At 64.7% G+C, this 57671-nt stretch carries 50 protein-coding genes and 1 pseudogene (2 of these 51 only partly in view); 34 read left to right on the plus strand and 17 right to left on the minus strand.

Translation table 11 applies throughout. The features are described 5' to 3' along the window. The 3 genes from AC5V87_RS12470 to AC5V87_RS12480 form a co-directional block, all read left to right on the plus strand. Window positions 1-1357 carry the 3' portion of an arylsulfatase gene (locus tag AC5V87_RS12470; RefSeq protein ID WP_495371144.1) on the plus strand. 317 nt of this gene lie to the left of the window's left edge, so only the last 1357 of its 1674 coding nucleotides appear in the window; its start codon lies off the left edge, out of view; it ends in the stop codon at window positions 1355-1357. A gap of 230 nt (window positions 1358-1587) precedes the next feature. Continuing rightward, window positions 1588-3303, plus strand: a complete 1716-nt coding sequence (locus AC5V87_RS12475; protein WP_495371887.1) for an arylsulfatase — start codon at window positions 1588-1590, stop codon at window positions 3301-3303. Window positions 3304-3554: 251 nt separating this feature from the next. Continuing rightward, complete coding sequence (locus tag AC5V87_RS12480; protein ID WP_456839812.1) at window positions 3555-3791, plus strand: hypothetical protein; 237 nt, start codon at window positions 3555-3557, stop codon at window positions 3789-3791. A gap of 114 nt (window positions 3792-3905) precedes the next feature. Here the strand turns inward: AC5V87_RS12480 and AC5V87_RS12485 are convergent, their stop codons facing one another. The 3 genes from AC5V87_RS12485 to AC5V87_RS12495 form a co-directional block, all read right to left on the minus strand. Next, window positions 3906-5363: a Spy/CpxP family protein refolding chaperone gene (locus AC5V87_RS12485; RefSeq protein ID WP_495371145.1), complete on the minus strand. Its 1458-nt coding sequence runs from the start codon at window positions 5361-5363 to the stop codon at window positions 3906-3908. A 499-nt stretch (window positions 5364-5862) separates the two neighbouring features. Continuing rightward, window positions 5863-7077, minus strand: a complete 1215-nt coding sequence (gene rocD, locus AC5V87_RS12490) for an ornithine--oxo-acid transaminase (protein ID WP_495371146.1) — start codon at window positions 7075-7077, stop codon at window positions 5863-5865. A gap of 228 nt (window positions 7078-7305) precedes the next feature. Continuing rightward, entirely contained in the window at window positions 7306-8526 is a 1221-nt protein-coding gene (locus AC5V87_RS12495; protein ID WP_495371147.1) for a cytochrome P450, read from the minus strand. 106 nt (window positions 8527-8632) lie between these two features. Here AC5V87_RS12495 and AC5V87_RS12500 point away from each other — a divergent pair, with 106 nt between their 5' ends. The 9 genes from AC5V87_RS12500 (at window position 8633) to cnbZ (ending at window position 20078) form a co-directional block, all read left to right on the plus strand. Then, the gene (locus AC5V87_RS12500; RefSeq protein ID WP_495371148.1) at window positions 8633-9175 is read left to right on the plus strand and encodes a phosphonopyruvate decarboxylase; all 543 of its coding nucleotides are present in this window, start codon (window positions 8633-8635) and stop codon (window positions 9173-9175) included. Next, the gene (locus AC5V87_RS12505) at window positions 9172-9762 is read left to right on the plus strand and encodes a thiamine pyrophosphate-dependent enzyme (protein ID WP_456839807.1); all 591 of its coding nucleotides are present in this window, start codon (window positions 9172-9174) and stop codon (window positions 9760-9762) included. Before AC5V87_RS12500 ends, AC5V87_RS12505 begins: the two co-directional genes overlap by 4 nt. Window positions 9763-9921: 159 nt before the next feature. Next, window positions 9922-10608, plus strand: a complete 687-nt coding sequence (locus AC5V87_RS12510; RefSeq protein WP_456839806.1) for a TetR/AcrR family transcriptional regulator — start codon at window positions 9922-9924, stop codon at window positions 10606-10608. Window position 10609: 1 nt separating this feature from the next. Continuing rightward, window positions 10610-11800: an efflux RND transporter periplasmic adaptor subunit gene (locus AC5V87_RS12515; RefSeq protein ID WP_495371149.1), complete on the plus strand. Its 1191-nt coding sequence runs from the start codon at window positions 10610-10612 to the stop codon at window positions 11798-11800. 68 nt (window positions 11801-11868) lie between these two features. Further along, window positions 11869-14964, plus strand: a complete 3096-nt coding sequence (locus tag AC5V87_RS12520) for a MexW/MexI family multidrug efflux RND transporter permease subunit (protein ID WP_456839804.1) — start codon at window positions 11869-11871, stop codon at window positions 14962-14964. Between the two features lie 145 nt (window positions 14965-15109). After that, window positions 15110-17689 carry a sensor histidine kinase gene (locus AC5V87_RS12525; protein WP_495371150.1) on the plus strand — a complete coding sequence of 860 codons (2580 nt, stop codon included), beginning with the start codon at window positions 15110-15112 and terminating at the stop codon, window positions 17687-17689. Next, entirely contained in the window at window positions 17686-18075 is a 390-nt protein-coding gene (locus AC5V87_RS12530; protein WP_456839802.1) for a response regulator, read from the plus strand. Before AC5V87_RS12525 ends, AC5V87_RS12530 begins: the two co-directional genes overlap by 4 nt. Beyond that, window positions 18072-19322 carry an adenylate/guanylate cyclase domain-containing protein gene (locus AC5V87_RS12535; protein ID WP_456839801.1) on the plus strand — a complete coding sequence of 417 codons (1251 nt, stop codon included), beginning with the start codon at window positions 18072-18074 and terminating at the stop codon, window positions 19320-19322. The genes AC5V87_RS12530 and AC5V87_RS12535 overlap by 4 nt, the downstream gene beginning before the upstream one ends. 9 nt (window positions 19323-19331) lie before the next feature. Next, entirely contained in the window at window positions 19332-20078 is a 747-nt protein-coding gene (gene cnbZ / locus AC5V87_RS12540) for a 2-amino-5-chloromuconate deaminase CnbZ (protein WP_495371152.1), read from the plus strand. 67 nt (window positions 20079-20145) lie between these two features. Here cnbZ and AC5V87_RS12545 read toward each other — a convergent pair whose 3' ends face one another. The 12 genes from AC5V87_RS12545 to AC5V87_RS12600 all read right to left on the minus strand — a co-directional run bounded on the left by AC5V87_RS12545 (window position 20146) and on the right by AC5V87_RS12600 (window position 34066). Then, window positions 20146-21033, minus strand: a complete 888-nt coding sequence (locus AC5V87_RS12545; RefSeq protein WP_495371153.1) for an ABC transporter permease — start codon at window positions 21031-21033, stop codon at window positions 20146-20148. 3 nt (window positions 21034-21036) lie between these two features. After that, complete coding sequence (locus AC5V87_RS12550; protein ID WP_456839798.1) at window positions 21037-21978, minus strand: ABC transporter permease; 942 nt, start codon at window positions 21976-21978, stop codon at window positions 21037-21039. 32 nt (window positions 21979-22010) lie between these two features. Further along, complete coding sequence (locus tag AC5V87_RS12555) at window positions 22011-23522, minus strand: ABC transporter substrate-binding protein (protein ID WP_495371154.1); 1512 nt, start codon at window positions 23520-23522, stop codon at window positions 22011-22013. A gap of 23 nt (window positions 23523-23545) precedes the next feature. Beyond that, window positions 23546-24649, minus strand: a complete 1104-nt coding sequence (locus tag AC5V87_RS12560; RefSeq protein ID WP_456839796.1) for an ABC transporter ATP-binding protein — start codon at window positions 24647-24649, stop codon at window positions 23546-23548. Window positions 24650-24824: 175 nt separating this feature from the next. Next, window positions 24825-25814, minus strand: a complete 990-nt coding sequence (locus AC5V87_RS12565; RefSeq protein ID WP_456839795.1) for an ABC transporter ATP-binding protein — start codon at window positions 25812-25814, stop codon at window positions 24825-24827. Then, window positions 25811-26521 (minus strand): DUF1028 domain-containing protein, encoded by a 711-nt coding sequence (locus tag AC5V87_RS12570; RefSeq protein ID WP_456839794.1) that lies wholly within the window; start codon window positions 26519-26521, stop codon window positions 25811-25813. Before AC5V87_RS12570 ends, AC5V87_RS12565 begins: the two co-directional genes overlap by 4 nt. Window positions 26522-26530: 9 nt before the next feature. Then, a complete protein-coding gene (locus tag AC5V87_RS12575; RefSeq protein ID WP_495371155.1) occupies window positions 26531-28336 on the minus strand; it encodes a gamma-glutamyltransferase family protein in 1806 nt (601 codons plus the stop codon). A gap of 81 nt (window positions 28337-28417) precedes the next feature. Next, window positions 28418-29407 carry an ABC transporter ATP-binding protein gene (locus AC5V87_RS12580; RefSeq protein ID WP_456839792.1) on the minus strand — a complete coding sequence of 330 codons (990 nt, stop codon included), beginning with the start codon at window positions 29405-29407 and terminating at the stop codon, window positions 28418-28420. Next, a complete protein-coding gene (locus AC5V87_RS12585) occupies window positions 29404-30390 on the minus strand; it encodes an ABC transporter ATP-binding protein (RefSeq protein WP_456839791.1) in 987 nt (328 codons plus the stop codon). The genes AC5V87_RS12580 and AC5V87_RS12585 overlap by 4 nt, the downstream gene beginning before the upstream one ends. A gap of 13 nt (window positions 30391-30403) precedes the next feature. Next, window positions 30404-31375, minus strand: coding sequence for an ABC transporter permease (locus AC5V87_RS12590; RefSeq protein ID WP_456839790.1), 972 nt, complete (start codon window positions 31373-31375; stop codon window positions 30404-30406). 10 nt (window positions 31376-31385) lie between these two features. Further along, on the minus strand, window positions 31386-32366 hold the full coding sequence (locus tag AC5V87_RS12595) for an ABC transporter permease (protein ID WP_456839789.1): 981 nt from the start codon (window positions 32364-32366) through the stop codon (window positions 31386-31388). A gap of 104 nt (window positions 32367-32470) precedes the next feature. After that, on the minus strand, window positions 32471-34066 hold the full coding sequence (locus AC5V87_RS12600) for an ABC transporter substrate-binding protein (protein WP_495371157.1): 1596 nt from the start codon (window positions 34064-34066) through the stop codon (window positions 32471-32473). A 376-nt stretch (window positions 34067-34442) separates the two neighbouring features. Between AC5V87_RS12600 and AC5V87_RS12605 the strand changes: the two genes are divergently transcribed. The 6 genes from AC5V87_RS12605 (at window position 34443) to AC5V87_RS12630 (ending at window position 42187) form a co-directional block, all read left to right on the plus strand. Beyond that, entirely contained in the window at window positions 34443-34700 is a 258-nt protein-coding gene (locus AC5V87_RS12605) for a DUF6489 family protein (RefSeq protein WP_235539575.1), read from the plus strand. After that, window positions 34700-35500: an esterase/lipase family protein gene (locus tag AC5V87_RS12610; protein ID WP_456839787.1), complete on the plus strand. Its 801-nt coding sequence runs from the start codon at window positions 34700-34702 to the stop codon at window positions 35498-35500. The genes AC5V87_RS12605 and AC5V87_RS12610 overlap by 1 nt, the downstream gene beginning before the upstream one ends. Before the next feature lie 47 nt (window positions 35501-35547). Further along, window positions 35548-37098, plus strand: a complete 1551-nt coding sequence (locus AC5V87_RS12615) for a WS/DGAT/MGAT family O-acyltransferase (protein ID WP_495371158.1) — start codon at window positions 35548-35550, stop codon at window positions 37096-37098. A 22-nt stretch (window positions 37099-37120) separates the two neighbouring features. After that, entirely contained in the window at window positions 37121-38116 is a 996-nt protein-coding gene (locus tag AC5V87_RS12620) for an alpha/beta fold hydrolase (protein ID WP_495371159.1), read from the plus strand. A gap of 129 nt (window positions 38117-38245) precedes the next feature. Beyond that, the gene (locus AC5V87_RS12625; RefSeq protein WP_495371161.1) at window positions 38246-41482 is read left to right on the plus strand and encodes a bifunctional cytochrome P450/NADPH--P450 reductase; all 3237 of its coding nucleotides are present in this window, start codon (window positions 38246-38248) and stop codon (window positions 41480-41482) included. Window positions 41483-41512: 30 nt separating this feature from the next. Next, complete coding sequence (locus AC5V87_RS12630; RefSeq protein ID WP_495371162.1) at window positions 41513-42187, plus strand: spermidine synthase; 675 nt, start codon at window positions 41513-41515, stop codon at window positions 42185-42187. On the opposite strand, the gene AC5V87_RS12635 is transcribed toward AC5V87_RS12630, so the two are convergent. Beyond that, window positions 42184-43098, minus strand: coding sequence for an alpha/beta fold hydrolase (locus AC5V87_RS12635; RefSeq protein ID WP_495371163.1), 915 nt, complete (start codon window positions 43096-43098; stop codon window positions 42184-42186). The genes AC5V87_RS12630 and AC5V87_RS12635 overlap by 4 nt on opposite strands. Before the next feature lie 167 nt (window positions 43099-43265). On the opposite strand from AC5V87_RS12635, the gene AC5V87_RS12640 reads away from it, so the two are divergent. The 16 genes from AC5V87_RS12640 (at window position 43266) to AC5V87_RS12715 (ending at window position 57447) form a co-directional block, all read left to right on the plus strand. Next, the gene (locus tag AC5V87_RS12640; RefSeq protein WP_495371164.1) at window positions 43266-43664 is read left to right on the plus strand and encodes a hypothetical protein; all 399 of its coding nucleotides are present in this window, start codon (window positions 43266-43268) and stop codon (window positions 43662-43664) included. Further along, on the plus strand, window positions 43642-44724 hold the full coding sequence (locus AC5V87_RS12645) for a PHA/PHB synthase family protein (protein ID WP_495371165.1): 1083 nt from the start codon (window positions 43642-43644) through the stop codon (window positions 44722-44724). The genes AC5V87_RS12640 and AC5V87_RS12645 overlap by 23 nt, the downstream gene beginning before the upstream one ends. After that, a complete protein-coding gene (locus tag AC5V87_RS12650) occupies window positions 44721-45314 on the plus strand; it encodes a GNAT family N-acetyltransferase (protein WP_495371166.1) in 594 nt (197 codons plus the stop codon). Before AC5V87_RS12645 ends, AC5V87_RS12650 begins: the two co-directional genes overlap by 4 nt. 248 nt (window positions 45315-45562) lie before the next feature. Continuing rightward, the gene (locus AC5V87_RS12655) at window positions 45563-46018 is read left to right on the plus strand and encodes a phasin (RefSeq protein WP_456839778.1); all 456 of its coding nucleotides are present in this window, start codon (window positions 45563-45565) and stop codon (window positions 46016-46018) included. Between the two features lie 169 nt (window positions 46019-46187). Beyond that, window positions 46188-47474, plus strand: a complete 1287-nt coding sequence (locus tag AC5V87_RS12660) for a DUF445 domain-containing protein (RefSeq protein ID WP_495371167.1) — start codon at window positions 46188-46190, stop codon at window positions 47472-47474. Window positions 47475-47662: 188 nt separating this feature from the next. After that, window positions 47663-48433, plus strand: coding sequence for an esterase/lipase family protein (locus AC5V87_RS12665; protein WP_456839776.1), 771 nt, complete (start codon window positions 47663-47665; stop codon window positions 48431-48433). 297 nt (window positions 48434-48730) lie between these two features. Continuing rightward, window positions 48731-49597 (plus strand): phenylacetic acid degradation operon negative regulatory protein PaaX, encoded by an 867-nt coding sequence (paaX, locus tag AC5V87_RS12670; protein ID WP_456843396.1) that lies wholly within the window; start codon window positions 48731-48733, stop codon window positions 49595-49597. 75 nt (window positions 49598-49672) lie between these two features. Then, window positions 49673-50665: a 1,2-phenylacetyl-CoA epoxidase subunit PaaA gene (gene paaA, locus AC5V87_RS12675; RefSeq protein WP_495371168.1), complete on the plus strand. Its 993-nt coding sequence runs from the start codon at window positions 49673-49675 to the stop codon at window positions 50663-50665. A gap of 9 nt (window positions 50666-50674) precedes the next feature. Beyond that, on the plus strand, window positions 50675-50962 hold the full coding sequence (paaB, locus tag AC5V87_RS12680; protein WP_495371169.1) for a 1,2-phenylacetyl-CoA epoxidase subunit PaaB: 288 nt from the start codon (window positions 50675-50677) through the stop codon (window positions 50960-50962). Beyond that, window positions 50962-51738: a 1,2-phenylacetyl-CoA epoxidase subunit PaaC gene (paaC, locus tag AC5V87_RS12685; RefSeq protein ID WP_495371170.1), complete on the plus strand. Its 777-nt coding sequence runs from the start codon at window positions 50962-50964 to the stop codon at window positions 51736-51738. Before paaB ends, paaC begins: the two co-directional genes overlap by 1 nt. Further along, complete coding sequence (gene paaD, locus AC5V87_RS12690; RefSeq protein ID WP_495371171.1) at window positions 51732-52235, plus strand: 1,2-phenylacetyl-CoA epoxidase subunit PaaD; 504 nt, start codon at window positions 51732-51734, stop codon at window positions 52233-52235. The genes paaC and paaD overlap by 7 nt, the downstream gene beginning before the upstream one ends. 136 nt (window positions 52236-52371) lie before the next feature. After that, entirely contained in the window at window positions 52372-53454 is a 1083-nt protein-coding gene (gene paaE / locus AC5V87_RS12695; protein WP_495371172.1) for a 1,2-phenylacetyl-CoA epoxidase subunit PaaE, read from the plus strand. Between the two features lie 51 nt (window positions 53455-53505). Beyond that, entirely contained in the window at window positions 53506-53955 is a 450-nt protein-coding gene (gene paaI / locus AC5V87_RS12700) for a hydroxyphenylacetyl-CoA thioesterase PaaI (RefSeq protein WP_495371173.1), read from the plus strand. Window positions 53956-53987: 32 nt separating this feature from the next. Further along, window positions 53988-55319, plus strand: a complete 1332-nt coding sequence (gene paaK / locus AC5V87_RS12705; protein ID WP_495371174.1) for a phenylacetate--CoA ligase PaaK — start codon at window positions 53988-53990, stop codon at window positions 55317-55319. Window positions 55320-55384: 65 nt separating this feature from the next. Beyond that, entirely contained in the window at window positions 55385-56389 is a 1005-nt protein-coding gene (locus tag AC5V87_RS12710) for a quinone oxidoreductase family protein (RefSeq protein ID WP_495371175.1), read from the plus strand. 2 nt (window positions 56390-56391) lie between these two features. Beyond that, a complete protein-coding gene (locus AC5V87_RS12715; RefSeq protein ID WP_495371176.1) occupies window positions 56392-57447 on the plus strand; it encodes a YeeE/YedE family protein in 1056 nt (351 codons plus the stop codon). Here AC5V87_RS12715 and AC5V87_RS12720 read toward each other — a convergent pair. Continuing rightward, window positions 57426-57671, minus strand: a pseudogene (locus AC5V87_RS12720) (DMT family transporter) (it continues 668 nt past the right edge of the window). The gene AC5V87_RS12715 and the pseudogene AC5V87_RS12720 overlap by 22 nt on opposite strands.

Here is a 57671-nt window from a genome sequence, read left to right on the forward strand (position 1 = left end):
CAACTTCATCACTGGCGAATTGCCGATCCGCACCGGTCTAACGACCGTCGGTCAGGCCGGTGCCACGACCGGCATGCCCGCGCAAGCGCCCACCATTGCAACGGTTCTCAAATCGATGGGCTACGCTACCGGCCAATTCGGCAAGAACCACCTCGGCGATCTCAACGAGTTCCTGCCGACGTTACACGGCTTCGATGAATTCTTCGGCTACTTATATCACCTCGATGCGATGGAGGACCCGGCCCACCCCAACTACCCGCCGGCGTTGAAGGAGACGATCGGCCCCCGCAACATGGTCCACTCGTGGGCGACCGACAGCGACGACCCGACAGTGCAGCCGCGCTGGGGCAAGATCGGCAAACAGCGCATCGAGGACGCCGGCCCGCTCTATCCAAAGCGGATGGAGACGGTGGACGATGAAATCCTCCAAAATACGTTCGCCTTCATCGACAAGGCGAAGCAGCAGAACAAGCCGTTTTTCGTCTGGCTCAATCCCACGCGAATGCACGTTGTTACCCACCTTTCGGAAAAATACGAGAAGATGCGCAACCCGGAAAATGGTTGGTCCGTCTCCGAGGCAGGATTCGCGCAACTCGACGACATCGTCGGCGCCGTGATGAAGAAGCTCAGCGACGAGGGCCTCGCTAACAACACGATCCTCGCGTTCACGACCGACAACGGCGCCGAGAACTTCACCTGGCCGGACGGCGGCCAGACGCCGTTCGCGGGCGGCAAAGGGACAGCTCTGGAAGGTGGCTTCCGCGTGCCCTGCATCCTGCGCTGGCCGGGCCGCGTGCCGGCCGGCAAAGTCGAGAACGCGATCATCTCCGGTCTCGACTGGTTCCCGACCTTCGTGGCCGCCGCCGGCAACCCGAACATTGTCGAGGAACTCAAGAAGGGTAAGCAGGTCGGGGATCGGACCTATAAAGTCCATCTGGATGGCTACAATCAGATGGACTTGATCACAGGAAAAGGCCCTTCGGCTCGCCATGAGATCTTCTACTTCACCGAAGGTACGATGAGCGCGATACGTATCGACGACTACAAGTACCGCTTCACGGATCAGCCAAATGGTTGGTTCGGAAGTACAGTCAAGGTCGACTTCCCAATACTCACCAATCTGCGTCTCGACCCGTTCGAGCGCACCGGTTTAACGGTGAATGTGCAGGGGGGCTCGATAAACAACTACAACTGGTTCGCCTACCAGTTCTGGCGCTTCGTGCATGCGCAACAGGAGGTTGGCAAGCTCGCCCAGACCGCGATTGAGTTTCCGCCGATGCAAAAGGGCGCAAGCTTCAATCTGGAAGCCGTGAAGGAGCAGATCGAGAAGGCCATGCAGTCGCACGCCGGCAAGTAGAACACGCGATGAGCGGGCGCCTAGGGATGTGCACCGCTCCTTTTTTCTTCGACCTGAGCCTCCACCAAGGAGCCGTTACCGAAATATGCGCGAGGTGCTCGAGGGAGGCTGGCATCCTTGCGCTCCCGTCTATTGCCGCCATTATCGCCCGGCTGCGCGCAATGCCGAGCCGATCGACACCCCAGCAAGCCATGTCGGCTTCGGGTGCATCACCAGGAAGAGGATCAGTCATGAGTAACGATGAGATTCCGGTAAATCCTGACACGAGCACGGGACCAACCCGCGGAGGATTGAAACGCCGCGATATCTTGTTGAGGGGTAGTTCTCTCGTCGCCGCTTCAGCACTCTCTGCCGTCGGCGCGACAAGCTTCGCGCAAGCGCAGCAACCAACGCCGGCGCCTGTGTCCGCGCCGGCCGCGCAGCGGCCCAATATCGTCGTCATCATGGGGGACGATATCGGCATCTGGAATATCGGTGCTTACCATCGTGGCATGATGGCCGGCCGCACGCCGAACCTCGACAAGATCGCGGCAGAAGGCATGCTGTTTACCGATTACTACGCCGAGGCGAGCTGCACCGCAGGCCGGGCCAACTTCATCACCGGCGAGCTGCCGATCCGCACCGGCATGACCACGGTCGGTCAGGCCGGCGCTCCCACCGGCTTGCCGGCGGAGGCTGTGACCATCGCCACCGCGCTCAAAGGCATGGGCTATGCCACCGGCCAGTTCGGCAAGAATCATCTTGGCGACAAGAACGAGTTTCTGCCGACCGTGCACGGCTTCGACGAGTTCTTCGGCTATTTGTATCACCTCGACGCCATGGAAGATCCGGCTCACCCCGGTTATCCGCAGGACCTGTTGAACGTCGTCGGTCCGCGCAACATGCTGCATACGTGGGCGACCGATGTGGACGATGCCACCGTGGATCCGCGCTGGGGCAAGGTCGGCAAGCAGAGGATCGAGGACGCCGGCACGCTCTATCCCAAGCGGATGGAAACCGTGGACGACGAAATTCGGGATCTTGCCCTGAAGTTCATCGAAAAGGCCAAGGCCGACAACAAGCCGTTCTTCCTATGGCTCAATCCAACCCGCATGCACATCGTCACGCACTTGTCGCCGAAGTACCAGGCGATGCGCAATTCCAAGAACGGCTGGTCGATTCATGAAGCCGGCATGGCCCAGCTCGACGACGATGTCGGCATCGTCATGCAAAAACTCAAGGACATGGGCGTGGATGACAACACCATCGTCATCTTCACCACGGATAACGGCACCGAGGTCTTCACCTGGCCGGATGGCGGACAGACACCCTTCGCGCAGAGCAAAGGTACGGTCTTGGAAGGCGGCTTCCGCGCGCCGGCGATGATCCGCTGGCCGGGCAAGGTGCCGGCGGGCAAGGTCGAGAACGGCATCATCTCCGGGCTGGACTGGTTCCCGACCTTGCTGGCGGCTGCCGGCAACCCCAACATTGTCGAGGAACTGAAGAAGGGCAAGCACATCGGCGACCGCACCTACAAAGTCCATCTGGACGGTTACAATCAGATGGACATGATCACCGGCAAGGGACCGTCGGCCCGGCACGAAATCTGGTACTTCGGCGAGAGCGAGCTTGGGGCTGTGCGCATCGACGACTTCAAGTACCGTTTCATCGACCAGCCAGAGGGGTGGCTCGGTGCAAAGACCAAGGTTGACGTTCCCTACCTGATCAACCTTCGCCTCGATCCGTTCGAGCGGACGGGATGGCCCGATAGCGGGACAAAATACGGCGCGCAACAATACTTCGACTGGTTCAAATATGAATTCTGGCGCTTCGTGTTCGTTCAACAGGAGGTCGAGAAGCTGGCCATGACCGCGATCGAGTTTCCGCCGATGCAGAAGGGCGCGAGCTTCAACCTCGATTCCGTGAAGGCGAAAATCGAGGCCGCCAGGGCGGCGATGGCAAAATAGCCTGGATTCATGATCAGCATGGCGGGGCGGCCTCTTAGGCCGCCCCGCGCAGCACCGGGGGAAGTGTCTCTTCCTGGTCCCTCGCGACATTTGCCGCGGTTGCACAAAGCGGGCGATGGCCGTTCAGTGAAAAGTCAGACGATTGCGCTGTCTTCGATTCACCGTCAAACACCGGGCTATCACTTGCCAATTCGAAGCTGTGGCAGCATAAATGCGCTTGCAAACAAGCAAGCTGCGTAGGGAGGTCCGCAGTGGATAAAGTGCGACGCTTGCGTGCGATGAGCTCACTGCGCCGCCAACAGGCCGCGTACAACAGCATGAACAAATGGAAGCTGCTCGCAGAAGCAGAATACTGGGATCATCTGGCCGATCTCGAGTTGTCTTCTCACTTCCAGCAACGCAACGCCGTTGTCTCGAGTGAGGTCGAGCAGTCTCAATCGATCACAAACGCGAATGACGCTGGGCGGAAGACGATTTCCGCCGCGTGAGGTCAGAACGAGGCTGTCGTATGCGTGCCGCAGCACTCTCACAGAGAGCCGCGGCGGCGGCATACATAGTTTCGTCGAGCTTTGCAGCAAGACGATTGCGTCACCTGACGTCGTTCACGGCCCTGCGACCTGTTGCAGCGTGTTGAAGCGCGCCTTCTGCTCGCTGCTCAGCGTGGCGTAGAACTCGTCCAGGGCCGGCTCGACCAGCTTGGCGGCCGTCAGCATGGCCTCGAGCCGGTGCTGCATCGCCTCCAGCCGTCCAACCGGCGTCAGCGGTATGTCGTTTGGGCAGGCCGCCTGCAGGCCTTCAACGCCCTTGGCTGTCGCGTCACTGAGGCGGTCGAGCGCCTCCTTCTGCTTGCCGGCGGGGTGGAGCACAGCCTCGATTCTTTGGATCGGTAACTGCGTCAGGCCGGACTTCGGATCGCCGCAGCCCTCGGCGTTGGCTTGCTGCTGTGGCGAGCGCTCGCCGACATTGGGACCGAGCGCGTTGAAGCGGGCCTGCTGCTCGTCGCTGAGCGAGTTGTAGAAATTCTCAAGTGCCGGCCGCACGATCTTGACGGCTTCCAGCGTCGCGCTGATGCGGTTCATCATCGCGCGCAGGCGGCCAGGCGGAGTCAGGGCATAGGTCTCCGCGCAGGAGTCCTTGAACACACCGGCAGCGTTGGCCGCCGCGGCCTTCAACTCGTCGAGCAGTGCGCGTTGCTCCGCTGTCGGCCGCACGGCCCGCGCGATGTCGGCAAGCGGCCAGGCGGTCACGCCTTTATCCGGTGTGCCGCACAATTGCTGGAGCGTTCGCGGACTGACGCTGGCGCGCTGGCGAACGCGGCTGCCGCCGGCTTGCGGGTAGTCCTGCGGGTTGATGCTGGCATAGGCGGAATAGGGGCCGTCACCACCCCAGAACACCGTGTCGACGAAGTCGTCATACGCGTACGCCCAATAGCCGGGTTCGTAGGCATAGGACCAGAACGTGTAGTCGAAAATGTCGGAATAGGCATAAGGCCAGAACACGGGCCCAAGCCAAGCCACGAACACGGCGGGATGGCGATGTCGCCAGGCCTGCCGGGGAGCCCAGCCGCTCTGGCGGGTGGTGAGCGCCGCCTGGGCTTGCGCAGGGGCCTGCTCGCGGAAGCGCTCGGCAAACCGTCCGCGCTGGACGGCCTGGGCAGCGGCCGCGATCGCCGGCGCCCGCCCGGTCGGAGCTTGCAGTCCAAGTCGCTGCTGGCGCGCCAGGTCACTCTGCTGCGCCCGCTGTTCACGGCTCAGCAAGCGGCTCTGCGCCTGGAGCATCCGTTGCTGCTGGCGCAACGCCCGCGCGCCTTCCGGTTTCTGCGATTGGAGTTGCTGCACGCGCTGCTGCAGGCGATCGATGCGGGCCTGACGCTGCGTCGTTTGGCGCGCCAGCATCTCGCGCTGCCGCTGCTGCACGATCTGTTGGCGCTGCTGGATTTGTTGCTGGCGCTGTTGCGCGCGCTGTTCGATCTGATCGCGCCGCGACAGCCGCTCGCTCGCGGCCGGCGGTCCGCTGGGCCGCGAGGGAGCCGCGATGTGCGGCGTCGGCCGGGGAGCCATGGCCGGACGTTGCGGTGCTGCGGGCGCCCGATGGAATTCGGGCCGTGGCGCCGCCACGTGCGGGGCCGCCCGCGGCGGCGGTGCAGCGAAATGTGGGGCCGGGCGCGGTGGCGGTGAGGCAATATGCGGCGCGGGATGTGGTGCCATCGCCGGCCGCTGCGGCATGGCCGGGGGATGGAACGCCGGCGCGGCGGGACGCGCCATGGCTGGCGGCGCCGCTGGACGGGCCATGGCCGGTGGTGCTGCTGGCCGTGCTGCCGGCGCTGCGGCTGGGCCGGGTGGCCCGCCCCTTCCATGTCCCTGGCCGGGTCCTTGGGCGAAGGCACTGATGCTCGCCGTCAGCATCAAGGCACCAACTAAAACCGCCGTCAGGCAAACGCCACGCGGAAGCATGATTGTCGCTCCCAGCTCGTATTAGCCCACGACCTTCAACGCACGGCTGGCGGAATCGTTCGTGGTTGGCCATCGCCGGCATTGCGATCTTCCGACGCAGGCAGTCTCAAGAGAGATCCTGCGTCAGGGTGGTTGCGAGCCGCTCCAGCGCCCAGTCGACCTGGTCGCTGGTGATCACGAGCGGCGGAGCGATGCGGATCGTTTGCTCATGAGTGTCCTTGGCGAGGATGCCCTTGCGCTGAAGCGCCTCGCAGTAGCGGCGAGCGCGGCCGGCCTCGGGATGCAGCTCGACGGCCAGCATCAGGCCGCGCCCGCGCACCTCGCGGATCGTGTTGGCACGGATGCCTTTCAGGCCTTCCAGGAAGCGCGCGCCTTGCCTCGCCGCGTTCTCGATCATGCCTTCCTCGACCAGCACGCGCATCGCCGCGCGCGCCACCGCGCAGGCAAGCGGGTTGCCGCCGAAGGTCGAGCCATGCTGCCCGGGCCTAAGCGTGCCGAGCACGTCGTTGTTCGAGAGCACGGCCGAGACGGGATAGAAGCCGCCGGACAGGGCCTTGCCGAGCAGCGTGACGTCCGCCTCGATACCCTCGTGCTGTTCGGCGAGCAGCTTGCCGGTGCGGCCGAGCCCGGTCTGGATCTCGTCGAGCACCAGCATCACGTTGTTGGCGGTGCAGAGCTCCCGCACTTTCATGAAATAGCCGGCTGGAGGAATAACGACACCGGCTTCCCCCTGGATCGGCTCGACCAGAAAAGCCACCGTGTTCGGGGTGATTGCCTCCTCCAGCGCCGCGGCGTCGCCGAACGGGATGATCTTGAAGCCCGGCGCGAACGGCCCGAAATGCGTGCGCGTCTCGGGGTCGGTTGAAAAGCCGACGATGCCCAGCGTGCGTCCGTGGAAATTGTTGGCGCAGATGATGATCTCGGCCTGGCCGTCCGGCACGCCCTTCACCTCATAGCCCCATTTGCGGACCGACTTGATCGCGCTTTCGACCGCCTCCGCGCCGCTGTTCATCGGCAACACCTTGTGGGAGCCGGTGAGCGCCGCGATTTCTTCGTAGAACAAGGCGAGCTGGTCGTTGTGGAAGGCGCGCGAGGTGAGCGTCAACCTGTGCGCCTGCTCGACCATCGCCGCCAGGATCTTGGGGTGGCAGTGGCCCTGGCTGACCGCGGAATAGGCCGAGAGGCAATCGAGATAACGGTTGCCTTCGGTATCCCAGACCCAGACGCCTTCGCCGCGCGACAGGACGACCCCGATCGGCTCGTAATTGCGGGCGCCAAAGCGTGCTTCCGTTGCGATGAAATCAATGACCGACGAGCTCATCTGTCGTCACTCCGTTGCGGCGCGCGGTGGCTGGCAACCGACTGCACCGGCGGCCTCAGCATGATTTGGGTATCAGCCTGCCGCCCTGGAAGCCTTCATGCGCCAATGGCGCGGCGCGGCCGGATTTGCTCGCAACGTCAGATAGTTCTGCGGAACCCACAGGGCGTCCCTCGTCGACCCGGCCCCTACTGTGCATGGGGTTGTTTTCGATATTATTGTTGTTGGCCCTCACCCGATCGAACAGGGCACGCTCAAAAACCCGCGGAACCGCACCCGTCCGCCCCGCACCGGCTGGCCGCTGACGGCGTAGTTCGGGAAGCGCGCCAGGAAGCGTGAGATCGCGATGGCTCCTTCCAGCCGCGCCAGCGCCATGCCGGCGCATTGATGCGCGCCGGTGGCGAAGGCGAGGTGCCGGTTCGGCGTGCGCGCAACGTCGAAGCGCTCGGGGTCGGCAAACTGCGCGGGGTCGCGGTTGGCCGCGCCAATGCACAGCGTCACCGAGGTGCCGGGCTCGAGCATGACCCCGCCGAGCTCGACCCGCTCCGCGGTCATGCGGTTGCCGAGCTGGTTCGAGCTCTCGTAGCGCAGCATCTCCTCGACCGCGGTCTTGATCATGTCAGGGTTGTCGATCAGGCGCTGCTTCTGGTCCGGATGCCGGTGCAGTGCGACGAGGCCGTTGCCGATCAGGTTGGTGGTGGTCTCGTGGCCGGCATTGAGCAGGAAGATGCAATTGTGCAGCAGCTCCTTCTCGGTGAGCCGCTCGCCGTTCTCCTCGCCCATGATGAGACGCGTGAGCACGTCGCGCTCGGGATTGCCGGGCTTCGCGCGCCGGCGCGCAACCAGTGTTTCCAGATAGGCGAGGAAATCCGTCACCGCCTTGTTGCCGCGCGCGGCGACTTCCGGCGACACCACCGGTTCGAGCGCACCAAGGATCGCAAGCGACCAGTCGCGCAGCGGCCCGCGTTCGTCATGGGGAACGTCGAGCAGGTTGCCGATCACCTCGATCGGGATCGAGGCGGCAAAGTCGTCGATGATCTCGCAAGAGCCCCTGGCGGCGATGGCGTCCAGCAGGCCGTCGACCAGCTTGACGATGTCGCCCTCCATGCCCGCGATCGCGCGCGGCGACAGCGCGCCCATGATCAGGCGTCGCACGCGGGTATGCGCCGGCGGGTCGTTGAAGACGAGGCTGGTGGTGTGATGCTCGTAGAGCGGCGTATCGCCGTATTTCGGCGCGAACTCGCGCTTCTTGTCGGAGCTGAACAACTTGGTGTTCTTGTAGGTGGTGACGAGATCGTCATAGCGGGTCAGAAACACGGTGCCGTTGCGCAGACGCTTGACCGGCTCGTTCTCCCGCAATGCACGATAGGTCGGATAGGGATCGTCGTAGAATTCCGCCGTCAATTTCTCCAGATCGAAATTGGCCGCCAGTTCTTTCGCACTTGCGTTCATCCGCCATACTCGCCGGTTGAGACCGTTATGCTGTTTTCGCTCTTTCGAGCGGCTCGGCTCACCGTCTACAGTCGTGCCGTGATTTGCAAGCCGACCGGACAGGAAAATGCACGCCCGCGCTGACGCTGCCGACACGGCCCCGAATTGGCCCGACGATATTTTCGCGACCTTGCAACGCTTCGACGTCCGGCAGGTGCCTTACGTGCCTGACGCCGGCCATTCCAGGCTGATCCAGCGCGTGCTGGGTTCGTCCGCCATGCGCGGCATTCCGCTGACGACGGAGGAGGAGGGCGTCGCCCTTCTCGCCGGCGCCTGGGCCGGCGGCCAGCGCGGCGTCCTGCTGATGCAATCGAGCGGCGTCGGCAATTGCATCAACATGCTGTCGCTGATCCCTATCCTGCGCTTTCCGTTCCTGACGCTCGTGACGATGCGCGGCGAATGGGGCGAGTTCAATCCCTGGCAGGTGCCGATGGGCTCGACCACGCAGGGCGTGTTCGAGCTGTCCGGCGTTCAGGTGCTGCGCGCCGTGAACGCGGCCGAGGTGCCGGCCGTGATGGAGGCGGCCGCCGCCCAGGCCTACAACGCACTCACGCCCACCGCCGTCCTTTTGTCGCAGCGCCTGATCGGGGCCAAGGTGTTTACCAAATGAGCAAGGCCAATCTCCTCGATCGCCGCCAGGTGGTCGCCGCGCTGCTGGCGAACCGCAAGGACCTCGTCGCGATCGGCGGCTTGGGCGCCTCGACCAACGACATGTGCGCGGCCGGCGACCACGCCCGCAACTTCTATCTCTGGGGCGGCATGGGCGGCGCTGCGATGATCGGCCTGGGCCTCGCGCTGGCGCAGCCCAAATTGCCCGTGCTGGTCATCACCGGGGACGGCGAAATGCTGATGGGGATGGGCAGCCTTGCCACCATCGGCCTGCAGAAGCCGTCCAACCTGTCGATCGCAGTGCTCGACAACGAGGCCTATGGCGAGACCGGCGGCCAGACCAGCCACACCTCCGCGGCCGCCGACCTCGTCGGCGTCGCCAAGTCCTGCGGCATCCAGGACAGCCGGGCTGTGACCACCATGGCCGAGGTCGAGGCCTTCGCCAAAGCGGTCCACGACGTCTCCGCCGGACCGCGCTTTGCCAATGTGAAGATCGACAACGCCAGCCTCGAGCGGATCCTCCCGACCCGGGACGGGACCTACATTCTCAACCGGATCCGCGGAGATCTCGGCTTCCAGCCCATCTAGGCCGGACCTGTCCATCCCGGCGCAGTCACCATTCTGCACGTGACCCGTGCAGGACGGACCGATTTCCACTGATTTTACAACACATCTAGGTTGCGGCGCAGCATTCTGCTTGACTTTTGCGTGGGTGAGTGCTTACTCACTAACATGAGCTCATTGCGAATGACGAGCGATCTGAGGCGTCAGTTGATCCTCGGTGCCGCAAAACGCTGCTTTGCACGGCACGGGTATAACGGCACCACGACCAAGAGCGTGGCGGCCGCCGCTGCCATTTCCGAAGCGCTGCTGTTCAAGCACTTCCCGTCCAAGGCGGCGCTGTACGCCGAAATTCTCAGCGACGAATGCGAGGCCGATCCGGCGCTCACCGAGCTGCTCGAACGGCAGCCGTCGACGGCGACGCTGGTCGAGCTGATCCGTGGCATGGTCGAACATTTCCTCGAGATCGCCGACGGGCCCGATCAGGAGGAGGCGCAGCGGCTGCGACTGATGGCCACGAGTCATTTGGATGACGGCGAATTCGCCCGTTTGCTATACGCCAAGATCGAGACGCTGATCGGGGCGGTGTTCGTCACCTCGCTCGAGCGCGCGGTGGCCGCCGGGGACGCACGGCCATTCAGCGGCGATCCGCTCAACCTGTTCTGGTTCGCGCATCACACGGTGATGACGGCGGCGCTGACCAGGCTGCCGGCCACGCCCTGTCTCGCCTACGGCAAGGCTGACGATCTCGAGCGCCAGCTCTGTGAGTTTCTCCTGAGGGGTATCGGACTTAACGACGCCGCAATTGCTTTGCATCTGGGCCGCGCTTTGGCGCCGGGTGCGGGTGAGGCGGCGATTGCAGAAAGCGCATGACATGAACATCGTAGCTGAACACAAGATATCGGGCGAACCGATCGACAAGGCGCCGAAGCGGCCCGTGAAGCCGGTCCGCTGGTTCATCATCGTCAGCCTGCTGCTGAGCCTGCTCGTCGGCGGCCTCGTCTGGTTCAACTATTTCCGCGGCCAGATGATCAAGCAGTTCTTCGCCAACAACAAGCCGCCGCCGGTCGCCGTCAGCGCCGCCGAGGCGAAGTCGGAGATCGTGCCCAACCTGCTCACCGCGGTCGGCAGCCTTGTCGCCGTGCACCAGGTCGACGTCAGCGCCGACGTCAACGGCCGCGTCACCGAGATCAAGTTTGAGCCGGGCACGCGCGTCGAGGCTGGCACGCCGCTGGTGCAGCTGTTCGATGCGCCGGAGCAGGGCGATCTCGCCAATTACAAGGCGCAGGCCACCGTCGCGCAGCTCTCGCTCGACCGCGCCAAGCAGCTGGCCTCGCGCCAGTTCGGACCGCAGGCGACCGTCGATACCGCGCAGGCCGCCTACGATCAGGCGCAGGCCGGCATCGCCAAGACCGAAGCGCTGATCTCGCAGAAGCTGGTGCGCGCGCCGTTCTCCGGCGATCTCGGCATGCGCAAGGTCGAAGTCGGCCAGTATCTGACGGCTGGCACGGCGATCGTGTCGCTGACCGATCTGTCGGAGCTGTGGGCCAACTTCACGGTGACCGAAAAGGATTCCGGCAGCCTCAAGGTCGGCCAGACCGTTCGGCTGAAGGTCGACGCCTATCCGGGCCGCACCTTCGAGGGCAAGATCACCACGATCGAGCCGCAGATCGCCACCGACACCCGCAACATCCGTGTGCAGGCGACGATCGCCAATCCCGAGAAAATCCTCAAGCCCGGCATGTTCGTGACCACCACGGTGGTGCTGCCGGAGAAGCCGGCGGTGATCACCGTGCCCGAGACGGCGGTGGACTACACACTCTACGGCGACTCGGTCTTCGTGATCACCGAGAAGAAGGAAGAGGACGGCAAGACCAGCCTCTCAGCGGTGCGCACCTTCGTGCAGACCGGCAATCGAGTCGACGGTCGCGTCGAGATCATCAAGGGCGTGAAGCCCGGCGACAAGGTCGTCGCCGTCGGCCAGCTCAAGCTGCAATCTGGCGCGCCGGTGGCGATTTCGACCGATCCGGCTCCGGCGATCCCGGCGCAGCCGCCGCGCTACTGATAACATCCTCACGTGATCCGGCCCGGCCGGATCACGTCTCTTGAGATAAAGAAATCGAGATCGCCGCGATGGCCTTTACCGATATTTTCATCAAGCGCCCGGTTCTTTCGGTCGTCGTCAGCCTGCTGATCCTGCTGATCGGTCTGCGCGCGGCGATGGTGCTGCCGATCCGGCAATATCCGAAGCTGTCGAACACGGTCATCAACATTACGACCGTCTATCCCGGCGCGTCCGCGGACCTGATCCAGGGCTTCATCACCACGCCGATCGAGCAGGCGGTCGCCTCCGCCGAGGGCGTCGACTACATCACCTCATCCTCGGTGCTCGGCACTTCGACGATCCAGGTCTACATCAAGCTGAACTTCGATCCGAACCAGGCGCTCACCGAAGTTCTGGCGAAGACCAACTCGGTCAAGTACCTGATCCCGAAGGAATCCAACGACCCGATCGTGACCAAGACCACGGGCCAGACCACCGCCGTTATGTACCTCGGATTCTCGTCCGAGGAGCTGTCGGGCTCGGCGATATCAGACTATCTGACACGCGTGGTGCAGCCGGTGCTGTCGACCGTCGACGGCGTCGCCTCGGCCGATATTCTCGGTGGCCAGACCTTTGCGATGCGGCTGTGGCTTGATCCCGTAAAGATGGCCGGCCGCAACGTGTCGGCGGCGGACGTTGCCGCTGCCATCCAGGCCAACAACTTCCAGTCCGCGGCGGGTCAGACCAAGGGCTATCTGATCGTCTCGAACGTCTCGACCAATACCGGCCTGACCGACGTCAACCAGTTCAAGAAGATGATCGTCAAGGCCAAGGACGGCGGCTTCGTGAGGATGGAGGATATCGCCACCGTCGAGCTTGCCGCCCAGAGCACGGATGCGAGCGTCGCCTTCAATGGCGAGCACGCGATCTTCATCGGCGTGCAGGCAACGCCGCAAGGCAACCCGCTGACGCTGGTCAAGGGCGTGCGCGCACTGTTCCCTGAGCTCGAACGCAACCTGCCGCCGTCGATGAAGATGAAGGTCGCCTACGACTCGACCAAGTTCATCCAGTCTTCGATCGACGAGGTGGAGAAGACGCTCGGCGAAGCCGTGATCATCGTGATCGTGGTGATCTTCCTGTTCCTGGCCTCGCTGCGCTCGGTCATCATCCCGGTCGTCACCATTCCATTGTCGATGATCGGCGTCTGCACCCTGATGCTGGCGCTGGGCTTCAGCTTCAACCTGCTGACGCTCCTGGCGATGGTGCTCGCGATCGGTCTCGTGGTCGACGACGCCATTGTCGTGGTGGAGAACATCCACCGCCATCTGGAGGAGGGGAAGACACCGGTCCAGGCCTCGCTGCAAGGCGCGCGCGAAATCGTCGGTCCCGTCATCTCGATGACGATCACGCTGGCCGCGGTGTATGCCCCGATCGGCTTCCTCGGCGGACTCACCGGCTCGCTGTTCCGCGAGTTTGCCTTCACGCTCGCGGGCTCGGTGATCGTGTCGGGCGTGATCGCTCTGACGCTGTCGCCGATGATGTGCTCTGTGCTGCTGAAGAACACCGAAGAGGGCCGTTTCGCCAAGCTGGTCAACAAGGTGTTCGGCGCGATGACGCGCTGGTACGGCCGCAGGCTCGACCGCTCGCTCGACTACAAGGCCATTACCGGCCTGTTCGCGGTGACGATCCTCGGGCTCGTCGGCTTCCTCTACATGCATACCTCGAAGGAGCTGGCACCCGAGGAAGACCAGGGCATCGTGTTCGCGGTGACCAAGGCGCCGAAATACGCCAACATCGACTACGTCGATTACTACGGCGAGAAGCTCGACAAGGAATTCCAGAAATTCCCCGAGACTGATCTGCGCTTCGTGCTGAACGGCATCAACGGCCCGCAGGGCGGCATTGCCGGCATGCTGCTCAAGCCCTGGGAGGAGCGCAAGCGCTCATCGATTGCGCTGAAGCCGCTGGTGCAGGCCGAGCTCTCCAAGATCGAGGGCGTGCAGGCGTTCGCGTTCAACCTGCCGCCGCTGCCGGGCGGACCGGGCGGCTTGCCGGTGCAGATGGTGATCAACTCCACCGCGAGCTTCCAGACGGTCTACGAGCAGATGGAGAAGCTGAAGGACGCCGCGCGCAAGAGCGGCATGTTCATCGTCTCCGACAGCGACCTCGCCTACAACCAGCCGAGCGTGGAGGTCACGATCGACCGCACCAAGGCGCAGGATCTCGGCATCAACATGCAGAACCTCGGCTCCACGCTCGCGGTGCTGCTGGGCGGCAACTACATCAACCGCTTCAACCTCGAGGGCCGCTCCTACCAGGTGATCCCCCAGGTGCCGCGTGGCAAGCGGCTCTCGCCGGAATCGCTCGGCGGCTACTATGTGACCACCAACACCGGCCAGCAGCTGCCGCTGTCAACCGTGGTCTCGATCAAGACCCGGACAGACCCGAACTCGCTGACCCACTACAACCAGCTCAATTCGGCGACGTTCTCGGCAGTGCCGATGCCCGGCGTGACCATCGGTGCTGCGGTTGACTTCCTCGAAGGCGAGGCCAAGAAGCTGCCGCAGGGGTTCAGCCACGACTATCTGGCGGACTCGCGTCAGTACGTGCAGGAAGGCAATCAGCTCGCAATCACCTTCGGCTTTGCGCTGATCATCATCTTCCTGGTGCTGGCGGCGCAGTTCGAGAGCTTGCGTGACCCGTTCGTGATCATGATCTCGGTGCCGATGGCCATCGTCGGTGCGCTGATCCCGCTGTTCTTCGGCGCTGCGACCATGAACATCTACACCCAGGTCGGTCTGTTGACCCTGGTTGGCCTGATCACCAAGCACGGCATCCTGATGGTGGAGTTCGCCAACGAGCTCCAGGTCAACGAGCGGCTCGACCGCCGCTCGGCGATCGAGATGGCGGCCCGCATCCGCCTTCGTCCGATCCTGATGACCACGGCTGCGATGGTCACCGGCCTGATCCCGCTCTTGACGGCGTCGGGCGCGGGCGCGGCCAGCCGATTCTCGATCGGCCTGGTCGTCGTCGCCGGCATGTCGATCGGCACGCTGTTCACACTGTTCGTGCTGCCCGCCGTCTACGTTGTGCTGGCGACCGACCATCGCGCGGCGGCCGATTCGGAGCGGAACAAGCAGGTCAACGCGCTCGACCTCGACGCCAAGGCGCTGCGGCCGACCTGAGGCGGCGGACAATCGAACGAGGAGAGAAGGGCGGCAACGGCCAATCCGTTGCCGCCCTTTTTACGTCCCGATCGCGGCGTCCGCCCTAAGGCTTAGGGCGAGCGTGAGAGACAAGATCGGGCCTTCTTGCTAGGTTCGGCGGGATATGGCCCTCTCCCTCCTTCCCGACACCCCGCAAGCCAGGACGCTGCCGAGCGCGGCCTCGGACGGTGTTGTGTCCGGCGAGGCGGCCGGGCGGGGGATCAGGCCCCGGCTGTTCACCAAATATGTCGGGCTGTTCGTGGCCGTCGTCGCCATCGCGCTGCTGGCCAACGGCCTGTTCGAGGTCTTCTTTTACTATCGCGAGCACAAGGCCGCTCTGATCCGGGTCCAGCACGAGCAGGCCGAGGCGGCTGCGGCCAAGATCGGCCAGTTCGTCAAGGAGATCGAGAGCCAGCTCGGCTGGACCACGCAACTGCCCTGGTCGGCGGGCTCGGTCGAGCAGCGCCGGTTCGATGCGCTGCGGCTGCTGCGGCAGGTGCCTGCGATCACCGAGCTTGCCCAGGTGGACGCGACCGGCAGGGAGCGGCTGCGCGTGTCGCGGCTCGCGATGGATGCGATCGACAGCGGGATCGATTTGTCCGATGACCCCAAGTTCACCCAGGCAGTCGCCCACAAGGTCTTTTACGGACCGGTCTACTTTCGCAGAGACTCCGAGCCCTACATGACGCTGGCACAGGCCGGCGCGCGCAAGGATGCCGGCGTCAGCATCGCCGAGGTGAACCTCAAGCTGATCTGGGATGTCGTGTCCCAGATCAAGGTCGGCCAGCACGGGCACGCCTATGTCGTCGGCCCGGAGGGACGGCTGATCGCGCATCCCGATATCAGCCTGGTCCTGCGCAACACCGACATGTCGAACCTCGCGCAGGTGCAAGCGGCGCTGGCCGGCGGCGATACCATGGGCGCGCTTGCGGAAGCGCGCAACATCCAGGGACAGAGGGTGCTGACCGCATCGGCTCCGATCGAGCCGCTGCACTGGACCATGTTCGTCGAGCTGCCGGTCGAGGAGGCCTATGCGACGCTCTATGCCGCGCTGGAGCGGCTCGCGCTCGTGCTGCTCGTCGCCTCGATCTTTGCGGTGCTTGCCGGGATTTTCCTTGCGCGCCGCATGGTCGGGCCGATCCAGGCGCTGCGCGTCGGCGCCGAGCGGATCGGCGGCGGCGATTTCGCCCAGCGCATCTCGATCAAGACCGGCGATGAGCTCGAGGGTCTTGCGGACCAGTTCAACCACATGGGTGAGCGCCTGCAGCAATCCTATGCCGACCTGGAGAACAAGGTCGAGCAGCGGACGGCCGAATTGCGGGAAGCATTACAGCAGCAGACCGCGACCGCCGATGTGCTGAAAGTGATCAGCCGCTCGACGTTCGATTTGCAAACCGTTCTGGATACGCTGGTCGCATCGGCGGCCCGCTTGTGTGACGCGGACGAAGGAACGATCTTCCGGCCCCGCGACGGCGTGTTTTATCTGGCAGCAAGCTGCGGCCTGGACGCGGAGCAGGAGACCAAGCTTCGGACGTTTGCCTCCGTACCGGAGCGGGGAAGCGTCGTCGGGCGTACCTTGCTTGATTGCAAGACGGTGCATGTTCCGGATGTGCAGGCGGATCCGGAATTTGCTCCTTCGTCCGCGCGAAGACGCTCCAACGTTGGCACCATGCTTGGCGGGCCTTTGCTTCGAGAGGGGGCGCCCATCGGCGTGTTCGTCCTGACGCGGCATGTCGTGCGGCCCTTCAGCGAGAAGCAGATCGAGCTCGCCACGACGTTTGCAGATCAGGCCCTCATTGCGATCGAGAACGTCCGATTGTTCGAGGAAGTCCAGGAACGCACCAGGGAGCTGTCGCGGTCCCTCGACGATCTGCGTGCCGCCCAGGACCGCCTGATCCAGACCGAGAAGCTTGCCTCGCTCGGCCAGCTCACCGCCGGCATTGCGCATGAGATCAAGAATCCGCTCAACTTCGTCAACAACTTCTCGTCACTGTCGACCGAGTTGATCGACGAGCTCAACGAAACCCTTCAAGCCGTATCGCTCGATGCCAAGACGAAGGAGGACATCGAGGAGCTGACCGGCATGCTCAGGAGCAATCTGGAAAAGGTGGTTCAGCACGGCAAGCGCGCCGATTCCATCGTCAGAAACATGCTGCTGCATTCGCGCGAAGGCTCCGGCGAGCATCGCCCCAGCGACATCAACGCGATCGTGGAGGAGAGCCTCAATCTCGCCTATCACGGCGCGCGCGCCGAAAAGCCGGCCTTCAACGTCACGCTGAGGCGCGATTTCGACCCTGCCGCCGGCATGATCGACGTCTATCCGCAGGAGATCACCCGCGTCCTGCTCAATCTGATCTCGAACGGATTCTATGCGTCCGCCAAGCGCAAGGAGAGCGCACAGGACGGCTTCGAGCCAACTTTAAGCGCCGCCACAAAAAATCTCGGCAGCGGGGTCGAAATCCGGATCCGCGACAACGGCACCGGAATTCCGGCGGAGGTGAAGGAAAAGATGTTCAATCCTTTCTTCACCACCAAGCCGGCCGGCGAGGGCACGGGGCTCGGGCTATCCATGAGCCATGACATCGTCGTGAAACAGCACGGCGGCACGATCGACGTGAACACGGAACCCGGTGTATTCACCGAATTCATCATCACTCTGCCGCGCATGATGGCGGCAGGCGGCACTTCCGGAGGCAAGAGTTGAACGTTTACATCCTGGTCGTCGATGACGAGCCCGACGTCGAGGCGCTGTTCCGGCAGCAGTTCCGGCGCGACCTGCGCGCCGGCCGTTTCCAGATGGAATTCGCGCCGTCTGCGTCCGATGCGCTGAAACTCGCTGCCGAGGTGCGCGATCCCTCGCTGATCCTGATCCTGTCGGACATCAACATGCCCGGCATGAGCGGGCTCGACATGCTGCCGAAAGTACGCGCCGAGCATCCGGACGTTCCCGTCATCATGATCACGGCCTATGGCGATGCCGAGACGCGTCGCAAGGCGATCGAGCGCGGCGCCGTCGGGCTCTTGACCAAGCCGATCGACTTTGCGCTGCTGCGCCAGGAGATCGACACGAGGCTCGAGCAGGCGGCATGACTGCGACCATCCTCTTCGTCGACGACGAGCCGGATCTCGAGGCGCTGGTCCTGCAGAAATTCCGCAGGCAAATCCGCGACGGGATGCTCGCCATCATGTTCGCCCGCGATGGCGTGGAGGCGCTGCAGTCACTGGAGCAAAATCCGCAGGTCGACATGGTGGTCTCCGACATCAACATGCCGCGCATGGACGGGCTGTCGCTGCTGCAAAAGCTGCAGGAGGCCGAAGACAAGAAATCGACCATCATCGTCTCGGCCTATGGCGACATGAGCAACATCCGCACCGCGATGAACCGCGGCGCGTTCGACTTCCTCACCAAGCCGATCGACTTCGCCGACCTTGAAGCCACGATCGACAAGACGATCCGCCACATCGAGATGCTGCGCGAGGTGCGGCGCCGCCAGATGGTGGCGGAGCGGGCCCATGCCGCGCTGTCGCGCCATTTCTCGCCCGAGCTTGCCAAGCGTCTGGCGGCCAGCGGCGAGGGTGAGGGAATCGAGGTACAGTGGCGCGAGGTCGCCGCCATCTTCACCGACATCACCGGCTTCACCTCGCTTGTCGAGAGCGCGCCGCCGGAGACGCTGGGAGAGCTCCTCAACGAGTATGTCGGAGGGATGACCGAGGTCGTCTTCGCGCATGAAGGCACCGTCGCAAAGATCATCGGCGATGCGCTCCAGGTGCTGTTCAATGCGCCCGGCGATCAGCCCGACTATGCGACGCGCGCGGTCGCCTGCGCCCATGACCTCGATGCCTGGGCGCGGGATTTTTGCGCGCGCCAGCGTGCGAGGGGCGTGAACTTCGGCGCCACCCGCATCGGCATTCACGCAGGTCCAGCCCTGGTCGGCAATTTCGGCGGCAACCGCTTCTTCGACTACACTGCCTATGGCGATTCCATCAACATCGCGGCGCGGCTCGAGGCCGCCAACAAGCATCTCGGCACGCGCATCTGCGTCAGTGCTAGCGTCGCCAAGGCGGCCGAGAATTTCCAGGGCCGCCCCGTAGGCGAATTGATGCTGCGCGGACGCAGCGAGCCGTTGCGCGCGTTCGAGCCGCTGCCGCAGGCCAGATTCGAGGCCCCGGAGACGGCGCTCTATTGCGAGGCCTTTGCCAAGATGGAGGCCGGCGACGTCGCTGCCATGCCGGCCTTCGCCGCGCTGGTGGGGATGCATGCCGAGGATCCGCTGGCCAGCTTTCACCTGAAGCGCCTGCTCAACGGCGCCAAGGGCATCCGCATGCAACTGGACTAGGAGCTCGACATGTTCAGTGACTTCTCCGCCGGCAATTATCGTTTCATCCCGTCCGTGTTCCAGTATTCGGCCGGTGCGGCCGCGCACGACGGCTACGAGATCGAGCGCGTCCGGTTCGATCGGCTGGTGCCGCTGGCTGAAGGATTTGCGCTGGCCGCGAAGTATATTCAGGAGGCGGGCCGGCCGCTGACGGCCTTCTGCGCCTGCGAGTTGCGCTCGCCGGCGGCCTTCAGCGAAGAGGGCTTTCGCGCATTCAATCTGCATTACGTCAAGAGGTTGTCGGAGTGGGGCATCTTCGACGGTACCACCAACCCGGTGGCGCGCAGCAATGTCTGTCCCGAGATCGATCCGCCGTCCGAGCCTTCATTCTATGCGTTCTCCTTCACGCGGCCGACGACGTCCAAGGCGCCTTCCTTCGTGATCGCCGGCGGGGCCGAGGCGCGCGAGGGCAGCGGCACCTATGTCGAGCGCACGGTGCGCTACCGCGATCTCAGCCCGGAGGGCCTGCGTGAAAAGGTGCGGTTCACCACGACCTCGCAGATGGAAAGCCGGATGACCGCATTCGGCTTCGGCTGGAGGGACACGACCGGCGTGCAGGCCTATTCTGTGCACGACTTCCACCACGCGCTGGTCGACGAGCTGGTCCGCCGCGGCGCGCTGCGCTCCGGCCTGACCTGGCATTATGCCCGGCCGCCGGTGGTCGATCTCGAATATGAGATGGATTGCCGGCGCGTGATGCGGGAGACGGTGATCTGATCCGTCGACAGTGGGTCTTCACCTCTCCCCGACGGGAGAGGTGAAGGGCCCGCCAGCAGAGTTTAGCCTAGCGCTGCCTCGGGTCGAGGGCGTCGCGTAGGCCGTCGCCGAGGAGGTTCAGTGAGAGCACCACGAGGAAGATCGCCAAGCCCGGCCAGATCGCCATCCACGGCGCCTGGGTCAGGAAGCGCTGGGCTGCATTGAGCATGCTGCCCCAGGACGGCGCCGGCGGCTGCTGGCCGAGGCCGAGGAAGGACAATGCGGCCTCGGCGATGATGGCGGCGGCGATCGACAGCGTCGCCTGCACCAGCAGCGCCGGCAGGATGTTCGGCAGGATGTGCGAGAACGCGATCCGCCAGGGCGGATTGCCGAGCGCGCGAGCGGCCTCGACATAGTCCTCGGCCTTGACGCTCAGTACCTGACCGCGGGTCAGGCGGATGAAGATCGGCGTTGCCGAAATACCGATCGCGATCATGGCGTTGCCGAGGCTCGGGCCGAGGAACGCCGCGAGCGCGATGGCCAGGATCAGGAACGGGCAGGCCAGCATCGCATCGGTGATCCGGCTGATCAGGGCATCGACAAATCCACCGCGATAGCCGGCGAGCAGGCCGAGCGGCACGCCGATGCCGAGCGCGATCGCGACCGAGATGAGACCTGCCAACAGGGAAGCGCGGGCGCCGTAAACGACACGGCTGAGGATGTCGCGGCCAAGCTCGTCGGTGCCGAACCAGTGCGCCGCCGTGGGCGGCTTGCGGACCAGGCTCCAGCTGGTCGCGATGGGATCGTAAGGCACGATCAGCGGTGCGAAGGCTGCAAGGAGGATGAACGCGGTGATTACGAGGAGCCCGAATACCGCGACCTTGCGCTTGAACAGCCGCCGCCGCGCGCGGCGGGCGGGGCTGTCGAGCTCGTGGGCTTGCGTGGCGGGACTGGCTGAAAGCGCGGCGTCGGTCATGGCCTAGCTCCTCAGCCTGGGATTAACGAGGACATAGGCGATGTCGGCGACGAGGTTGAGCGTGATATAGACCGTGGCCGTCACCAGCACCACGCCCTGCACCACGGCGTAGTCACGGTTGAACACGGCATCCACGATGAGCTTGCCGAAACCGGGAATGGAGAAAATCTGCTCGGTCAAGACGGCGCCTGAGAGCAGCGTGCCGAGCTCGAGCGCGCCGAGCGTGATGATGGGCGTGAGTGCATTGCGCATCGCGTGTTTGAGGATCACGGAGCGCTCCGACAATCCCTTCGCGCGCGCGGTGCGGACATAGTCGCTCTCCAGCACCTGGAGCATCGCGCTGCGGGTATGCCGCATCAGAATCGCGGAGATCGCATTGCCGAGCACGAAGGCCGGCATGATGGTGGCAGCCAAACTCGCGCGCCAGTTCTCGGTGAGCGGCACATAGCCGGAGGCCGGCAGCCAGCCGAGCTTGATTGAGAACAGGAAGATGAGGAGAATTCCGAGCCAGAAATTCGGCGTCGAGATGCCCCACAGCGCGAACAGATTGGCGCCGTAGTCCCAGGCCGTGCCCTTCTTCACCGCCGAGATGATGCCGGCGGGAATGCCGATGCAGAACGCGATGACGATCGCCATCGAGCCGAGCTGAAGCGTCACCGGCAGCTTCTGCGCGATCAGCTCGCGCACCGGCATCTTGTTGCGCAAGGACTCGCCGAAATTGCCCGTCAGCACCCCCTTGAGCCAGTAGACATATTGCACCGGGATCGGCTGATCGAGCTTGTACTGCTGGCGGATCTGCTCGATCACGGCGGGATCACGCTCCTCGCCGGCCATGACCAGCGCAGGATCGCCCGGCAGCAATTGCTGCAGCGAGAAGATCAGCACGGACACGAAGAACAGTGTCGGCACGATCTGCGCGATGCGGCGCGCGAGAAAGTTCAGCATGATTCAGATCGCGTCCCGCGGCGTAGCCGTAATCACTTGAACTTCAGCCCGACGACGCGGACCAGTCCGTCGGGCATCTGCCTGTAGCCGTCGAGCTTCTTGGTGTGCGCGATCAGCAGTGTGCGGTGATAGAGGTAGATGATCGGCAGGTCGTCGAGCAGGATCTTGGTCAGCTTGGCATAGATCGCCTTGCGCTCATCGACGTCGGATGTGGCCCGGCCTTCTTCCAGCAGCTTGTCGGCCTCGGGGTTCGAATAGCCTTCGTCGTTCTGCGGCGCTTTGCTGCGCATGAAGATGTAGGAATTGCCGTCGGGGTCGATGCGGCCGCTCCAGTTGATCTGGAATACCTGGAACTCGCCGGCCTGGGCCTGCTTGAAGGTCGTCGCAAACTCGACCGCGCGGATCTTGATATCGAAGCCCGCTTCTGCGGCCATCGACTGCACGACCTGGGCGACAGCCTCGTTCTCCGCGCCCTTGGGGATCATGTAATCCACCGTCACCGGCGTGGTGACGCCGGCTTCCTTCAACAGCGCCTTCGCTTTTGCGATGTCGCGGCCGTGAACCGGGAAGGCCTTCTGGTAATAGGGATGGGTCGGGCTGACCCATTGGTTGCCTGGTGTGAACTCGCCATTGAAGACGACCTGGTTAAGCGCTTCGCGGTCGATCGACAGATCGAGCGCCTGACGGACTTTTGCCGACTGGCTTAGCGGCCCCTTGTTCTTGTCGTTGCCGATGTTGACAGTCAGGCCGAGATAGCCGAGCTCCGGCGCCGTCGACAGCACGAGGCGGGAATCGGCGCGCACGTCCTTGATGTCGGTGGCGAGCACGCGCTCGATCAGATCGAGCCCGCCGGACTTCAGATTGGCGAGGCGGACGGTGGCATCGACGATCGGCAGGAACACGATGCGATCGATATGGATGTTGTCCTTGTTCCAGTAGTCGGCGAACTTTTCGAACACCATGCGGTCCTGCTGGACGCGCTCGACGAACTTATACGGGCCGGCGCAGACCGGATGCAGGCCGAACTTGTCGCCGGCTTCCTTGGCCGCCTTGGGCGACACCATCATGCCGGAGCGGTCCGTGAGCTGAGCGATCAGCGGCGAGTAGGGAGTCTTGAGCACCAGCTTGATGGTGAGCGGATCAACGACCTCGACATGATCCACGCTTGCGAGCTCGGATTTCCGGAACGAGCCGGGCAATGTCATGTGACGCTCAATGGAGAATTTGGCAGCCTCGGCGTCGAGGGGCTCGCCGTCATGAAATTTGACGCCCGGCCGCAGCTTGATCGTCATCTCCTTGCCGTCGGCCGAAGTCTCGTGCGACAGCGCGAGCTGTGGCACGATGTTGAGCTTCTCGTCGATGTCGAACAGCTTGTCGCAGAAGGCGGAGAACACGATGCGGCCGACATAGGTGCGGCCGACGCTGGGATCGAGAATGTCGGGGTCCTCGGCGATGCCGATGCGAAGTGTGGACTGGGCCTGGGCAGCGCCCGCGAGCGACGTCAGCAAGGCCGACGCCAGGATTGCCAAACGCATGAAGCTCATCGCTCTCAACCTCTGTTTTGCGGCTATGCGGGATCGGTCCCCAAGGGACTAACCCCGCTCGCGCGCGCTGCTTCCGGGCCACCGCTGAAGGCGGCGACCAATTTTTCAAGGACCGGCGAGAAGCCGCCGTCCATCGGGACGATCGCCGCGGAGGACGGCAGTTCCGACGTTCGGTGGCAGGCGGTTGCATGTCCGATGCCATCCGGCAGGAGCCGCGGCATTTCGCTGCGGCAACGCTCGATGACGTAGGGGCAGCGGGTATGGAAGCGGCACCCGCCCGGCGGATTGAGGGCGCTCGGGATCTCGCCCTGGAGCACAATCCGGCTGCTCTTTGCCCGCGGTTTAGGCACGGGGATCGCGGACAACAGCGCGCGGCTATAAGGATGGCGGGGCGCGGCGAACAGCGCGTCGGCCTCGGCTTCCTCGACGATCTGGCCGAGGTTCATCACCGCGACGCGGTCGGCGATGTGCTTGACCACCGCGAGGTCATGCGAGACGAAGATGTAGGCGAGGCCGAGCCGGTCCTGGAGCTCGCGCAGCAGGTTCAGGATCTGCGAGCGGATCGAGACGTCGAGCGCCGAGACCGGCTCGTCGCAGATGATCAGCTTCGGCTCGACCGCGAGCGCGCGGGCAATCGCAATGCGCTGGCGCTGGCCGCCGGAGAATTCGTGCGGATAGCGCCGCTCGAGCCGTGGCTCGAGGCCGACCAGCCGCAAGATGTCTGCGACGCGCTCGCGTCGTTCCGCCGGCGGTACCAGATCATGCAGGGCCAGCGGCTCGGTCAGGATCTGGCCGACCGTCATACGCGGATTGAGCGAGGCGTAAGGGTCCTGGAAGATGATCTGCGCCTCGCGGCGGAACTTGCGCAGCGCGAGGGCGTCCAGCGAGAGCAGATCGCGGCCGTCGAAACGCACAGAGCCCGCATCCGGCTCGATCAGCCGCAGCACAAGGCGGCTGACGGTGGACTTGCCGCAGCCGGATTCGCCGACAAGGGCCAGCGTCTTGCCGGCTTCGAGAGAGAAGGAAACGCCATCGACGGCTTTGACATGGGCCAGCGCCCGGCCGAACAGCGAACGCTGGGCGATGAAATGCTTGACCAGTCCTTCGACCTCGAGGAGAGCGGTCATCGTCCGTAGTCTCCGCGAATACCGATCTCGTGTCCCCGGCGCGGCGCGGCGCGGAGTGCTGCGACGCTGAACCGGGACCGAGGCTGTCGCCCCATGGGGCCCGGTTCAGCAGCGCACCACGGCGCTAAGCTTGTGCTGCGCTGCGCCCGGGGCACGAGAGGAGAAAACGAGGCCATCACGACACCAACGTTTCGAGCGGCGCGCGGATGCAGCGCGAGAGGTGGCCGGGGCTGATTTCGACCAGCGGCGGCGGTGCCTTGGTGCAGGCGTCCAGCACGAACGGGCAACGCGCGGCGAAGCGGCAACCGACGGGCGGCTGCGCCATGTTCGGGACCATGCCCTCAATCGTCGCGAGCTGCTCGGCGCGATGGTCCAGACGCGGGATCGAGCCGAGCAGGCCGACCGTGTAGGGATGCTGCGGCGCGGAGAACAATTCGTCGACCGGCGCGCGCTCGACGATCTCGCCCGCATACATGACCGCGACCTCGTCGCAGACCTCGGCGACCACGCCGAGATCGTGGGTGATCAGGATGATCGCGGCGCCGCTCGCTGCTTTCAGCTCGCGCATCAACTCCAGAATCTGCGCCTGCAGGGTGACGTCGAGCGCCGTGGTCGGCTCGTCCGCGATCAGGAGCTGTGGGTCGCAGGCGAGCGCCATCGCGATCATCACGCGTTGGCGCATGCCGCCGGAGAGCTTGTGCGGATACTCGTCGATCCGCCGCTCGGGCGAAGGGATATGGACGCGGCGTAGGAGCTCGATTGCCCGCTCGCGTGCGCTCTTCCGCGATCCGCCGCGGTGGCGCAGGATCGTCTCGATGATCTGGTCACCGATCGTAAAGCTCGGATTGAGCGAGGTCATCGGCTCCTGGAAGATCATCGCGAGCCGGTTGCCGCGCAAGTCACGCAAGGTCTGATCGGACGTATGCAGCAGATCGAAGCCGTCGAAGCGGATCGCGCCAGTAATCTCCGCGCTCTGCTTCGGCAGCAATCCCATGATCGCGAGCGACGTCACGCTCTTGCCGCAGCCGGATTCGCCGACGAGGCCGAGCGTGGCGCCTTTGGCGACGCTGAGGTCGACGCTGTCGACCGCGTGGGTGATGCGGCCGTCGTCGCCGTGGAAACGGATGCGCAGGTCCTCGATCTCGATGAGAGAGCTGGCGCTCATGACTGCCTTGCGCGCGCTGCTGCGATGCTCGCGTCGATGACGCTGCGATCGGTGTTGCCGGCCGGGTTCTGCCGCGTCGGCAGCGAGCTGCGGAAATGCACCCAGAGCTCCTGGCTGACACGTTCGAGCCGTTCGAGCTCGCCAAGCGGATCGGGATGATCGTCGGCACGAATGTCGAGCGCCGGCCATTCCTCTTCGCCGTGGATCAGCAGCGCCGCCGACTGCTTGCCGCGCTTGTCGCCGCCCGCAGCCTCGCCCGCGCGCATCGCAGCGAGCAGGCGGCGCGGGAAGGACAGGCTGTCATTGGCGATGTAGGTCTTTGCGGTTTCGTCGAGCACGTCGGCGCCGGTCAGCATGTTGCCGGCAATGGAAAAGCCGCTGCCGGCGATGTGGCCGCACCAGTCGACGCAATCGCGCCCGGTATGCGCGGCGATCTCGCCGCTCGCGTCCATGACGTGGATCTGGCGGCTCTCGCGGCCGTTGTCAGTCGCCAGCAGCGAGGCGAGCACATCATGCGCGTTGAGGCCTTCGCGCAGCAGCTTGACGCCGTCGATGCCGTAATAGGGATTGACGAAGGCCTGCGTCGCGATGGCGCCGAGGCCCGCCGCGATGTAGGGCACGCGTGCGCCCACGGCGAAGAAGCGGGTCGCAACCGCGATGCCGAACTGGCCGGTGGCAGGGTCTCGCGCGATGATCGACCAGGTCATGTGCTGCCTTCAGCGTCCCGCGGCGTAGCCTTGCATGCCGCGCGGATTGGCGGCGGCACGCCGGCGCACGCCGACCCGCGAGGCCGCGGTGAGGCGGCCTTCGGACCAGTCGGGGCCTACCTCGACGATATGCCCGCGCTCGCGCAGGTTCTCGATCGTCGCCTTCGGCACCCGGTTCTCGACCACGAGAACCCCGGGGCGCGCGGTACGCGGCCAGAACGAGATCGGGAAATGCTCGGAATGCCAGGCCGGCGCGTCGATGGCTTCCTGGAGATTCAGGTTGCAATGAACGTGGCGCAGGAAGAACTGCGTGATCCACTGGTCCTGCTGGTCCCCGCCGGGCGAACCCCATGCGAGATACGGCTCGCCGTCGCGCAGCGCCATGGACGGCGACAGCGTGGTGCGGGGGCGCTTGCCTGGGGCGAGCGCGGCCGGATGGTCTTCCTCCAGCCAGAACATCTGGGCGCGGCTGCCGAGGCAGAAGCCGAGTTCCGGAATGATCGGCGAAGATTGCAGCCAGCCGCCCGACGGCGTCGAGGACACCATATTGCCGGCCTTGTCGATGATGTCGAAATGCACGGTGTCGCCGCGCACTTCGCCGAAGCGACCGACGGTCGGCTCGCCGGCGCCAAGTGCGCCGACGGCCTCGCGTTGCCCTTCCGCGCGGCGCAGTTTTACGATCCCGCCAAAGCCTTCGACGGAGCCGGCGATGAAATCGAGCGAGGCCTTGTCGGTGACGAGCTTGCGGCGCTGGTCGTTATAGGCATCCGACAGCAGCGTCGCGATCGGGATTTCGGTGAACTTCGGATCGCCGTAGAACTTCTCACGATCCGCGAAAGCGAGCTTGGCGCATTCGATCTGGAGATGGATGAACTCCGGCCCGGTCGGGTCGAGCCCGTCGAGCGCAAAACCCTTGAGCAGTGCGAGCTGTTGCAGTGTCACCGGACCCTGGCTCCAGACACCGGCCTTGCAGACGGTGTAGCGGCCATAATCGTAGGTCAGCGGTGCCTCGACCGTCGGCTGCCAGCGCGCCATGTCGTCGGCCGAAAGCACGCCGCGATGCGGCGAGCCGCTGACGTCCATCACTTCTTGCGTCCGGCAGAATTTGTCGATGGCTTCCGCGACGAAGCCCTGCGACCATGCCTTGCGTGCGCGCTCGATCTCGGCCTCGCGGCCTCCGCCGGCGCTCTCGGCTTCGCTCAATATCCGGGTGTAGGTCGTGGCCAGCGTCTTGTTGGTGAAGAGCGTGCCGGGCTTCGGCACCTCGCGATTTGGCAAATAGACCGCGGCCGAGGTCGGCCAGTGCTTGCGGAACAATTGTTCGACGGTCTGGATCGTGGCGCAAGCGCGCTCGACCAGCGGATAGCCGTCGCGCGCATAGGAGATCGCGGGCTCCAGCACGTCGCGCACGCGCATCGTGCCGTAGTCGCGCAGCAGCATCATCCAGGATTCGAAGGTGCCGGGCACGCAGGCCGCGAGCAGGCCGGTGCCGGGCACCATGTCGAGGCCTTCGCTCCTATAATGCGCGATGGTGGCGCGGGCCGGCGCGGGCCCCTGGCCGCAGATCACCTCGGTACGGCCGCGCCTGACGTCATGGACGATGATCGGAACGTCGCCGCCGGGACCGTTCAGATGCGGCTCAACCACCTGGAGCGTGAAGGCGGTGGCGACGCCGGCATCGAAAGCATTGCCGCCCTTTTCCAGGATGCCCATGCCGACGGCGGTCGCGATCCAGTGCGTCGAGGCGACCACTCCGAACGTGCCCTCGATCTCGGGGCGCGTCGTGAACGGATCGGGATTGATATTGCTGGCCATGGTCTACCTCATTTGCGGCGCGCGCAATTGATCACAGCGCCAGGCCGCGGCCAAATGCGCAGGCCGCATGGCACGCGCGCGTCACGCTGGGACCGGTGCGGTGTTCACCGCGTGGCAGGCGACACCGTCGATCAGTTCCGGCGTTTCCTTGCGGCAGAGATCGAACGCCAGTGGACAGCGCGGATTGAAGGCGCAGCCGGAGGGCGGATTGATCGGGTTCGGGATCTCGCCCTTCACCGGAATGCGTTGTCGGCCAGACATAGCGAGGTCAGGCACGGCGCCCAGCAGCATCTTGGTGTAGGGCATGCGCGGACGGGCGAACAGCTCGCGTCCTTCCGCGATCTCGACGATGCGGCCGAGATACATCACGCCGACGCGGCTCGCCATGTGGCGGACCACAGCGAGGTTGTGGCTGATGAACATGTAGGTCAAGCCGAACTTGTCCTGGAGGTCGCGCATCAGGTTCAGGATCTGCGCCTGCACGGAGACGTCGAGCGCCGAGGTCGGCTCGTCGCAGACGATGAACTCGGCGTCGGAAGCGAGCGCCCGCGCGATCGCGATACGCTGGCGCTGGCCGCCGGAGAACTCGTGCGGAAACTTCAGCCTGTCGTCGGGATGCAGACCCACAAGGCTGAGCAGCTCGCCGACGCGGGCCTGGATGTCGCGCTCGCCCTGGATCAGGTCGAAGGCGCGGATCGGCTCGGAAATGATGGCATCGACGCGGAAGCGCGGGTTCAGGCTCGCATAGGGGTCCTGAAAGATCATCTGGATGCGACGGCGCAGTTTGCGGCGCGCTGGCGCCTGCCGCGGATCGGTCATCGAGACCCCGTCGATCAAGACGTCGCCGGAGCTCGGTGGGAGCAGGCCGACGACCATCCGCGCGACCGTGGTCTTGCCTGACCCGGACTCGCCGACCAGCGCGAAGGTCTCGCCTTTCTTGATGTCGAAGGTGACGCCGTCGACCGCTTTGAGGTATTCGAGATGACCGCCTTCGAGCACGCGATTGAGCCACGGCTTCGAGACGTCGAAGACGCGGCGCAGGTTTGTGGCCTGGACGAAAGAAGCGCTCATGCCGCGCTCTCCGCCGGCACCGTGTCATAGAGATGGCAGGCGACCGATTGCGCGCCGCGCGGCAGCGGCTCGGGGCGCTCCACGCGGCAGCGGTCGAAGGCGAAGGCGCAGCGCGGATTGAACGAACAGCCGCGCGGGATCGCCGACAGGCGTGGCATCGAGCCCGGGATCTGCACCAGGCGCTTGTCGTCGCCGGCCAGCGTCGGGATCGCGCCCATCAGACCCTTGGCGTAAGGGTGCAGCGGATTCCTGACGACGTCCTGGACCGGGCCGATCTCGGCGACTCGGCCCGCATACATCACCGCGACACGGTCGGAGGTTTCCGCGATCACGCCCATGTCGTGCGTCACCAGCATCACGGCGGTGCCGTGGTCACGGCCGAGCCGCTTGATCAGCGAGATGATCTGGGCTTGCACCGAGACGTCGAGCGCGGTGGTCGGCTCGTCCGCGATGATCAGCTCCGGTTCGGCGCAGATCGCCAGCGCAATGACCACGCGCTGGCGCATGCCGCCGGAGAATTCGTGCGGATAGCCGTCGGCGCGCTTTTCCGGCGCGGGAATGCCGACCTCGGCGAGCAGATCGATGGCACGGCGGCGGGCGGCCGCCTCGGAGAGATTGAGGTGGGTCCGGATCGTCTCCACGATCTGGTCGCCGACCTTGTACAGGGGATTGAGCGAGGTGAGGGGATCCTGGAAGATCATGCCGATGCGCTTGCCCCTGATGCGGCGCATCTCCTCGGGCGGCAGGTTGTCGATCCGCATTCCTGCGAGGCGGATCTCGCCGCCAGTAATGCGGCCAGGCGGATCGATCAGGCCGATCACCGATAGCCCGGTCACGGACTTGCCGGCGCCGGATTCGCCGACCACGCCCAGCACCTCGCCCTTGGCGATGTCGAAGGAGACGCCGTCGATGGCGCGCAGCGTGCCGCGGCGGGAAGCGAATTCCACGTGTAGGTCGCGAACGGAGAGAACGGGTTCGGTCATGGGCAACGCATACTCATCGCAGTTTCGGGTTGAGCGCGTCGCGCAGCCAGTCGCCGAGCAGGTTGATGGAGAGGATCAGCGCTGCCAGCGCGAGCCCGGGGAAGGCAACAATCCACCATTCGCCGGCGAACAGATAGTTGTTGCCGATGCGGATCAGCGTCCCGAGCGAGGGCATGGTGTCGGGCAGGCCGACGCCGAGGAAGGACAGCGTCGCCTCGGTGATGATGGCAAGCGCGAGGTTGATGGTGGCGATGACGAGAATCGGACCCATTGTGTTCGGCAGCACGTGCCGCAGCATGATCTTTGGTGCTGGCAGGCCGATCAGCTGCGCGGCGGCGACATAGTCCTTGTTCTTCTCGACCATCACCGAGCCGCGCACGGTGCGGGCATATCCAACCCAGAAGCTCAGGCCGATCGAGATCACCAGCACCACCAGCATGCTGTTTGCATCGAGCCGGTTGCCGAGGATCGATTTGGCGATGCCGTTGACCAGCAGCGCGATCAGGATGGCGGGGAAGGTGAGCTGCACGTCGGCGATGCGCATGATCACGCCGTCGACCGCGCCCCCGAAATAGCCGGCGATCAGGCCGAGCGCGATTCCGAGCGCGCCGGCGAAGATCACGCCGGCAACGCCGACGGCGAGCGAGATCCGCATGCCATAGAGAATGGCAGAGAACACGTCGCGACCCTGCTCGTCGGTGCCGAGCAGGAACGGGCTCTGGCCGTCGGCGGTCCACAGCGGCGAGATCCGGGAGTTCATCAATTGCAGCTGCGCCGGATCGAACGGGTTCTGCACCGCCAGCCATGATGCAAAGATCGCGAGCAGGAAGAACGAAACCGTGATGGCGGCCGCCACCATCGTCAGCTTGGAACGGCGGAACGAATAGAAGACGTCGCTGTCGAGCGCGCGGCTGAACCAGCTGCGCGCGGCGTGCGCCGGCTGCGCGCTCTGTCCGTTGGAATTTGAGACGACTGCGTCGGACATGCGGGCTGCCTTATGCGGCGCGGCCGACCGTCGCGCGCAGGCGCGGATCGACCACGGTATAGAGGATGTCGACCACAAGATTGATGGTGACGAAGATCAGCGAAACCATCAGCAGATAGGCAGCCATGATCGGGATATCGACGTTTTGCACGGCCTGTACGAACATCAGTCCCATGCCCGGCCACTGGAACACGGTTTCGGTGATGATCGAAAATGCAATAACCGAGCCAAACTGCAGGCCGGCCACCGTGATCACGGGGATGAGCGTGTTCTTCAGCGCGTGGCCGAAATGGATGGCGCGGGTGGTCAGTCCGCGGGCGCGGGCAAAGCGGATATAGTCGGTCCGCAACACTTCCAGCATTTCCGCGCGCACCAGCCGCATGATCAGGGTCATCTGGAACAGGCCGAGCGTGATCGAGGGCATGATCAGCGCCTTCAGGCCCGACAGCGTCAGTAGGCCCGTCGTCCACCAGCCGAGCTTGACCACCTCGCCGCGGCCGAACGAGGGCAGCCAGCCCAACGTCACCGCGAACAAATAGATCAGCAGGATGCCGATCAGGAAGGTCGGCAGCGAGATGCCGATCAGCGAGACCGCCTGGAATAATTTGGCGAGTAAGGTGTCGCGCCTGAGCGCGGAATAGACGCCCATCAGGATGCCCAGCACCATCGCAAAGACGGTCGCGCAGATCGCCAGCTCCAGCGTCGCGGGCATGCGCTCCATCAACAGCGCCGCGACGGGTTGGCGGAATTGATAGGAGATACCGAACTTGAATTGCGCGGCGTCGGCGAAATAGCGCACGAACTGCACCGGCACGGGATCGTCGAGGCCGAGCGATTTGCGCACGACCTCGCGTTCGGCCGCCGATGTGTCGATCGAGACGATCTGGTTGACGGGGTCGCCGGCGAAGCGGAACATCGAGAACGCGATGATGCCGACGGCGAACATGACGCCGATGGCCTGGACGGCGCGGCGAAGCGTGAACGCGAGCATGCCTTCCACTTTCCTTGGATGAGCGTACGGCCAACGTCCTTGTCAGCCGGAAAAGGAAAGGTCCCGGAAGCGTGACGCTGCCGGGACCTCGTGTTCAAGTGACGCTATTCCTTCTTGGTCGCCCAATGGAACATGACGAGGTTGTCGGCGCGCTGCGGCAGGTCGACCTTCTTCGACACGCCCCAGGCCAGCGCCTGCTGGTGCAGCGGGATGTAGGCCCAGTCCTTGATGCTGATCTCGTAGGCCTGCTTGATCAGCTGGTTGCGCTTGGCGGTGTCGGTCTCGACCAGCACCTTGTCGGTGATTGCGTCGAACTCCTTGTTGCAGTAGCCGCCGAGATTGGCTTCGCCTCGTGAGGATTTCGCATCGTCGCGGCAGCCCATGATGTCGTAGAGCACGTTGTGGGAGTCCATGGTGCTCGGCGTCCAGCCCAGCAGGTAGAACGAGGTCTGATAGCCGCCCTGCTTGAGCACCTTAGCGAAGTATTGCGCCTTCGGCTGCGCCAGCAAATTGATCTTGACGCCGATGCGGGCAAGCATGCCGACAACGGCTTGGCAGATCGCGGCGTCGTTGACGTAGCGATCGTTCGGGCAGTCCATGGTGACCTCGAAGCCATCGGGGTAGCCGGCCTCGGTCAGGAGCTTCTTGGCGCCGTCAGGATCGAATTTCGGCCGCTTGAACTCCTTGGACAGTATGAACAGCTCCGGCGCGATCATCAGCGCCGAGGGCGTCGACAGTCCGCGCATCACGCGCGTCTTGATCAGCTCGATGTCGATCGCCTTGTAGAAGGCTTCGCGGACGCGGGCGTCCTTGAACGGGTTCTTGCCCTTGATATTGGAGTAGAGCAGCTCGTCGCGGGTCTGGTCGAAGCCGATGAAGATGGTGCGCAGCTCCGGCCCCTTCAGCACCTGGGCATTGGGGCTGGAATCGACACGCGAGATATCCTGGATCGGCACCGGCTCGATGACGTCGACTTCGCCCGAGAGCAGTGCGGCGACGCGGGTAGCGTCAGAGGCGATCGGGGTGAAGATGATCTCCTTCAGATTGCCTTCAACCTTGCCCCAGTAATTGGGATTGGCCTTGAACACCGTCTTCACGCCAGGCTGATGGCTCTCGATGATGAAGGGGCCGGTGCCATTCTCGTGCAGCGAGGCGTAGCTTGGCGTGGTCGCCGCCACTGGCGTGGGATCGACGACGTTGTTCTCCTCGGCCCATTTCTTGTCCATGATGTACCAGACATCCCACGCGTTATGCAGGATGGGATTGGGCGAGGGCAGGACGAAATCGACGGTATAGTCGTCGACCTTGACCACCTTGACGTCGGGCGCAAGACGGGTCTGCATGTTCGACCCCTTCTTGCGCACACGATCGGCCGAGAACAGCACGTCGTCCGCGGTGAAGGGATCGCCGTTGTGGAACTTCACGCCCTTGCGCAGATGGAAGCGCCAGCGGGTCGGCTCCGGCGTTTCCCAGCTTTCCGCCAGCGCCGGAATGATCTTGAGGTCCTTGTCGCGCGCGGTGAGGCCTTGATAGACGTGACCGAGATGGGCGTGGGTGGTGCTCTCGTTGAGGGTATAGGGATCGAGCGACTTCAGGTCACCCTGGTTGGCATAACGCAGCGTCTGGCTGGACGCCGGCGACACCGTCAACGCAAACGTACCGGCGAGCGCCGCCGCAAACAGACTTCGACCGACTGACATTCTTGACCCTCTCCACACTGCCGCACCGGTGATTTTTGATTGTTCGGCGGGCTGATTTATCCATGTTGCCCAGAGTTATCGACCCGTGCAAGCGCCATTCCAGCAAGGAACGCGCCAAGTTGCGCCGCTGTGCAGCAATGCTGACCCGCAATCTCGGAGCGGACGGTTCGCCGGCAATATGGACTTTCGACTCGTGAAATCCCCCGGAGGCCGGGACGGTCGTCGGCCGGCCGGTGCGGTGCCCTCGTGCGATTTGATTGACCATACCTGCCGATCACGCAAGCCGGCGCCCGGCCGGCCGTCTCAGGTCGCTTGCGTTGCACACCGTGTCGCGGCGATACTGCAACAGGCCGCTCGAATCTGATCCGGAGGGGACATGAAGGTTAACATCGAAATCGACTGCACCCCCCTCGAGGCCCGCCAGTTCTTCGGATTGCCCGACGTAGCGCCGATGCAGACGGCGGTGATGGACAAGCTCCAGCAGCAGGTCCTGAGCAACATCGAGAAGATCTCGCCGGAGTCGCTGGTCCAGAGCTGGTTCACCTTCGATCCGAAGATCGCCGAGCGGTTTCAGGACATGTTCGTCGCGATGGCCGGCCTCGGCGGCACGCGCAGCGGCGACAAGAAGAAATAGTGGCGCCCGGACGGGACGGGGCGCTGGGGACAGACCGGCTTCGTCCGCCGGCTCTTGGCCTGCTGCTGGCCGAGACCCGTGGGCTGCTCGAATTGAATGCGAGCCTGCTGCTGTCGCCCGTCCTGATGCGCGCGCCCAGGGGCGACGGCCATCCGGTGCTGGCGCTGCCGGGCTTTCTCGCCAGCGATCTCTCGATGGCGCCGATGCGACGCTATCTCAGCGAGCTCGGCTATGAGGCACATGCCTGGCGGATGGGCCGCAATCTCGGTGGTCTCGGCCGGATGCGGGAGTCGCTGCGCGCCCGCCTGGCCGAGATCCATGGCGCGACCGGGCGCAAGGTCAGCCTGGTCGGATGGAGCCTCGGCGGCGTCTATGCCCGCGATCTCGCGCTGTGGGCGCCCGACATGGTCCGCTACGTGATCACGCTCGGCAGCCCGTTTGCCAACGACGTGCGGGCGACCAACGCTACGCGGCTCTACGAGGCGCTATCCGGAGAGCGGGTCGAGGATTTTGCGGAAGCGCGCGCGGCCATCGCGGGCGATCTGCCGGTGCTGGCGACGTCGATCTATTCGCGTGCCGACGGCGTCGTGAACTGGCGGACCTGCCTGCTCCGTCCTTCCGATCGCGCCGAGAACATCGAGATCCACCTGGCGAGCCATATCGGGCTCGGCGTGAACCCCGCGGCGCTGTGGGCCGTGGCCGACCGCCTGGCGCAACCGGAGGGGGAATTCTGGCCATTTGACCGGGCAGGGCCGTTTGCCATTGCATATGCCCCGCCGGAACAGGCAGTATCTGCCTGACGAGAAGCGCCGGCAAAGGCGCCCGTCGAATTTGAGTGGAGGGAACAATGGCCGACGGTAAGAAGCTGTCGTCACTGGACGCGTCGTTTCTCTATCTGGAAACGCCTGAGATGCCGATGCATGTCGGCAGCATGGCGATCTTTCGCCTGCCCGACGATTACAAGGGCGACTTCTTCGAAGACTTCAAGGCGATGATCGTCTCGCGCCTGCACATCGCGCCGATCCTGAAGGCGCGGCTGGAGAAGGCGCCGCTCGACATCGACCATCCCTCCTGGGTCGAGGACGATCAGTTCGACATCGACCGTCACATCTTCCGCGCCAGCCTGCCGCAACCGCGCGACCGCGCCACGCTCGAGCGCATCGTCGGCTGGATGCACGCCAAGCTGTTGAACCGCGCCCGCCCGCTCTGGGAATTCTATGTGTTCGAGGGCATGAAGGACAACGAGGTCGGGCTCTACTCGAAGATGCATCATGCCGCCATCGACGGTGGCGCCGGTGCAGCGCTGACCAACATGATCTACGACATCTCGCCGATCCCGCGGCAGGTCGATCCCCCGACCGGCGGGTCGAAGCCCGGGCAGGAGCCGCGCGACATCGCGGCGAACCTGCTCGATTCCTATCAGCAGCTGTTCAGCCAGCCGCTCGATGCCTCGCAAGCGGCGAGGAACCTGCAACTGCCGCGCACCGGCAAGAGCGACATCGGCTCGATCCTGTTCGACAACGCGATGTACCAGATCGAAAGCGCGGTGCGGTTCGCCGGCAACATCCCGACCGTGCTCAAGAGCGTCTCCGACGTGCTTGGCAAGATCTCTGATCCCAAATCGCGGGAAAGCCTCGCCAGCATGGTGTCGCCGCCGACCATGCTCAACAAGACCATCTCGTCGGAGCGCAGTTTTGCGGGTGTGTCGATCTCGCTGTCGCGGGCGAAGGCGCTGGCCAAGCAGGCCGGCGGTAAGCTCAACGACGTCGTGCTGGCGCTCGCCTCCGGCGTGGTCCGCCGCTACCTCCAGCAATACGGCGCGCTGCCGGCGAAATCGCTGACCGCGGCGGTGCCGATCTCGCTGCGCGAGGAGGGCAACACCGAGGCCAACAACCAGGTGTTCGGCATGATCTGCGCGATCGCGACCAACATCGACGATCCCAAGGCGCGATTGGAGGCCATCATCGCGCAGTCGACCAAGTCCAAGGAGATGTCGCATCCGCTGCGCGCTTTGATGCCGCAGGTCTCCAACATCTCTATGCTGGGAGCGCCGATCATGGTGCAGATCCTGGCGCTGCTCTACAGCCGCTCCAATTTGTCGGACGTGCTACCGCCGGTGGCCAACATCACCGTGTCCAACGTGCCGGGGCCGCGGCAGACGCTGTATGCGGCCGGTGCCGAGCTGCTGCACATCTTCCCGGTGTCGATCTCGACCCACGGGCAGGCGCTCAACATCACCGTGCAGAGCTATCGCGACCAGCTCGATTTCGGCTTCATCGTGGGCGCCAACATCATCCCGCATGTGCAGGTGATGTGCGACATGCTGCCGGAGGAGTTCGCCGCGCTGGAGGCGGCCTATGCGCCGCCCACAGCCGATATCAAGGGCGCAGCCGAATAGCGAGTTGATCAGGAAGCGTATCATGATTGAAATGCCGCCACTCCAGTTCGCCCAGACGAACGGAATCCGTATGGGATATTACGAGGCCGGCCCGGCCACGGACACTCCGCCAATCGTGCTGTGCCACGGCTGGCCCGAGCTCGCCTTCTCCTGGCGCCACCAGATCAAGGCGCTGAGCGAGGCCGGCATCCGAGTGATCGCGCCGGACCAGCGCGGTTATGGCGCGACCGACCGGCCGGAGCCGGTCGAGGCCTACGACATGGAGCATCTGACCGGCGATCTCGTCGGGCTCCTCGATCATCTCCGGATCGAGAAGGCGATCTTCGTCGGCCACGACTGGGGTGGTTTCGTCGTCTGGCAGATGCCGTTGCGGCATCCTTCGCGCGTCGCCGGCGTCGTCGGCGTCAACACCCCGCATTGGGACCGGGCGCCGATCGATCCGATTGCGCTGTTCCGCCAGCGCTTCGGCGAGCACATGTATATCGTCCAGTTCCAGGACCCTGCGCGCGGGCCGGACAAGATTTTCGGCAGCCGCGTCGAAGAGACGTTCGATGCCTTCATGCGCAAGCCGGCCGCTCGCCCTCCGGGTGCGCCCGAGGAACAGCCGATTGCCGGCATTGGTGCTTCGCCCCGCATCAACCTGGCGTTCCCACAGATGATTGCGAATTACGACGCCAGACATGATCCGCGCACGCCGATCCTGTCGCCGGAGGAGAAGAAGGTGTTCGTCGATACGTTCACGAAAACCGGCTTCACCGGCGGCATCAACTGGTACCGCAATTTCACTCGTAACTGGGAGAGATCAAAGGGGCTGGATCACCACATCAGCGTGCCGTCGCTGATGATCATGGCCGAGAACGACGCGGTGCTGCCGCCCTCGGCGGCCGACGGCATGGACAAGCTGATCGCCGACCTCGAGAAGTATCTGGTGAAGGACAGCGGCCATTGGACGCAGCAGGAGAAGCCGGAAGAGGTCAGCGCCAAGCTGATCGAATGGCGTAGAAGGCGGTTTGGCTGACGATGCTGTTGCCGAGTGAGTTTTAGACGTCGTTCCGGGATGGTCCGAAGGACTAGACCCGGAACCTCGAGATTCCGGGTTCTCGCTTCGCGAGCCCCGGAATGACGCGGTCAGGGGAAGCGTAGTTAAATGTCATCCAAGAACCGACTGAACCCGATTCCGCAGCCGCCGACCAGGCCGGTGGTCGGCAACATGTTATCGCTGGATTCCGCCGCCCCGGTGCAGCACCTGACGCGGCTGGCCAAGGAGCTGGGCCCGATTTTCTGGCTCGACATGATGGGCGCGCCGATCGTCGTCGTCTCCGGCCACGATCTCGTCGACGAGCTCTCCGACGAGAAGCGTTTCGACAAGACGGTGCGCGGCGCGCTGCGACGCGTGCGCGCGGTCGGCGGCGACGGCCTGTTCACGGCTGACACACGCGAGCCGAACTGGAGCAAGGCGCACAACATCCTGCTGCAGCCGTTCGGCAACCGTGCCATGCAGTCCTATCACCCGAGCATGGTCGATATCGCCGAGCAGCTCGTGCAGAAATGGGGGCGGCTCAACGCCGACGACGAGATCGACGTCGTCCATGACATGACCGCGCTGACGCTGGACACGATCGGCCTATGCGGTTTCGAGTACCGCTTCAACTCGTTCTACCGGCGCGACTACCATCCCTTCGTCGAGTCGCTGGTGCGCTCGCTCGAAACCATCATGATGACCCGCGGCCTGCCGTTCGAGCAGTTTTGGATGCAGAAGCGGCGCAAGACGCTCGCCGAGGACGTCGCCTTCATGAACAAGATGGTCGACGAGATCATCGCCGAGCGCCGCAAGAGTTCGGAAGGGATCGACGACAAGAAGGACATGCTCGCCGCGATGATGACCGGCGTCGACCGCGCGACCGGCGAGCAGCTCGACGACGTCAACATCCGCTACCAGATCAACACGTTCCTGATCGCGGGCCACGAGACCACCAGCGGCCTCCTGTCCTACGCGCTCTATGCGCTGCTCAAGCATCCGGACGTCCTCAAAAAGGCCTATGACGAGGTCGATCGCGTGTTCGGTCCTGACGTCAACGCGAAGCCGACCTACCAGCAGGTGACGCAGCTCACCTACGTCACGCAGATCCTGAAGGAGGCGCTGCGGCTGTGGCCGCCGGCACCCGCTTACGGCATCTCGCCGCTACAGGACGAGACCATCGGCGGCGGCAAGTACAAGCTCCGGAAGGGCACGTTCATCACCATCCTGGTGACGGCTCTGCATCGCGATCCCTCGGTCTGGGGCCCGAACCCGGATGCCTTCGATCCCGAGAATTTCAGCCGTGAGGCCGAGGCGAAGCGGCCGATCAATGCCTGGAAGCCGTTCGGCAACGGCCAGCGCGCCTGCATCGGCCGCGGCTTTGCTATGCACGAGGCGGCGCTTGCGCTCGGCATGATCCTGCAGCGCTTTAAGCTGATCGACCATCAGCGCTATCAGATGCATCTGAAGGAAACGCTGACGATGAAGCCGGAAGGCTTCAAGATCAAGGTGCGGCCGCGGGCCGACCGCGAACGCGGCACCTATGGCGGGCCGATTGCGGCTGCGTCCTCGGCGCCGAAGGCGCAGCGCCAGCCCACCACGCGGCCCGGCCACAACACGCCGATGCTGGTGTTGTACGGCTCCAATCTCGGCACCGCCGAGGAGCTTGCGACGCGCATGGCGGACCTTGCGGAGATCAACGGTTTTGCCGTGCATCTCGGAGCGCTGGACGACTATGTCGGCAAGCTGCCGCAGGAGGGGGGCGTTCTGATCATCTGCGCCTCCTACAACGGCGCGCCCCCGGACAACGCGACACAGTTCGTCAAATGGCTCGGCGAGGACCTGCCGAAGGATGCCTTCGCCGGCGTGCGCTACGCCGTGTTCGGCTGCGGCAACAGCGACTGGGCCGCGACCTATCAGTCGGTGCCGCGTTTCATCGACGAGCAATTGTCGAGGCATGGTGCGCGCGCGGTCTATCCGCGCGGCGAGGGTGATGCGCGCAGCGATCTCGACGGCCAGTTCCAGAAATGGTTCCCGGCGGCCGCGCAAGTCGCGACCAAGGAATTCGGCATCGACTGGAATTTCACCCGCACGGCGGAAGACGATCCGCTCTACGCGATCGAGCCGGTCGCGGTGACCGCGGTCAACACCATCGTGGCCCAGGGCGGCGCGGTGGCGATGAAGGTGCTGGTCAACGACGAGCTCCAGAACAAGTCCGGCGCAAACCCTTCCGACCGCTCGACGCGCCATATCGAGGTGCAGCTGCCGTCCAACATCACCTATCGCGTCGGCGATCATTTGAGCGTGGTCCCGCGCAACGATCCGACGCTGGTGGATTCGGTGGCCCGCCGTTTCGGCTTCCTGCCGGCCGACCAGATCAGGCTCCAGGTCGCAGAGGGCCGCCGCGCACAATTGCCGGTGGGTGATGCCGTGTCGGTCGGCCGCCTGCTCAGCGAGTTCGTCGAGCTGCAGCAGGTCGCAACGCGCAAGCAAATCCAGATCATGGCGGATCACACCCGCTGCCCCGTCACCAAGCCAAAACTGCTGGCGTTTGTCGGGGAGGAGCCTGAAACGCTCGAGCGCTATCGCAGCGACATCCTGGCGAGGCGCAAATCGGTGTTCGACCTGCTGCTCGAATATCCCGCCTGCGAATTGCCGTTCCACGTCTATCTCGAAATGCTCTCGCTGCTGGCGCCGCGCTATTACTCGATCTCGTCCTCGCCGTCAGTCGACCCGGCGCGGTGCAGCGTCACGGTGGGCGTGGTCGAAGGGCTCGCGGCCTCCGGGCGCGGCACCTACAAGGGCATCTGCTCGAACTATCTCGCCAACCGGCGGGCCGGCGATACGATCTATGCCACCGTGCGCGAGACCAAGGCGGGCTTCCGCCTGCCGGACGATCCATCCGTGCCGATCATCATGATCGGTCCGGGCACGGGACTTGCGCCTTTCCGCGGCTTCCTCCAGGAGCGCGCCGCACGCAAGGCGAAAGGGGCCAGGCTCGGTCCCGCCATGCTGTTCTTCGGCTGCCGTCATCCCGAGCAGGATTTTCTTTACGCGGAGGAGCTGAAGGCGCTGGCGGCCGGCGGCATCACCGAGCTGTTCACGGCGTTCTCGCGCGCAGACGGGCCGAAGACCTATGTGCAGCACGTGCTCGCCGCGCAGAAGGACAAGGTCTGGCCGCTGATCGAGCAGGGCGCGATCATCTATGTCTGCGGCGACGGCGGCAAGATGGAGCCCGACGTGAAAGCCGCGCTCGTCGCGATCCATGGTGAGAAGAGCGGCAGCGATGCCGCCGCCAGTGCACGCTGGATCGAGGACATGGGCACGAACAACCGGTATGTGCTGGACGTCTGGGCCGGCGGGTGATTGATCGTCCGATCGTGCTAAAACTCTCCCATGATTCCCTGGGAAAAACTCGACGCCGCCAAAATACCCGGCTCGGACGAAGAGCTACGCCTGATGCGGCGGGGCAAGGAGTTTTCGATCAAGCTCGGCACCAACGAGCTGATGAACAGCCGCCTGTCAGGCTCCGAGGCCGCACTCGCGACGCTGGCGGCGAAGCAGATCGAGAGGGTTGCCGAGCCTGTCGTTCTGATCGGCGGCCTCGGTATGGGTTTTACGTTGCGCGCGGCGCTCGCCGTGCTCGGCGCCAAGGCGAAGATCGTCGTCTCCGAGCTCGTCCCGTCGGTCGTTGCCTGGGCGCGAGGCCCGATGGCAGAGGTTTTTGGTGACAGCCTGGGTGACCCACGCGTCAGCATCCGCGAGACCGACGTCGGCGAGATCATCCGGGCGAAGAGCTCGGCCTTCGATGCCATTCTGCTCGACGTCGACAACGGGCCGGAAGGGCTGACCCGCAAGGGCAATGACGCACTCTACAGTGCGAGCGGATTGAGGGCGGCAAAGGCGGCGCTGCGACCGGGTGGCGTGCTCGCCGTCTGGTCGTCAGGGCCGAACCCTGCCTTCACCAAGCGTCTCGGCCGTGCCGGCTTTAACGTCAACGAGGTCAACGTCCGCGCCACCGGCCGAGGCGGCGGCGCACGCCACGTCATCTGGATCGCGAAGAAGACTTAAGCCGCCTTCGCCGCCGCGCCATGCGCGTGCTTGTCGATGGCGCCGATGATCTCTGGCCAGAAGCGCATTGGCAGCGCGTGGCCCATGCCTTCGATCATCAACAGCTTTGCGCCAGGAATTGACTCTGCAGTGTCCTTCCCGCCCTCGGGACGAACCAGCGGATCAACCGTGCCGTGAATGACCAGCGTTGGCGTCTTGACGCTACGCAGCCGCGCCTTGCGGCTGCCGGAGGCAAGCACGGCGCGGAGCTGCCGGCCGACGCCGGCAGGATTGAGCCCGCGGGCAAAGACGCGTTCTGCGCGGCCGGGATCGAGTGCCTCCTCTTCCGGAAACGATCCGGCGCGCAAGATCTTCCAGGTCTCGCCGAAGCGGGTGATGAACTCCTCCTTGCTGCGCGGTGGCGGTGCCGTCAGCATGGCGGCGGCCTCGCGGGTCGGCGGCGGCACGCGCGGATTGCCCGTCGTCGACATGATCGAGGTCAGCGAGCGCACCCGCTCGGGAAACGACAGCGCCACCTCCTGCGCGATCATCCCGCCCATGGAAGCCCCGACCAGATGCGCCGACTTGATGCCGAGCGCGTCCATCAGCCCAACCGTGTCCCTGGCCATGTCGATCAGCCTGTAGGTCGCGGCGACGGGAATCCTGAGGAAGCGCAGCTTCAGCAGCTCGAGCGGCGTCAGGCGCTTGCCGCCGGTGAGATGGCTCGACTTGCCTATGTCGCGATTGTCGAAACGGATCACGCGAAAGCCGCGTGCGGCGAGCTGCTCGCAGAACGCATCGTCCCAATGGATCATCTGCGCCCCGAGCCCCATGATCAGCAGCAGCGGCTCGGCGTTGTCGTTGCCGAAAATCTCGTAGCAGATGTCGATGCCGTTGGCGCGGACGGTCTGGGGCGGCTGATGGGTGGTCACGGGCGCGGTCCCTCCTGCTGATCGATGCTGTATCGCACGGTTTTGTTCCGCGAAGAAGCCGCGTGCGCGACGCCACGCGCGCGGCTTGCCGGTTGACCGGCACTGCGCAACGGTGTGGTATGGCGAGAAAAGAGGGGTGAAAAGCCCTCCACATTGGGAGGACGCTGATGACCGACAAGATCACCGATCCGGTTGCCTTGTGGCAGAAGATGGTTGGCGAGATGGAGAAGGGTTTCAACTCCTTGGCGACCAAGGCCATGGAGACGCCCGAATTCTCGCAGGCCATGAACCGCGCCGGCGGCGTTGCTGCAGGTGCTCAGAAGCAATTCGGCGATCTCATGGAGAAGTACCTGCTCTCCATGAATCTGCCGAGCCGCGAGCAAATGACCGGTATCGCCGAGCGGCTTCAGTCGATCGAGGGCCAGCTCGGCGAGATCAGGTCGATGCTGAGCCAGATGTCGGCCAATACGGGCGCGCAGCAGGTTGGCGCTGCGCCTCGGCCGCCGCGCACGAAACGTCCGCCGTCCGAAGCGGAGAGCAAAAATGAACGCCCCAACGGGACTTGATTTCGCAGCCATCCCCGAGCGTATCCAGTCCGAGGTGCAGCGCGCCATCATGCGCAGCATCAAGGGCGTCGAATATTTCTCGACATCCGGTCCCACGCTCGGCTCGACGGCGAAGGACGTGCTGCATTCGCGCGGCACGATGAGCCTCTATCACTACCGACCGATGTCGGACGAGGTCTACCGCGTGCCGGTCTTGATCGTGATGGCGACCACCAACCGCGGCTACATTCTCGACCTCGTGCCCGGCCAGAGCTTCATCGAGTTCCTGCTGAAGCGCGGCTACGACGTCTACATGCTCGACTGGAGCGCGCCGCGCCCGGAGGAGAAGAGCCTGCGCATGGAGGACTATGTCCTCGACTTCATCCCGGATTGCGTCCGCCGCGTGCAGGCCGATTCCGGCGAGCAGGACGTCTCCGTCATCGGCTATTGCTTCGGCGGGGTGCTGTCGCTGCTCTACGGCTCGATCCACAAGGACGGGCCGATGAAGAATCTGATCTGCTTCACCACGCCGATCGACTTCCGCGAGATGAAGCTGTTCTCGAACTTCTCCGACCGCCGCTATTTCGACGTCGACCGCCTCGTCGATAGCGTCGGCAACGTGCCGCCGGAGATGATCCTGTCCTCGTTCGAGATGCTGCGTCCGGCCTCACGCACGGTGAGCCAGATCCAGCTCTGGGAGAACATCTGGAACGACGAGTTCGTGAAATCGTACCGGATGTTCGACCGCTGGGCGACCGACACGCTGCCGCTCGCGGGCGAATATTTCCGCACCATCACCAAGGACCTGATGTGGGACAACAAGCTGTTCAACGACACGATGTCGGTGGGCGGTCGGCCGGCGAAGCTCGAAGACATCAAGGTGCCGATCCTGCATGCGGTCGCCGAGCATGACCATATCGTGCCCTATGACGCCGCAAAGCACCTGATCGCCAAGATCGGCTCCGCGGACAAGGAAGAGGTGGTGCTGAAGGGCGGTCACGTCTCGCTCATTGCGGGCGCCAATGCGGTGAAGCGGCTGTGGCCGAAACTGGACTCCTGGCTGGGGAAGAGATCGACATGAGCGAGCAGCGTTCCTATCCGCGTCACGTCAAGACCGACGCCGGCAATATCGAAATCCGTCTGATGTCGCCCGCGGACGAAGCCGCGGTGCTGGCGTTCGGCAAGGGCCTGCCGACCCATGACCTGTTGTTCCTGCCGCGCAATATCAGCGAGCCGAAGGTGCTGTCCGCCTGGGTCAAGGAGATCGAGCGCGGCGCGATTCAGAGCTTGCTCGCGGTCCAAGAGGGCAGGGTCGTCGGTTGCGGGACGCTGGTGCGCGATGCGCATTCCTGGTCGCCCCATGTCGGCGAGCTTCGCATGGTGGTCTCGCTCGACGTCCGCGGGAAAGGGGTGGGCAAGGCGCTGTCACAGGAGACCTTCGCCCTCGCGCTTGGCGCCGGTCTGGAGAAGCTCTCGGTGCAGATGACGGTGGACCAGCAGGCGGCGATCGCGCTGTTCGAGAGCCTCGGCTTCAAGGCCGAGGCGCTGCTGCGCGACCATGTCCGGGACGTCGACGGCAAGACGCATGACATCGTCGTCCTCGGGCACAATATCGCGCAGGTTCAGGCCCAGATGGAGGCTTATGGGCTGCCAGGCGCCGTCCAGCATTAGATGCGCCGTCCAGCACTGAGGCGCCGTCCACGGCGGCCAGAAACTGGAAATCAACCCCATGCACAGTAGGCGGCGGGGCCCGGGAAGGCAGCCGATTGCCTCGAATTGAGGCTGTTCACGATTTCGTGATATCGCAGTGCAGTACGAATATTGCATCGCACAATTGGCCGTGCCATATAAGCCGTGCCCCGGGCCATCGAGGACGGGGTGAGCCCATAGCTCAACGCAATGAGGATGGAGAGAACCCCATGACCACTGAAACGAACACTGCTTTCGAGGGCTTCAAGGACGCTTTGAAGAACATCCAGAACCTGGAAGTTCCCGAGGCCGCCCGCGAGTTCGTCAAGAAGACCGCCAACACCGCCAAGGACCGTGCTGCCGAGGTGTTCGCTGGCTCCGAGCGCGTGACTGCCGCCGTCGAGAACGCGGTGACCGAGTCCGTCACCGAGGCCGGCAAGATCAGCCGCAACATCCAGCAGGCGATCTACGAGGACGCCGAGGCTTTCTTCTCGGGCATCGACAAGCTTGCGTCCGCCAAGTCGGTCAGCGAAGCCGTCGAGATCCAGTCGAGCCTGCTGCGCGCCCGCGGCGAAGTGTTCGTCTCGCGCGCCAAGGCGACCGCCGACTATCTCGGCAAGCTCGCCGCCAACGGTGCCAAGTCCGCTCAGGACAACTTCGCCAAGGTCTACACCAAGACCGCCTGATCCGGCGCCCTGAGCAGAGAAACCGAATTTGAGGCCCGCTTCGGCGGGCCTTTGTTTGTGCTGCCGTCGTGATCGTCATTCCGGGGCGCCCGAAGGGCGAACCCGGAATCTCGAACTTCCGGGTTCGATGCTTCGCATCGCCCCGGAATGACGTAATCTAGACTTCATCATGAACGCACCCGCCACGTTCTCCTTTGATAGCCCCGGCGATGCCGAGCGCGCGGCCGAGCTCCGCCGCGTGAAGGCGCTGGCGACGCTGGTGCTGGCCTCGACGCTGGCACTGTTCATCGTCGCAAAGTGGCTGCTGCCCGTGCATCCCGTGTTCGCCTTCATCGCGGCCTTCGCGGAGGCCGCGACCATCGGGGGGCTCGCCGATTGGTATGCCGTGGTCGCGTTGTTCAAGCGGCCGCTCGGCCTGCCGATCCCGCACACCGCGATCATCCAGAGCAACCAGGCCCGCATCGCGGACAAGCTTGGCGAGTTCATCCAGGTGCATTTCCTCGAGGCAGGTCCCGTCGAAGCCAAGCTGAAGGAGATCGATTTCGGCTCCTTCGTCGCCGACTGGCTGCGCGACCGCAAGCGCAGCGACGACCTTGCGCGCTTTGCGCTGCGCCTGCTTCCTGAGGCCGTCTCCGCGACCGAGACCTCGGGCCTGATGACCTTCATCATCCGCCGCATGTCCTCGCAGCTCCAGGCGATCGACCTTGCGCCACTCGCCGCCGGCACGCTGCGCGGTTTCGTGGCGGAGGGGCGGCACCAGATCCTGTTCGACGATCTCCTGCGCGTGATGCACGAGACGCTGACCCAGAAAGAGACCATGGCGATGATCCGCGACAAGGTGCGCGCGGAATTGCCGACCCTGCTCAAGCTCTATCGCGCCGACAAGTTTCTGGTGAACAAGATCGTGTCGTCCGCCACCGCGTTCTTCAACGAGGTGCGCAGCGATCCCAAGCATCCGTTCCGCGGCGAGTTCGACCGCATGGTGCTGAGCTTCGTCGACCGGCTCGGCACCGACCAGGCCTATATCGATCGCATCGACGGCTTGAAGCGTGATCTGCTCGCGCGGCCTGAGCTTGCCGATCTCGCCCGCACCGTATGGGCCAACACCCGCTCCTTCATCGAGCGCAGTGCGAGCGGCGAGACGCAGGTTTTGCAGCATCACCTCGCCGGCATGTTCGTTTCGGCGGGCGATGCGCTGGCCGGCGATGCCGAGCTGCGCGGCGAGATCAACCAGGGCCTGGTGACTGTGCTGCGCAGCTTCGTCGCCGACCAGAAGAGTGGCGTCTCGACCTTCATCTCCGACCAGGTCAAGGCGTGGAATATGACGCAGCTGATCTCGCTGATCGAAATCAATATCGGCCGCGACCTGCAATACATCCGCTTCAACGGCTCGCTGATCGGCGGCCTCGCCGGGCTCGCGCTCTACTCCGCAGAATTCCTGCTTCGATTCTTGTGACTTTTGCGTCACGGCCGGTGGCATTAACGTATGGGCCTATTGTCGCCTTGCGTCTCTCCCGCTTGAATGTCCGGAACCGGCCACCTAACTGATTCATACTGCGCTGCGGAACGTTTAAGAAGCCGGCGTATTGGAATTCAAGCCCATTGCCGGCATCGCGACCGGCGCCTTCTCCAAGGGATCCAGTGATGACCGCTACTGCCCAGACGCTGCGTCCGCCCTCCCGTACCCTGATGTTTCTGGAGGGGCGCGCGATCCACGAGTTCGGCGCATTCCTCGGCGCACTGCCACTACTGAGCCTCGCGCCGCGTGGCGACGGGCATCCGGTGCTGGTGCTGCCGGGCCTTGTCGCTTCTGATGCGTCCACGCGCGCGCTGCGCACGTTCCTGACCAGCAAGGGCTATGCGGTGAGCGGCTGGCGTCAGGGCCGCAATTACGGCCTGCGCCCCGGCGTCCAGCATGCGATGGTCGATCTGGTCGAGGAGCTCAGCGACAGGCATGGCCGCAAGATCAGCCTGGTCGGCTGGAGCCTTGGCGGCCTATACGCCCGCCAGCTCGCCAAGATGATGTCCGAGCGCGTGCGCCAGGTGATCACGCTCGGCAGCCCCTTCGCCGGCAATCCGCGTTCGACCAATGCCTGGCGCGTCTATGAATGGGCGAGCGGCCGCCGCGCCGACGAGGTCGATCCGCAGTTCGGCGGCGAGCTCGCCGTGCCGCCGCCGGTGCCGACCACCGCCATCTTCAGCCGCACCGACGGCGTCTGCGCCTGGAAGGGCTGCATGGAGAAATCAGGCGCGCAGACGGAAAGCATCGAGGTCGAGAGCAGCCATTGCGGCATGGGCCACCATCCCGCGGTCGTCTACGCCGTCGCCGACCGCCTCGCGCAAAAGGAAGGCCAGTGGCGCCCGTTCGATCGCAGCGGCTGGCGTAGCCTCGCCTACCCCGACCCGCATCGGTAATTTCTTCGCCTCTCCCATTTGGCTCCCCTGCGGCGCATCCTTCGAGATGCCCGCCTCTGGCGGGGCCTCAGGATGAGGCCCGAGTGTGTGGCAGCTGCTTTAGCGGGCGCCAATGCCCGTTTAGCCTCATCCTGAGGAGACCGCCACCGGGTCCGCGCAAAGCGCGGCCCGATGACAGGCTCCGCGGTCGTCTCGAAGGACGAGGCGTGCGCGGGGGAGAGGGAGAAGAAGCAGCGTCGCACCAGCCGTCGCTCCCGTCCACTGTCGCGGCCGCACCAAACGCGCTATGCCTCGCGCATGGCGCATCCGCTCTCCCGCATCATCGACCAGCTCAAGCGCGAACCATCGCGCACCGGCTCCATCGTCATCACCGTGTTCGGCGACGCCATCGTGCCGCGCGGCGGCTCTGTGTGGCTCGGCACGCTGCTGGAATTCTTCGAAACCCTCGACATCGACAGCGGCGTGGTGCGCACCGCGATGTCGCGCCTCGCCGCGGATGGCTGGCTGACGCGCGAAAAGGTCGGCCGCAACAGTTTCTATCGCCTCGCCGACAAGGGGCGGCAAACATTCGAGGCCGCGACGCGCCACATCTACGATCCGCCGCAATCGGACTGGACCGGACGCTTCGAGCTGCTGCTGATTGGCAATGGTGAAGACCGCGACGTCTCGCGCGAGGCGCTGCGCAACGCCGGCTTCGGCAGTCCGCTTCCCGGTGTCTGGGTCGCGCCATCGGGCGTGCCGGTGCCGGAGGAGGCCGCCGGCGCCATCCGTCTCGAAGTCTCGGCCGAGGATGACAACGGCCGCCGCCTGCTCGGCGCGAGCTGGCCGCTGGGGCGGACTGCGGATGCCTATCTGAAATTCATGAAGACCTTTGAGCCGCTGCGGGCCGCGATCGGGCGGGGCAGGGATTTGTCCGAGGCTGATGCGTTCACCGCACGCATCCTGCTGATCCACTATTATCGCCGCGTCGTGCTGCGCGATCCGCTGCTGCCCGAGAGCCTGCTGCCCGCGGACTGGCCGGGCAGGGCAGCCCGCGCGCTGTGCAGCGAGATCTATCGCGCGCTGCTCGCCCCGTCCGAACAATGGCTTGACGGCCATGGAACCAACGAAAAGGGGCCGCTGCCGCCCGCCCGAAAGCTCCTGGAGAGGAGGTTCGAGGCTTGATTTATATGTTACAGAAATATCTTGCATGACGTAATTTATGTTATATATTGCCTCCCAATAAACGGGAGGACGCGCATGTACACCCAGGCGCTGAACACGGCCGAGACCGACGATCGCGGTCTGGAGGAAGCAGGCCGAGCTGAGCAGTTCCAGGCCCGCATCGATGCCGAAGCACGCATCGAGCCGAACGACTGGATGCCGGCGGCCTATCGCAAGACGCTGACCCGCCAGATCTCCCAGCACGCCCATTCCGAAATCGTCGGGATGCTCCCCGAAGGCAACTGGATCACGCGCGCGCCGACCTTGCGCCGCAAGGCCGCGCTGCTCGCCAAGGTGCAGGACGAGTGCGGCCACGGGCTCTATCTCTACGCCGCGGCCGAGACGCTTGGCACCTCGCGCGAGGAGCTGGTCGACGCGATGCTCGCAGGGAAAGCCAAATATTCCTCGATCTTCAACTATCCGACGCTGACCTGGGCCGACATCGGCACCATCGGCTGGCTGGTCGACGGTGCCGCGATCATGAACCAGATCCCGCTGTGCCGCTGCTCCTACGGGCCCTATGCGCGCGCGATGATCCGCGTCTGCAAGGAGGAGTCGTTCCACCAGCGCCAGGGCTACGAGATCATGCTGACGCTGTGCCGTGGCTCGGAGGAGCAGAAGGCAATGGCGCAGGACGCGCTGAACCGCTGGTGGTGGCCGGTGCTGATGATGTTCGGCCCGCCGGATGCGACGAGCCAGCACAGCGACACCTCGACCAAGTGGAAGATCAAGCGCTTCTCCAATGACGAGCTGCGCCAGAAGTTCGTCGATGCAACCGTGCCGCAGGCGCAATATCTCGGCCTCACCATTCCCGACCCCGGCATGATTCAGGATGTGGACGGGCACTGGCGCTACAGCGAAATCGACTGGACCGAGTTCAAGCAGGTGCTGGCCGGCAACGGCCCGTGCAACCGCGACCGCATGGCCGCGCGCCGCAAGGCGCATGACGAGGGGGCCTGGGTGCGCGAGGCGGCGGCCGCTTATGCCGCAAAGCGCGCGCAGCGTCAGATCGCGCAAGCCGCGGAATAGGAGATCAATATGGCTACGCCGAACACGCCGTTGTGGGAAGTTTTCATCCGCAGCCGCAACGGGCTCGCGCACAAGCATGTCGGCTCGTTGCATGCGAGCGATGCTACCATGGCCTTGCAGGCCGCGCGCGACATCTACACCCGCCGCAGCGAAGGCCTGTCGATCTGGGTCGTGCCCTCGGCCGCGATCACCGCGAGCGATCCCGCCGAGAAGGGCATGATGTTCGAGCCGGCGGAATCGAAGATCTACCGGCATCCGACCTTCTACGAGGTGCCGGAAGAAGTGGGGCACATGTGATGACGACCGCCAACATCCACGTCGCCGAAACGCCGCTAGTGCTCTATGCGCTGCGCCGCGCCGACGATGCGCTGATCCTTGGCCACCGGCTGTCGGAATGGTGCGGTCACGCGCCGATGCTGGAAGAGGACATGGCGCTCTCCAACATCGCGCTCGACCTGATCGGCCAGGCCCGCGAGCTCTACACCTACGCCGCCAACGTCGAAGGCAAGGACAACGATGAGGACAAGCTCGCCTACCTGCGCGACGTCAGACAGTACCGCAATCTGCTGTTGGTCGAGCAGCCCAACGGCGACTTCGCGCAGACCCTGGTACGGCAGTTCTTTTATTCCGCCTTCGCTGACTTTTATTGGCGCGCCATGACCGCCTCGCGAGATCCGACGCTGGCGGCGATTGCCGCGAGATCGGAGAAGGAAAGCGCCTATCATCTGCGCCACGCCTCGGAATGGATCATCCGGCTCGGCGACGGCACGGACGAAAGCCACAATCGCGCGCAAGCCGCGATCGATCACCTCTGGGCCTTCACCGGCGAGATGTTTGCCGTCGACGACGGCGAGCGCGCGCTGATTGACGCCGGTATCGCCATCGATCCCGGGACCTTGCGTGGCCGCTGGCTGACGACGCTCTCAGATGTCGTCGGCGAAGCAACGCTGCAGTTGCCGCAGAACGACTGGATGCAGCAGGGCGGCCGCGCCGGCCGCCATAGCGAGCATCTCGGCCATCTCCTCTCCGAGCTGCAGTCGATGCAGCGCACTTTTCCGGGGCTGACATGGTGACGGTGCTGAACCGCGACAGCGAGCTGCGCCGGCGCGCCTGGGACGCCGCGGCGAGCGTGGTTGACCCGGAAATCCCGGTGCTGACCATTGCCGATCTCGGCGTGCTGCGCGATGTCGTTCTCGACGGAGACCACGTCGAGGTTGCGATCACGCCGACCTATTCGGGCTGCCCGGCCATGAACATGATCGCGCTCGAAATCGAGCTCGCACTGGAGCGGGCCGGCTTCCATCGTCCGAAGGTGCGCACGGTGCTGTCGCCGGCCTGGACCACGGACTGGATGAGCGAGGAGGGACGCCGCAAGCTGACCGCCTATGGCATCGCGCCGCCGCAGGCATCAAGCTCACGCCGTGCGCTGTTCGGCGAGCAGGCGGTGGCATGCCCGCAATGCGGCTCGGACAGGACCGAGTTGTTGTCCGAGTTCGGTTCGACCTCCTGCAAGGCGCTGTGGCGCTGCAAAGCCTGCCGCGAGCCCTTCGATTATTTCAAGTGTCATTGAGGCGCATGATGTCAGCCCCATCGTCATTGCGAGGAGCCCTTGCGACGAAGCAATCCAGAACGCTTCGGCGGAAAGACTCTGGATTGCTTCGCTTCGCTCGCAATGACGCCGGAGAGACCGAACGAGGGCGCTTGTAATGTCAGCATCCGCACCACGTTTCCATCGCCTGGCCGTCGCCGATCTCCGCCGCGAGGCGTCGGATGCGGTTTCGATGACCTTCACCATTCCCGGCGAACTCGCCGGCGATTACGCCTTCACGCCCGGCCAGTACCTCACGCTCCGCACCATGCTGGACGGCGAAGAAGTGCGCCGCTCCTATTCGATCTGCTCCGGCCCCGATGACGGCGAGATCCGTATCGCGGTGAAGAAAATCGACGGGGGCGCGTTCTCGAGCTGGGCGGCGGACGAGCTGAAATGCGGCGACGAGCTGGACGTCATGACGCCCACGGGGCGATTTGGCGTGGTCCCGCCTGCCGAGGCCGGGCGCATCCATGTCGGCTTCGCCGCAGGCTCCGGCATTACGCCGATCCTATCGATCGTCAAGGGTATCCTCGCGCGCGAGCCGGGCAGCCGCTTCTTCCTGTTCTACGGCAACCGTGCCACCGACAACATCATGTTCCTCGAGGCCCTCGAAGAGCTGAAGGACCGCTTCATCGATCGCCTCTCGATCTTCCACGTCATCTCCGGCGAGGAGCAGGACATCCCGATCCTGCATGGCCGGCTCGACGGCGACAAGGTGAGGGTGCTCTTGCGCTCGCTGGTGCCCGCTTCAAGTGTCGACCACGTCTTCATCTGCGGCCCCCATGGGATGAGCGAGGAGATCGAGGCGACCTGCCGCGAACTCGGTATTGCGGACGAGCGCATCCATGTCGAACGTTTCGTCTCCGAATTCGGCGGCAGGCCGCGGCCGAAGAAGGCCGTTGCGCCCGATGCGCCGCCGAAGGCGATCGCCTCCCTGATCATCGACGGCAAGCGGCGCGATGTGCCGGTCGCCGAGGACGAGGCCATTCTCGACGCCGCGCTGCGCGCCGGTATCGATCTGCCCTTCGCCTGCAAGGGCGGCATGTGCTCGACCTGCCGCGCAAAGCTGGTCGAGGGCGAGGCGCCGATGGACCTCAACTATTCGCTGGAACCCTGGGAGCTGAAGGCCGGCTTTGTCTTGACCTGCCAGGCCAAGCCGTCCTCGGAGCGGGTCGTCGTCGATTACGACCATGTTTGACAGTGTTGTCCAACCAGCAGAACATTGCGTGCAAAGAGCCGGGAGAAGCGCGTGAACGTCAAAGCCGCCGTGTCACCTCAGGATGTTGCTCGCGCCTGCGCTGATGCGATGTGGGCAGAGGACGATGCGTCCAAGGCGCTCGGTATGGAGATCGTCGAGATCGGCCCGGGCTTTGCGACGCTCGCAATGACGGTGCGGCCGGACATGGTCAACGGCCAGCGCATCGCCCATGGCGGTTTCATCTTCACGCTCGCCGATTCTGCCTTTGCGTTCGCCTGCAACTCGCACAACGAGCGCGTGGTGGCGGCGCAGGGGCAGATCACCTTCATCAAACCGGGCAGGCTCGGCGACCGCCTCGTCGCGAAGGCGCGCGAGGTGACCCGCGGCGGCCGCTCCGGCATTTACGACGTGCGTGTCACCGCAGGCGACACCATTATCGCCGAATTTCGCGGGCATTCCCGTGTCATTCCGGGCACGTGGCTGCCCGCACGAGATCAATAAAGAAAAGAACAAATCAATGTGGGGAAACGAGGATGGCTCTGACGAGGCTCAAGGAAGGTGGCAACCCCTATAGTGCCGAGATGGACGCGCATGAGCGTGCCTCGCGCGACGAGATCATGGCGTTGCAGACGCAGCGACTGGCATGGTCGCTGAAGCACGCCTACGACAACGTCACGCATTATCGCAAGGCGTTCGACAAGGCGGGCGTGCATCCGTCCGAGTTTCGCGAGCTCTCCGATCTCGCAAGGTTTCCGTTCACCGTGAAGACGGACCTTCGCGACAACTATCCCTTCAACATGTTCGCCGTGCCGCGCGAGAAGCTGGTGCGGGTTCATGCCTCCTCCGGCACGACTGGCAAGCCGATCGTTGTCGGCTATACCCAGCGCGACATCGACACCTGGTCGGACGTGATGGCGCGGTCGATCCGCGCCGCCGGTGGCCGCACCGGCATGATCATCCACAACGCCTATGGCTATGGCCTGTTCACCGGCGGCCTCGGCGTTCACTACGGAGCGGAGAAGCTTGGCTGCACCGTGGTGCCGATCTCCGGAGGCATGACCGAGCGGCAGGTGCAACTCATCAACGACTTCCGGCCCGACATCATCACGGTGACGCCGAGCTACATGCTGGCGATCCTCGACGAGTTCAAGCGCCAGAAGCTCGATCCACGCCAGTGCTCGCTCAAGGTCGGGATCTTCGGCGCCGAGCCCTGGACCAACGCGATGCGCGGCGAGATCGAGGATGCCTTCGATATGGATGCGACCGACATCTATGGCCTCTCCGAGGTGATCGGTCCCGGCGTCGCGCAGGAATGCATCGAGACCAAGGATGGCCTGCACATCTGGGAGGACCATTTCTATCCGGAGGTGATCGATCCCGAGACCGGTGCGGTGCTGCCGGATGGCGAGAAGGGCGAACTCGTCTTCACCTCCCTGACCAAGGAAGCCTTTCCGGTGATCCGCTATCGCACGCGTGACCTTACGCGGCTGCTGCCGGGCACGGCGCGGCCGGGCATGCGGCGCATGGAGAAGGTGACGGGCCGCTCCGACGACATGATCATCCTGCGCGGCGTCAATCTGTTCCCGACCCAGATCGAGGAGGTGCTGCTCGCGACCGACTGGTGCGGCGGCCACTTCATCCTGGAGCTGACCCGGGAAGGCCGCATGGATGAGCTCACCATCATCGCCGAGGCGCGGCCGGAAAGCTGGGATGGAAGAGGCCTCGTCGACCATGCCGACCGGGTCTCGACCCATATCAAGAACACGATTGGCATCAGCTCCAGGGTCCAGGTGGTGGCGCCGGCCACGCTGGAGCGCTCGCTCGGCAAGGCCAAGCGGCTCTACGACAAGCGGCCCAAGGACTGACTTGACGGATTGACTTGACCGGCCCCAGAGGCGACAAGGCCCGCGAGAAATCGCGGGTCTTATCCATGTCGCCAGCCGGTACCAAAGCCTTCGAAGCGCGCTGCGTGCGCCTCAATGCCAAGGCCGAGAATGCCGCCGCGCTTGCGCCGGTGGTCGAGCACCGCACACTCGCGCGCGGCCCCAACGATCTGCTGATCGAAGTGAAGGCCGCCGCAGTCAATCCGTCCGACGTCAAAGCTGCGACCGGGCTGATGCCCTATGCGGTGTTCCCGCGCACGCCCGGCCGCGACTACGCCGGCGTGGTGATCGACGGGCCCGCCGGAACAATAGGGCGCGAAGTGTTCGGCTCGTCCGGCGATCTCGGTATTCGCCGCGACGGCACGCACGCCAGCTATCTCGTCGTCGAGGCCGATGCGGTCGTGGAGAAGCCGAAGACGGTGTCGTGGGAAGAAGCCGCTGGCATCGGCGTGCCCTTTGTCACTGCGATGGAAGGCTTTCGTCGCGCCGGCATTCCAAAGCCCGACGAAACCGTGCTGGTGTTCGGCGTCAACGGCAAGGTCGGTCAGGCCGCGGTGCAAATCGCGACCTGGCAGGGCGCGCGCGTCATCGGCGTGGTGCGCAGGGCGGAAGCTTATGAAGGCCACACCAACGCGCTCGTCGAGGTGATCGACGCCTCCGCAACAGATGTCGCCACAGGCGTGCGCGAACTGACCGGCGGCAAGGGCGCCGACATCGTCTTCAACACGGTCGGCGATCCCTATTTCCAGGCCGCGCACAAGTCGCTGGCGCTTCGCGGCCGCCAGATCCTGATCGCGGCGATCAACCGCATCGTGCAGTTCAACATCCTCGAATTCTACCGCGGGCAGCACACTTATGTCGGTATCGACACGCTCGGCCTGTCCTCGGCCGCGACCGGCGCGGTGCTGCGCGATCTCGGTCCGGGCTTTGCGAGCGGCCACCTGAAGCCATTCCCGATCAAGGCGAACGCGGTCTACCCGTTGGAGCGTGCGAAGGAGGCGTACGTTGCTGTCGCCGGCTCGTCGCGCGACCGTGTGATCCTGAAGCCGTGACAATGGAACCCACCCAACTCGTCGTCCTCACCGGCCTCGTCATCGGCCTCGTCTATGGCGCCGTCGGCCTGCTCAGCGGATTCTGCCTGATGAGCAGCATGCGCGGCTGGCTGACGAAGGGAGACGAACGGCTGGTCCGGACCTATGCGCTGGCGATCGCGGTCGCGATCGCAGCGAGCCAGCTCGTTGCCGGCAACGGCATGGTCGATCTCGGCAGGTCGATCTACCTGCAACCGACCTTTTCGGTGCCGGTGCTGTTTCTCGGCGGCCTGTTGTTCGGCTATGGCATGGTGCTGTCCAATGGCTGCGGCTCACGTGCGCTGGTGCTGCTCGGCCGCGGCAATCTCCGCTCCTTCGTCGTCGTGATCGTGCTCGGCATCGCCGCGCAGATGACGCTGAAGGGTCTGATCGCACCGGCCCGCATCGCGATGGTTCAGGCCTCCCAGACGACCGTCAGCGCGAACTCGCTGCCATCCCTGCTGGCGACGCTCGGTCTCACGGAAGCGCTCGCGCGTGCGCTGGGCGCTGCCGCGATCGTTCTTGCGCTGCTCCTGTTCGCGTTCGCTCATCCGCCGTTCCGGCGCTCGCCGGGTCAGATCGCGGCGGGCATCATTGTCGGCCTGCTCGTCGCCGGCGGCTGGTACGTCACCGGCTATCTCGGTGCCGACGACTTCAACCCCGTCCCGGTGACGTCGCTGACCTTCGTCGCTCCGATCGCAGACGCCCTGCAATACGCGATGCTCTCGACCGGCCTGACGCTCAATTTCGGCATCGCGACGGTGGGCGGCGTCTTCAGTGGCAGTCTCGTCGCTGCGGTCGTTACCGGCCGCTTCCATCTCGAAGGCTATTCCTCGCCGCGCCACATGCTGCGTTCGGCCGGCGGCGCGGCGCTGATGGGCATCGGCGGCGTGATGGCGTTCGGCTGCTCGATCGGGCAGGGGCTCACAGGCCTATCGACGCTCGGGCTGGCCTCGTTCGTCGCGGTCGCCGGCATCCTGCTCGGCACCACGGCCGGTCTGCGCGGCGCCTTGCGCGTTCAGCCGCTCGCGGTGGCCTGACCGCGCAGCAGCCGGTCGCCGAGCGTCGCGAGCCCAATGCCGGTGACGATCAGTCCGGCCGCAACGGCAAGGCTGATGTCGATCGGCTCGCCCAGCAGGATCGCGGCCGCGGCGAGCCGACGAGCGGCGTCCCGGTGGTGCCGAGCGAGGTCGTCAGGGCCGAGATGCTCTTGTTGACCATCGACATCGCCCAATAAGCCAGCGCCGTCCCGATCAGGCCGGAA

The sequence above is a fragment of the Bradyrhizobium sp. SOJA106 genome (assembly GCF_059448745.1).

Coding starts and splice junctions, on each gene's coding strand:
- AC5V87_RS12475 (WP_495371887.1), top strand. CDS start 1,588: ATGAGTAACGATGAGATTCCGGTAAATCCTGACACGAGCACGGGACCA.
- AC5V87_RS12485 (WP_495371145.1), bottom strand. CDS start 5,363: ATGGCTCCCCGGCCGACGCCGCACATCGCGGCTCCCTCGCGGCCCAGC.
- rocD (WP_495371146.1), bottom strand. CDS start 7,077: ATGAGCTCGTCGGTCATTGATTTCATCGCAACGGAAGCACGCTTTGGC.
- AC5V87_RS12495 (WP_495371147.1), bottom strand. CDS start 8,526: ATGAACGCAAGTGCGAAAGAACTGGCGGCCAATTTCGATCTGGAGAAA.
- AC5V87_RS12500 (WP_495371148.1), top strand. CDS start 8,633: ATGCACGCCCGCGCTGACGCTGCCGACACGGCCCCGAATTGGCCCGAC.
- AC5V87_RS12505 (WP_456839807.1), top strand. CDS start 9,172: ATGAGCAAGGCCAATCTCCTCGATCGCCGCCAGGTGGTCGCCGCGCTG.
- AC5V87_RS12510 (WP_456839806.1), top strand. CDS start 9,922: ATGACGAGCGATCTGAGGCGTCAGTTGATCCTCGGTGCCGCAAAACGC.
- AC5V87_RS12515 (WP_495371149.1), top strand. CDS start 10,610: ATGAACATCGTAGCTGAACACAAGATATCGGGCGAACCGATCGACAAG.
- AC5V87_RS12520 (WP_456839804.1), top strand. CDS start 11,869: ATGGCCTTTACCGATATTTTCATCAAGCGCCCGGTTCTTTCGGTCGTC.
- AC5V87_RS12525 (WP_495371150.1), top strand. CDS start 15,110: ATGGCCCTCTCCCTCCTTCCCGACACCCCGCAAGCCAGGACGCTGCCG.
- AC5V87_RS12535 (WP_456839801.1), top strand. CDS start 18,072: ATGACTGCGACCATCCTCTTCGTCGACGACGAGCCGGATCTCGAGGCG.
- cnbZ (WP_495371152.1), top strand. CDS start 19,332: ATGTTCAGTGACTTCTCCGCCGGCAATTATCGTTTCATCCCGTCCGTG.
- AC5V87_RS12545 (WP_495371153.1), bottom strand. CDS start 21,033: ATGACCGACGCCGCGCTTTCAGCCAGTCCCGCCACGCAAGCCCACGAG.
- AC5V87_RS12550 (WP_456839798.1), bottom strand. CDS start 21,978: ATGCTGAACTTTCTCGCGCGCCGCATCGCGCAGATCGTGCCGACACTG.
- AC5V87_RS12555 (WP_495371154.1), bottom strand. CDS start 23,522: ATGAGCTTCATGCGTTTGGCAATCCTGGCGTCGGCCTTGCTGACGTCG.
- AC5V87_RS12560 (WP_456839796.1), bottom strand. CDS start 24,649: ATGACCGCTCTCCTCGAGGTCGAAGGACTGGTCAAGCATTTCATCGCC.
- AC5V87_RS12565 (WP_456839795.1), bottom strand. CDS start 25,814: ATGAGCGCCAGCTCTCTCATCGAGATCGAGGACCTGCGCATCCGTTTC.
- AC5V87_RS12570 (WP_456839794.1), bottom strand. CDS start 26,521: ATGACCTGGTCGATCATCGCGCGAGACCCTGCCACCGGCCAGTTCGGC.
- AC5V87_RS12575 (WP_495371155.1), bottom strand. CDS start 28,336: ATGGCCAGCAATATCAATCCCGATCCGTTCACGACGCGCCCCGAGATC.
- AC5V87_RS12580 (WP_456839792.1), bottom strand. CDS start 29,407: ATGAGCGCTTCTTTCGTCCAGGCCACAAACCTGCGCCGCGTCTTCGAC.
- AC5V87_RS12585 (WP_456839791.1), bottom strand. CDS start 30,390: ATGACCGAACCCGTTCTCTCCGTTCGCGACCTACACGTGGAATTCGCT.
- AC5V87_RS12590 (WP_456839790.1), bottom strand. CDS start 31,375: ATGTCCGACGCAGTCGTCTCAAATTCCAACGGACAGAGCGCGCAGCCG.
- AC5V87_RS12595 (WP_456839789.1), bottom strand. CDS start 32,366: ATGCTCGCGTTCACGCTTCGCCGCGCCGTCCAGGCCATCGGCGTCATG.
- AC5V87_RS12600 (WP_495371157.1), bottom strand. CDS start 34,066: ATGTCAGTCGGTCGAAGTCTGTTTGCGGCGGCGCTCGCCGGTACGTTT.
- AC5V87_RS12605 (WP_235539575.1), top strand. CDS start 34,443: ATGAAGGTTAACATCGAAATCGACTGCACCCCCCTCGAGGCCCGCCAG.
- AC5V87_RS12615 (WP_495371158.1), top strand. CDS start 35,548: ATGGCCGACGGTAAGAAGCTGTCGTCACTGGACGCGTCGTTTCTCTAT.
- AC5V87_RS12620 (WP_495371159.1), top strand. CDS start 37,121: ATGATTGAAATGCCGCCACTCCAGTTCGCCCAGACGAACGGAATCCGT.
- AC5V87_RS12625 (WP_495371161.1), top strand. CDS start 38,246: ATGTCATCCAAGAACCGACTGAACCCGATTCCGCAGCCGCCGACCAGG.
- AC5V87_RS12630 (WP_495371162.1), top strand. CDS start 41,513: ATGATTCCCTGGGAAAAACTCGACGCCGCCAAAATACCCGGCTCGGAC.
- AC5V87_RS12640 (WP_495371164.1), top strand. CDS start 43,266: ATGACCGACAAGATCACCGATCCGGTTGCCTTGTGGCAGAAGATGGTT.
- AC5V87_RS12645 (WP_495371165.1), top strand. CDS start 43,642: ATGAACGCCCCAACGGGACTTGATTTCGCAGCCATCCCCGAGCGTATC.
- AC5V87_RS12650 (WP_495371166.1), top strand. CDS start 44,721: ATGAGCGAGCAGCGTTCCTATCCGCGTCACGTCAAGACCGACGCCGGC.
- AC5V87_RS12655 (WP_456839778.1), top strand. CDS start 45,563: ATGACCACTGAAACGAACACTGCTTTCGAGGGCTTCAAGGACGCTTTG.
- AC5V87_RS12660 (WP_495371167.1), top strand. CDS start 46,188: ATGAACGCACCCGCCACGTTCTCCTTTGATAGCCCCGGCGATGCCGAG.
- AC5V87_RS12665 (WP_456839776.1), top strand. CDS start 47,663: ATGACCGCTACTGCCCAGACGCTGCGTCCGCCCTCCCGTACCCTGATG.
- paaX (WP_456843396.1), top strand. CDS start 48,731: ATGGCGCATCCGCTCTCCCGCATCATCGACCAGCTCAAGCGCGAACCA.
- paaA (WP_495371168.1), top strand. CDS start 49,673: ATGTACACCCAGGCGCTGAACACGGCCGAGACCGACGATCGCGGTCTG.
- paaB (WP_495371169.1), top strand. CDS start 50,675: ATGGCTACGCCGAACACGCCGTTGTGGGAAGTTTTCATCCGCAGCCGC.
- paaC (WP_495371170.1), top strand. CDS start 50,962: ATGACGACCGCCAACATCCACGTCGCCGAAACGCCGCTAGTGCTCTAT.
- paaD (WP_495371171.1), top strand. CDS start 51,732: ATGGTGACGGTGCTGAACCGCGACAGCGAGCTGCGCCGGCGCGCCTGG.
- paaE (WP_495371172.1), top strand. CDS start 52,372: ATGTCAGCATCCGCACCACGTTTCCATCGCCTGGCCGTCGCCGATCTC.
- paaK (WP_495371174.1), top strand. CDS start 53,988: ATGGCTCTGACGAGGCTCAAGGAAGGTGGCAACCCCTATAGTGCCGAG.
- AC5V87_RS12710 (WP_495371175.1), top strand. CDS start 55,385: ATGTCGCCAGCCGGTACCAAAGCCTTCGAAGCGCGCTGCGTGCGCCTC.
- AC5V87_RS12715 (WP_495371176.1), top strand. CDS start 56,392: ATGGAACCCACCCAACTCGTCGTCCTCACCGGCCTCGTCATCGGCCTC.